This window comes from Xanthobacter agilis, from assembly GCF_021730435.1.
GTDB classification, from domain to species: Bacteria; Pseudomonadota; Alphaproteobacteria; order Rhizobiales; family Xanthobacteraceae; genus Xanthobacter; species Xanthobacter agilis.
On record NZ_JABWGX010000026.1, the window covers coordinates 1 to 54463 of the forward strand.

Annotated in this window: 58 protein-coding genes, 3 tRNA genes and 1 pseudogene (1 of these 62 cut by a window edge); 8 read left to right on the forward strand and 54 right to left on the reverse strand. The window is 65.7% G+C overall.

The annotated features are described in order from the left end of the window. Positions 1 to 365: 365 nt before the first annotated feature. The 12 genes from HUW53_RS17055 to HUW53_RS17110 all read right to left on the reverse strand — a co-directional run bounded on the left by HUW53_RS17055 (position 366) and on the right by HUW53_RS17110 (position 15810). Positions 366 to 442 (reverse strand) — tRNA-Met (locus HUW53_RS17055). Between the two features lie 753 nt (positions 443 to 1195). Next, entirely contained in the window at positions 1196 to 1957 is a 762-nt protein-coding gene (locus HUW53_RS17060; protein WP_237346966.1) for an SDR family NAD(P)-dependent oxidoreductase, read from the reverse strand. A gap of 310 nt (positions 1958 to 2267) precedes the next feature. Further along, positions 2268 to 3755, reverse strand: coding sequence for an amidophosphoribosyltransferase (gene purF / locus HUW53_RS17065; RefSeq protein ID WP_237347028.1), 1488 nt, complete (start codon positions 3753 to 3755; stop codon positions 2268 to 2270). A gap of 46 nt (positions 3756 to 3801) precedes the next feature. Continuing rightward, positions 3802 to 4533 (reverse strand): CvpA family protein, encoded by a 732-nt coding sequence (locus tag HUW53_RS17070; protein ID WP_237346967.1) that lies wholly within the window; start codon positions 4531 to 4533, stop codon positions 3802 to 3804. A 123-nt stretch (positions 4534 to 4656) separates the two neighbouring features. Further along, positions 4657 to 6123 (reverse strand): DNA repair protein RadA, encoded by a 1467-nt coding sequence (radA, locus tag HUW53_RS17075; RefSeq protein WP_237346968.1) that lies wholly within the window; start codon positions 6121 to 6123, stop codon positions 4657 to 4659. A 128-nt stretch (positions 6124 to 6251) separates the two neighbouring features. Continuing rightward, positions 6252 to 6515 carry a type II toxin-antitoxin system ParD family antitoxin gene (locus tag HUW53_RS17080; RefSeq protein WP_237346969.1) on the reverse strand — a complete coding sequence of 88 codons (264 nt, stop codon included), beginning with the start codon at positions 6513 to 6515 and terminating at the stop codon, positions 6252 to 6254. Positions 6516 to 6804: 289 nt separating this feature from the next. Continuing rightward, positions 6805 to 8364 carry an inorganic phosphate transporter gene (locus HUW53_RS17085; RefSeq protein WP_237347029.1) on the reverse strand — a complete coding sequence of 520 codons (1560 nt, stop codon included), beginning with the start codon at positions 8362 to 8364 and terminating at the stop codon, positions 6805 to 6807. Positions 8365 to 8574: 210 nt separating this feature from the next. Then, positions 8575 to 9648: an alanine racemase gene (gene alr, locus HUW53_RS17090; protein WP_237346970.1), complete on the reverse strand. Its 1074-nt coding sequence runs from the start codon at positions 9646 to 9648 to the stop codon at positions 8575 to 8577. 101 nt (positions 9649 to 9749) lie between these two features. Continuing rightward, positions 9750 to 11231, reverse strand: a complete 1482-nt coding sequence (locus HUW53_RS17095) for a replicative DNA helicase (protein WP_237346971.1) — start codon at positions 11229 to 11231, stop codon at positions 9750 to 9752. Between the two features lie 251 nt (positions 11232 to 11482). Further along, complete coding sequence (locus HUW53_RS17100; protein WP_237347030.1) at positions 11483 to 12862, reverse strand: dipeptidase; 1380 nt, start codon at positions 12860 to 12862, stop codon at positions 11483 to 11485. A 590-nt stretch (positions 12863 to 13452) separates the two neighbouring features. Then, a complete protein-coding gene (locus tag HUW53_RS17105) occupies positions 13453 to 13908 on the reverse strand; it encodes an ANTAR domain-containing protein (RefSeq protein WP_237346972.1) in 456 nt (151 codons plus the stop codon). A 195-nt stretch (positions 13909 to 14103) separates the two neighbouring features. Next, complete coding sequence (locus tag HUW53_RS17110; protein WP_237346973.1) at positions 14104 to 15810, reverse strand: helicase HerA-like domain-containing protein; 1707 nt, start codon at positions 15808 to 15810, stop codon at positions 14104 to 14106. Between the two features lie 566 nt (positions 15811 to 16376). On the opposite strand from HUW53_RS17110, the gene HUW53_RS17115 reads away from it, so the two are divergent. Beyond that, positions 16377 to 16452: transfer RNA gene (locus tag HUW53_RS17115), tRNA-Thr, on the forward strand. Positions 16453 to 16929: 477 nt separating this feature from the next. Here HUW53_RS17115 and cas2e read toward each other — a convergent pair. The 5 genes from cas2e to cas7e are packed head-to-tail and all read right to left on the reverse strand — an operon-like array spanning position 16930 to position 20804. Next, positions 16930 to 17229: a type I-E CRISPR-associated endoribonuclease Cas2e gene (gene cas2e, locus HUW53_RS17120; RefSeq protein WP_237346974.1), complete on the reverse strand. Its 300-nt coding sequence runs from the start codon at positions 17227 to 17229 to the stop codon at positions 16930 to 16932. Positions 17230 to 17236: 7 nt separating this feature from the next. Next, complete coding sequence (gene cas1e, locus HUW53_RS17125) at positions 17237 to 18238, reverse strand: type I-E CRISPR-associated endonuclease Cas1e (protein ID WP_237346975.1); 1002 nt, start codon at positions 18236 to 18238, stop codon at positions 17237 to 17239. Beyond that, the gene (locus HUW53_RS17130) at positions 18239 to 18982 is read right to left on the reverse strand and encodes a type I-E CRISPR-associated protein Cas6/Cse3/CasE (protein WP_237346976.1); all 744 of its coding nucleotides are present in this window, start codon (positions 18980 to 18982) and stop codon (positions 18239 to 18241) included. Continuing rightward, positions 18979 to 19683, reverse strand: a complete 705-nt coding sequence (gene cas5e, locus HUW53_RS17135; protein WP_237346977.1) for a type I-E CRISPR-associated protein Cas5/CasD — start codon at positions 19681 to 19683, stop codon at positions 18979 to 18981. Before cas5e ends, HUW53_RS17130 begins: the two co-directional genes overlap by 4 nt. Next, the gene (gene cas7e / locus HUW53_RS17140) at positions 19683 to 20804 is read right to left on the reverse strand and encodes a type I-E CRISPR-associated protein Cas7/Cse4/CasC (RefSeq protein ID WP_237346978.1); all 1122 of its coding nucleotides are present in this window, start codon (positions 20802 to 20804) and stop codon (positions 19683 to 19685) included. Before cas7e ends, cas5e begins: the two co-directional genes overlap by 1 nt. A 119-nt stretch (positions 20805 to 20923) precedes the next feature. Between cas7e and HUW53_RS22125 the strand changes: the two genes are divergently transcribed. Together HUW53_RS22125 and HUW53_RS22130 are read left to right on the forward strand one after the other, a co-directional pair. Continuing rightward, positions 20924 to 21610, forward strand: a complete 687-nt coding sequence (locus HUW53_RS22125) for a hypothetical protein (protein WP_370877859.1) — start codon at positions 20924 to 20926, stop codon at positions 21608 to 21610. Beyond that, entirely contained in the window at positions 21603 to 21776 is a 174-nt protein-coding gene (locus HUW53_RS22130) for a hypothetical protein (protein WP_370877858.1), read from the forward strand. The genes HUW53_RS22125 and HUW53_RS22130 overlap by 8 nt, the downstream gene beginning before the upstream one ends. Here HUW53_RS22130 and HUW53_RS17155 read toward each other — a convergent pair. Beyond that, a pseudogene (locus HUW53_RS17155) lies at positions 21771 to 22067 on the reverse strand (integrase core domain-containing protein); the annotation flags it as partial. The gene HUW53_RS22130 and the pseudogene HUW53_RS17155 overlap by 6 nt on opposite strands. Positions 22068 to 22587: 520 nt before the next feature. On the opposite strand from HUW53_RS17155, the gene HUW53_RS17160 reads away from it, so the two are divergent. Beyond that, a tRNA-Ser gene (locus tag HUW53_RS17160) sits at positions 22588 to 22677 on the forward strand. Here HUW53_RS17160 and HUW53_RS17165 read toward each other — a convergent pair. From HUW53_RS17165 to trbB, 14 genes are all read right to left on the reverse strand, one after another. After that, positions 22639 to 24294, reverse strand: coding sequence for a recombinase family protein (locus HUW53_RS17165; RefSeq protein WP_237346981.1), 1656 nt, complete (start codon positions 24292 to 24294; stop codon positions 22639 to 22641). The two genes, HUW53_RS17160 and HUW53_RS17165, sit on opposite strands and share 39 nt — an antisense overlap. Beyond that, a complete protein-coding gene (locus tag HUW53_RS17170; RefSeq protein WP_237346982.1) occupies positions 24287 to 24688 on the reverse strand; it encodes an HVO_A0114 family putative DNA-binding protein in 402 nt (133 codons plus the stop codon). Before HUW53_RS17170 ends, HUW53_RS17165 begins: the two co-directional genes overlap by 8 nt. Before the next feature lie 131 nt (positions 24689 to 24819). Next, positions 24820 to 25089 (reverse strand): hypothetical protein, encoded by a 270-nt coding sequence (locus HUW53_RS17175; RefSeq protein WP_237346983.1) that lies wholly within the window; start codon positions 25087 to 25089, stop codon positions 24820 to 24822. A gap of 128 nt (positions 25090 to 25217) precedes the next feature. Next, positions 25218 to 25460, reverse strand: coding sequence for a DUF2274 domain-containing protein (locus tag HUW53_RS17180; RefSeq protein ID WP_237346984.1), 243 nt, complete (start codon positions 25458 to 25460; stop codon positions 25218 to 25220). Further along, positions 25457 to 26695 carry a TraB/TrbI/VirB10 family type IV secretion system protein gene (locus HUW53_RS17185; protein ID WP_237346985.1) on the reverse strand — a complete coding sequence of 413 codons (1239 nt, stop codon included), beginning with the start codon at positions 26693 to 26695 and terminating at the stop codon, positions 25457 to 25459. The genes HUW53_RS17180 and HUW53_RS17185 overlap by 4 nt, the downstream gene beginning before the upstream one ends. Continuing rightward, positions 26692 to 27744: a P-type conjugative transfer protein TrbG gene (gene trbG / locus HUW53_RS17190; RefSeq protein ID WP_237346986.1), complete on the reverse strand. Its 1053-nt coding sequence runs from the start codon at positions 27742 to 27744 to the stop codon at positions 26692 to 26694. The genes HUW53_RS17185 and trbG overlap by 4 nt, the downstream gene beginning before the upstream one ends. Next, on the reverse strand, positions 27741 to 28424 hold the full coding sequence (gene trbF, locus HUW53_RS17195) for a conjugal transfer protein TrbF (protein ID WP_237346987.1): 684 nt from the start codon (positions 28422 to 28424) through the stop codon (positions 27741 to 27743). The genes trbG and trbF overlap by 4 nt, the downstream gene beginning before the upstream one ends. Next, positions 28424 to 29797: a P-type conjugative transfer protein TrbL gene (trbL, locus tag HUW53_RS17200; protein WP_237346988.1), complete on the reverse strand. Its 1374-nt coding sequence runs from the start codon at positions 29795 to 29797 to the stop codon at positions 28424 to 28426. The genes trbF and trbL overlap by 1 nt, the downstream gene beginning before the upstream one ends. Before the next feature lies 1 nt (position 29798). Next, a complete protein-coding gene (gene trbK-alt, locus HUW53_RS17205) occupies positions 29799 to 30191 on the reverse strand; it encodes a putative entry exclusion protein TrbK-alt (protein WP_237346989.1) in 393 nt (130 codons plus the stop codon). 14 nt (positions 30192 to 30205) lie between these two features. Then, positions 30206 to 30970 carry a P-type conjugative transfer protein TrbJ gene (gene trbJ, locus HUW53_RS17210; RefSeq protein ID WP_237346990.1) on the reverse strand — a complete coding sequence of 255 codons (765 nt, stop codon included), beginning with the start codon at positions 30968 to 30970 and terminating at the stop codon, positions 30206 to 30208. Next, a complete protein-coding gene (gene trbE / locus HUW53_RS17215) occupies positions 30967 to 33405 on the reverse strand; it encodes a conjugal transfer protein TrbE (protein WP_237346991.1) in 2439 nt (812 codons plus the stop codon). Before trbE ends, trbJ begins: the two co-directional genes overlap by 4 nt. 14 nt (positions 33406 to 33419) lie before the next feature. Further along, positions 33420 to 33701, reverse strand: coding sequence for a VirB3 family type IV secretion system protein (locus HUW53_RS17220; protein WP_237346992.1), 282 nt, complete (start codon positions 33699 to 33701; stop codon positions 33420 to 33422). Continuing rightward, positions 33701 to 34048, reverse strand: a complete 348-nt coding sequence (locus HUW53_RS17225) for a TrbC/VirB2 family type IV secretion system protein (RefSeq protein ID WP_237346993.1) — start codon at positions 34046 to 34048, stop codon at positions 33701 to 33703. Before HUW53_RS17225 ends, HUW53_RS17220 begins: the two co-directional genes overlap by 1 nt. Continuing rightward, the gene (gene trbB, locus HUW53_RS17230) at positions 34045 to 35073 is read right to left on the reverse strand and encodes a P-type conjugative transfer ATPase TrbB (protein WP_237346994.1); all 1029 of its coding nucleotides are present in this window, start codon (positions 35071 to 35073) and stop codon (positions 34045 to 34047) included. The genes HUW53_RS17225 and trbB overlap by 4 nt, the downstream gene beginning before the upstream one ends. A 397-nt stretch (positions 35074 to 35470) precedes the next feature. On the opposite strand from trbB, the gene HUW53_RS17235 reads away from it, so the two are divergent. Then, positions 35471 to 35920, forward strand: a complete 450-nt coding sequence (locus HUW53_RS17235; RefSeq protein ID WP_237346995.1) for a nuclear transport factor 2 family protein — start codon at positions 35471 to 35473, stop codon at positions 35918 to 35920. 105 nt (positions 35921 to 36025) lie between these two features. Here HUW53_RS17235 and HUW53_RS17240 read toward each other — a convergent pair whose 3' ends face one another. From HUW53_RS17240 to HUW53_RS17250, 3 genes are all read right to left on the reverse strand, one after another. Next, on the reverse strand, positions 36026 to 36463 hold the full coding sequence (locus HUW53_RS17240) for a ribbon-helix-helix domain-containing protein (protein ID WP_237346996.1): 438 nt from the start codon (positions 36461 to 36463) through the stop codon (positions 36026 to 36028). 11 nt (positions 36464 to 36474) lie between these two features. Next, entirely contained in the window at positions 36475 to 38466 is a 1992-nt protein-coding gene (locus tag HUW53_RS17245; RefSeq protein ID WP_237346997.1) for a conjugal transfer protein TraG, read from the reverse strand. 116 nt (positions 38467 to 38582) lie between these two features. Then, entirely contained in the window at positions 38583 to 38882 is a 300-nt protein-coding gene (locus HUW53_RS17250) for a DNA -binding domain-containing protein (RefSeq protein ID WP_237346998.1), read from the reverse strand. Positions 38883 to 38989: 107 nt separating this feature from the next. On the opposite strand from HUW53_RS17250, the gene HUW53_RS17255 reads away from it, so the two are divergent. Continuing rightward, positions 38990 to 39253, forward strand: a complete 264-nt coding sequence (locus HUW53_RS17255; protein ID WP_237346999.1) for a helix-turn-helix domain-containing protein — start codon at positions 38990 to 38992, stop codon at positions 39251 to 39253. A gap of 72 nt (positions 39254 to 39325) precedes the next feature. Continuing rightward, positions 39326 to 39547, forward strand: coding sequence for a helix-turn-helix domain-containing protein (locus tag HUW53_RS17260; protein WP_237347000.1), 222 nt, complete (start codon positions 39326 to 39328; stop codon positions 39545 to 39547). On the opposite strand, the gene HUW53_RS17265 is transcribed toward HUW53_RS17260, so the two are convergent. The 3 genes from HUW53_RS17265 to HUW53_RS17275 all read right to left on the reverse strand — a co-directional run bounded on the left by HUW53_RS17265 (position 39530) and on the right by HUW53_RS17275 (position 41577). Continuing rightward, positions 39530 to 40438, reverse strand: coding sequence for a LysR family transcriptional regulator (locus HUW53_RS17265; protein ID WP_237347001.1), 909 nt, complete (start codon positions 40436 to 40438; stop codon positions 39530 to 39532). The two genes, HUW53_RS17260 and HUW53_RS17265, sit on opposite strands and share 18 nt — an antisense overlap. 57 nt (positions 40439 to 40495) lie before the next feature. Continuing rightward, positions 40496 to 40750: a helix-turn-helix domain-containing protein gene (locus HUW53_RS17270; RefSeq protein WP_237347002.1), complete on the reverse strand. Its 255-nt coding sequence runs from the start codon at positions 40748 to 40750 to the stop codon at positions 40496 to 40498. 74 nt (positions 40751 to 40824) lie between these two features. Then, entirely contained in the window at positions 40825 to 41577 is a 753-nt protein-coding gene (locus tag HUW53_RS17275) for an SDR family oxidoreductase (RefSeq protein WP_237347003.1), read from the reverse strand. Positions 41578 to 41649: 72 nt separating this feature from the next. Between HUW53_RS17275 and HUW53_RS17280 the strand changes: the two genes are divergently transcribed. Beyond that, positions 41650 to 42288, forward strand: coding sequence for a TetR/AcrR family transcriptional regulator (locus HUW53_RS17280; protein WP_237347004.1), 639 nt, complete (start codon positions 41650 to 41652; stop codon positions 42286 to 42288). Between the two features lie 63 nt (positions 42289 to 42351). On the opposite strand, the gene HUW53_RS17285 is transcribed toward HUW53_RS17280, so the two are convergent. From HUW53_RS17285 to HUW53_RS17360, 16 genes are all read right to left on the reverse strand, one after another. Next, on the reverse strand, positions 42352 to 44562 hold the full coding sequence (locus tag HUW53_RS17285; RefSeq protein ID WP_419836131.1) for a relaxase/mobilization nuclease domain-containing protein: 2211 nt from the start codon (positions 44560 to 44562) through the stop codon (positions 42352 to 42354). A 136-nt stretch (positions 44563 to 44698) separates the two neighbouring features. After that, positions 44699 to 45628, reverse strand: a complete 930-nt coding sequence (locus HUW53_RS17290) for a lytic transglycosylase domain-containing protein (protein ID WP_237347006.1) — start codon at positions 45626 to 45628, stop codon at positions 44699 to 44701. Between the two features lie 4 nt (positions 45629 to 45632). Next, on the reverse strand, positions 45633 to 45968 hold the full coding sequence (locus tag HUW53_RS17295; RefSeq protein WP_237347007.1) for a DUF736 domain-containing protein: 336 nt from the start codon (positions 45966 to 45968) through the stop codon (positions 45633 to 45635). Positions 45969 to 46013: 45 nt separating this feature from the next. Continuing rightward, positions 46014 to 46559, reverse strand: coding sequence for a S26 family signal peptidase (locus HUW53_RS17300; RefSeq protein WP_237347008.1), 546 nt, complete (start codon positions 46557 to 46559; stop codon positions 46014 to 46016). Continuing rightward, positions 46556 to 47077 (reverse strand): DUF2840 domain-containing protein, encoded by a 522-nt coding sequence (locus tag HUW53_RS17305; RefSeq protein WP_237347009.1) that lies wholly within the window; start codon positions 47075 to 47077, stop codon positions 46556 to 46558. Before HUW53_RS17305 ends, HUW53_RS17300 begins: the two co-directional genes overlap by 4 nt. Next, the gene (locus HUW53_RS17310; RefSeq protein WP_237347010.1) at positions 47074 to 47328 is read right to left on the reverse strand and encodes a hypothetical protein; all 255 of its coding nucleotides are present in this window, start codon (positions 47326 to 47328) and stop codon (positions 47074 to 47076) included. The genes HUW53_RS17305 and HUW53_RS17310 overlap by 4 nt, the downstream gene beginning before the upstream one ends. Next, entirely contained in the window at positions 47325 to 47978 is a 654-nt protein-coding gene (gene parA, locus HUW53_RS17315) for a ParA family partition ATPase (protein WP_237347011.1), read from the reverse strand. Before parA ends, HUW53_RS17310 begins: the two co-directional genes overlap by 4 nt. Next, entirely contained in the window at positions 47975 to 49054 is a 1080-nt protein-coding gene (locus HUW53_RS17320; protein ID WP_237347012.1) for a replication initiator protein A, read from the reverse strand. Before HUW53_RS17320 ends, parA begins: the two co-directional genes overlap by 4 nt. After that, positions 49055 to 49324: a helix-turn-helix transcriptional regulator gene (locus HUW53_RS17325; protein ID WP_048646203.1), complete on the reverse strand. Its 270-nt coding sequence runs from the start codon at positions 49322 to 49324 to the stop codon at positions 49055 to 49057. 150 nt (positions 49325 to 49474) lie between these two features. Then, positions 49475 to 50119 (reverse strand): DUF2285 domain-containing protein, encoded by a 645-nt coding sequence (locus HUW53_RS17330; RefSeq protein ID WP_307500714.1) that lies wholly within the window; start codon positions 50117 to 50119, stop codon positions 49475 to 49477. Then, complete coding sequence (locus HUW53_RS17335; protein ID WP_237347014.1) at positions 50013 to 50267, reverse strand: transcriptional regulator domain-containing protein; 255 nt, start codon at positions 50265 to 50267, stop codon at positions 50013 to 50015. Before HUW53_RS17335 ends, HUW53_RS17330 begins: the two co-directional genes overlap by 107 nt. A gap of 296 nt (positions 50268 to 50563) precedes the next feature. Then, the gene (locus HUW53_RS17340; RefSeq protein ID WP_237347031.1) at positions 50564 to 51406 is read right to left on the reverse strand and encodes a DUF932 domain-containing protein; all 843 of its coding nucleotides are present in this window, start codon (positions 51404 to 51406) and stop codon (positions 50564 to 50566) included. Between the two features lie 383 nt (positions 51407 to 51789). Further along, entirely contained in the window at positions 51790 to 52104 is a 315-nt protein-coding gene (locus HUW53_RS17345) for a DUF736 domain-containing protein (RefSeq protein ID WP_092715106.1), read from the reverse strand. Positions 52105 to 52844: 740 nt separating this feature from the next. Further along, complete coding sequence (locus HUW53_RS17350; RefSeq protein ID WP_237347015.1) at positions 52845 to 53342, reverse strand: hypothetical protein; 498 nt, start codon at positions 53340 to 53342, stop codon at positions 52845 to 52847. 63 nt (positions 53343 to 53405) lie between these two features. Further along, the gene (locus tag HUW53_RS17355; protein ID WP_237347016.1) at positions 53406 to 53825 is read right to left on the reverse strand and encodes a hypothetical protein; all 420 of its coding nucleotides are present in this window, start codon (positions 53823 to 53825) and stop codon (positions 53406 to 53408) included. Positions 53826 to 53959: 134 nt separating this feature from the next. After that, positions 53960 to 54463, reverse strand: partial view of a ParB/RepB/Spo0J family partition protein gene (locus HUW53_RS17360; protein ID WP_237347017.1) — the 3' end only. 1539 nt of this gene lie beyond the right edge of the window; 504 of the gene's 2043 nt are visible here — the last part of the coding sequence; its start codon lies beyond the right edge, outside the window — the gene reads right to left on this strand; the stop codon is at positions 53960 to 53962.

Here is a 54463-nt window from a genome sequence, read left to right on the forward strand (position 1 = left end):
CGGCCTCACACCCTTCGAATACATCTGCAAATGCTGGACAATCGAGCCGGAACGCTTCAGCCTAAACCCGCACCATCAAATGCCGGGACCAAACAGCTATGGACCATGCCTATGGAGCGGGTGGCCCAACGCGCCCACCTCCTCGCTCCCTTACTCCTCACGAACCCCGCCCATAGTCCCTTTGCGCCGGGCCTCACCCTCTCCACCCGCCTGACCTTCCTTTGCCGCATCGCCACACCGGGCCGTCGCTCGAAGGTCCAGTGGAAAAATTGGACGGTGGCGACATGTGGTGGCGACACGACCCAAAACGCAAAAAGGCCGCCCTAAGGCGACCTTTGCAAAAGTCTTGAAGTTCAATAGTTTTTTGGTTGCGGGGGCAGGATTTGAACCTGCGACCTTCAGGTTATGAGCCTGACGAGCTACCGGGCTGCTCCACCCCGCGTCACCACCGAACCGCCAGCTCGTTGCCGCGTCGTTCGGTGACGCCTATGTAGCAACCTGCCCCTCGGAAGGAAAGGGCTGGCTGCCAAAAAAACGTCATGACAGGCATATTTAGCCCTTTGCCTGTGGATGGCGTGGGGCGGGATCCCCTTGGAAATTCGCGCAAAGGCTTGCCAGTGTTGAGCCGGCAGAGGGAAAACGCGCGCCGTCGAGATGTGGGCGATGGGCGGCCATCTTGGGAGCGAAACCGCATTGCGCCGGTTCTCTCTGGGAGAGGCCCGGGCATCGGTGCCATCTCGGGGTTGGCGGGTGCAGAAGGGGTCGTCGGTCCCGATCGTCGCGTCTCGGGCGTCGAAACGCGTATGCGGCGCGTGTTCCGTTCGCTTTGCCTCACGGCGAATGCCCGGCGGGCGGGGCCTTGCCCCTCCCCATCGAACGCGGTCTTTGACCCATGCCGAGACGATCGGCCCCGGTTTCGGACCGGGGCCGCGTGAGTTCGTTCGGAAGTCGCGCAGGCTGAACCAAAGGCCCCTGAGTCGTGCTCATGGGCTTTTGGCATATCCCATCGGGTTCTGCGCCGGGCGCGCTTGACCGAAGGCTTGTGCATCGCGATGGATGGCTTGAGCGTTTCCGCGCGCAAAGCGGCGTCCCGACGCGGGCGTTGATTGAGCGGGGCAATCATCCCCGGCGTATCCCAGCCGGGTCCGGGGGGTAGGGCCGCGCATCAGGGCCTGTGGTCGAGCCCTGCGGCCGGTCAGGCCGGCATCTGGAAATCGAGCAGTTTGCCTTGCGGGAAATCGTAGAGCTTCCCGGTTTCGGTGAAGCTCGGCAGGCACAAGGGCAGGATCGCCGCGGCCGCGTCCTCGGGGGTGGGCAGGGTCGTCGGGTCTTCGCCGGGGAAGGCCTTGGCGCGCATGAGCGTGCCAATCGGTCCCGGATTGAACAGGTTCACCTTGAGATTGCCGTTGATGGCTTCCGCTGCCCAGGTGCGGGCCATGACCTCCAGGGCCGCCTTGGTGATGGCATATGGCCCCCAATAGGCGCGCGCCTTGTGGGCGGCGCCGGAGGAGATCACCACCGCGCGCGCAGTGGTGGACAGGCGTAGCAGGGGATCGAAGGAGCGGATGCAGCGCCAATTGGCGGTAATGTTCACCGCCACCGTCGCGTCCCAATCCTTCGGGAGCACATGCCCGAGCGGGGAAAGCGGCCCCAGCACGCCGGCATTGGCCACATAGATGTCGAGTCGGCCATAGCGCTCATACAGCGCGCCGCCCAGGCGGTCGATGCCTTCGCTGTCCTTGAGGTCCAACGGCACCAGAGTGGCGCTGGCGCCCATGGCGGTGATGGCGTCGTCCAGTTCCTCGAGCCCGCCTTCGGTGCGCCCCACCGCCACCACATGGGCGCCGGCCGCGGCCAGGGCGAGGGCGGTCGCGGCGCCGATGCCGCGGGTGGCGCCGGTGACGAGGGCGATCTTGTCGGAGAGAGGCTTGCCGCCGGTCGGGCTGATGTCGGTCATGGGTGCTCCGCGGGCGTTATCGTTGACAGACGAAATGAGCGGTGATCGCGTCCAAAGTCCAGGCTCGCCCCGGTACTTCCCCTGGGCGTGACGCCGCAGTTCTGGGGGTGACGCGCCGGCGCCTTGTGCCCCGCTGTGCGGGCAGGGCCAGATGCGCGGGGCTTCGCGACCGCCGGGGCATTGGGGCCTTCCGGGGATCTACGGCAGTTTGCAGAGGCGGCAGGCGAGCTCTGCACGGAGACGCCATCGGTTCAGCGAAGGGGGAGCCCCCCAGGGGCTGGGGCGGCACCTGTGTGCCGCCCGGATGGGCTCAGCTCGCTTCGGCCAGGAGCGAGAGCTGTTGCGCGCCGACCGCGCCAGAGCGATCGGTGAGCGGGGTAGGGTAGTCGCCGGTGAAGCAATGGTCCGTGAACTGCGGACGCACCGGGTCCCGCCCCTCATAGCCCATGGCGCGGTAAACCCCATCCACGGTCAGGAAGGCGAGGCTGTCGGCGCCGATGTAGCGGCGCATGCCTTCCAGGTCATGGGTCGCCGCCAGCAGCTTGTCGCGATCCGGCGTGTCGATGCCGTAATAGTCGGGATGGGTAATCGGCGGCGAGGCGATGCGGAAATGCACTTCCTTGGCGCCGGCATCGCGCATCATCTGCACGATCTTCACCGAGGTGGTGCCGCGCACGAGGCTGTCGTCCACCAGCACGATGCTTTTGCCTTCCACCACCGAGCGGTTGGCGGAATGCTTCATACGCACGCCCTGGTCGCGGATGGACTGGGTGGGCTGGATGAAGGTGCGCCCCACATAATGGTTGCGGATGATGCCGAGTTCGTAGGGAATCCCAGAGTGCTGCGAGAAGCCGATGGCCGCCGGCACGCCGGAATCCGGCACCGGCACGATCACGTCGGCATTCGCCGGGCTCTCCTGCGCCAGCACCTTGCCGAAGGTTTTGCGCACCTGATAGACGGACCGGCCGCCCACCACGGAATCCGGGCGGGCGAAATAGATGTATTCGAAGATGCAGGGGCGCGCCGGCACTTCCGGGAACGGCTTATAGGATTGCAGGCCGTCCTCGTCGATGACGATGACCTCGCCGTTCTCCACATCGCGCACATAGCGCGCGCCGATGATGTCGAGCGCGCAGGTCTCCGAGGCGAGGATGGGCGAGCCGTCCAGGGTGCCGAGCACCAGGGGGCGGATGCCGAGCGGGTCGCGGGCGCCGATGAGCTTCTTGTTGGTGAGCGCCACCAGGGAATAGGCGCCTTCCAGGCATTGGATCGCGTCGACGAAACGGTCGATGAAGCGCGGCTTGCGGGAGCGGGCGACGAGGTGGAGGATCACCTCGGTGTCGGTCGTCGACTGGGTGATGGCCCCTTCGCGCACGAGCTGCTTGCGCAGGGTGAGGCCATTGGTGAGGTTGCCGTTATGGCCCACCGCGAAGCCGCCCGCGTCGAGTTCGGCGAACAAGGGCTGCACGTTGCGCAGCAAAGTTTCGCCGGTGGTGGAATACCGAACGTGGCCGATGGCGGAATCCCCCGGCAGGCGGTCGATCACCGCGGCATCGGAGAAGGCGTCGCCCACGAGCCCGAGCCGGCGCTCCGAATGGAACCGCCGGCCATCGAAGGAGACGATGCCGGCGGCTTCCTGTCCACGATGCTGCAAGGCGTGCAGGCCGATGGCCGTCACCGCCGCGGCGTGGGGATGGTTGTAGATGCCGAAGACGCCGCATTCCTCACGCAGGCGATCGCCGTCGAGATCGAAGTCGAGCCCGGAGGAATAACGGGAGTGTTCTCCCGCGCCGTTCATGCCGTCCGCGTTCATCTTGTCCATTTTGCACCTCCGCTCGGCGGCCCTACTGGCCAGTGCCGCGCGTGCTCTCCAGCAATTGATCGAAACCCTGCTGATCCGTGCGCCGATAATTGGCGGTTGCGGACCCTTGGTTTCCTTGGGCTCCCTGACCGGCCGTTCCGCGGGCGGCATCTGCCGCCTTGCCTTGAGCCCCAAGACCCATGTTGTCCGAACGCGGCCCCCCCGCCGGGGCAGCGGGCGTTTCGCCCTCCTCGGGGACGGGCTGCTTCTTTAGCTTGTTCAAAATGGTGTTTTCAGGGTCATCCGGCAACTGGGCCATCAGCCAATCGCCCGCACTTTGCAGGGCGGGACGGGATTTTGCGTTCACAACCCACGGCGGCTGGCTCTTCACCGGAACCAGCCAGTTGAAGAACAGGAAGGCCACGACCATCACGAGCAGGCCGCGGGCGAGGCCGAACAGAAAGCCCAGGCTCCGGTCGAGAGCACCGATTCGGCTGTCGAGCACCACGTCGGAAATGCGCGCGCTGACGATGGAAGCGATGAGAAGGGTGCCGAGAAAGAGTATTCCCACGGTTGCCGCAGTGGCGGCTGTGTCCTGGGAGATGTACTGCTTCACGTAAGGCAGCACCGGCTTGTAGAAGAAGAGCGTGACGCCCGCGGCGACAGCCCACGACAGGATGCTGAAGACTTCGCGCAGAAGCCCCCGCACCATGGCGAGGATGCCCGAAATCAGCATCACGGAAATGACAATGATGTCCAGTAGGGTGACAGGCATTGGTGCATCGATCCGTGGTCGGTATGGCGCGGGACAGGCATGCCCCGCCGCTCCACGTCATGCGGAGCGCGCCGCGCGGGTCATATAGCCCGCACATCCCGCCCCGTCATCCTTCCTGTTGCGTCAGTCCGAATAGTCATCGGATCCGGCGGTCGCGATGGCGGGTCGTGGATCCCCACCGCCGGCGGCACCTTGAGCCGGGCGCGGGGCTGTCTTTCGCGGTGCGCGGGCGGCGATGGACGCCACGAGCTGCGCCAGGGAGGAGATGGCGTCCACCTCCACCGGCGGGGTGGAGCCGTCCTGACCGCCGGCGGGAATGACGGCGCGGGCGAAGCCGAGCTTCGCCGCTTCCTTCAGCCGGGCCGGGGCCTGCGACACCTGCCGCACCGCGCCGGTGAGGCTGGCCTCGCCGAAATAAACCGCATCCGCCGGCAACGGCGCTCCGGTGAGCGAGGACACCAGGGCCGCCGCGACCGCAAGGTCCGCCGCCGGCTCGGCAATGCGGAAGCCGCCGGCGACGTTGAGGTAGACATCATGCCCGCCGAGCCGCACGCCGCAGCGGGCATCCAGTACCGCCAGCACCATGGACAGGCGATTGGGGTCCCAGCCCACCACCGCGCGCCGGGGCGTGCCGAGGGAGGAGGGGGCGACCAGGGCCTGGATCTCCACCAGCACCGGGCGCGTGCCTTCCATGCCGGCGAACACGGCGGTGCCCGGCGCGCCCAGGTCGCGGTTGGAGAGGAACAGCTCGGACGGGTTGGCCACTTCCTTCAGGCCGCCGCCGGTCATCTCGAACACGCCGATTTCATCGGTGGGGCCAAAGCGGTTCTTCTGCGCCCGCAGCACGCGGAATTGATGGCCGCCGTCGCCCTCGAAGGAGAACACCGCATCCACCATGTGCTCCACCACGCGCGGGCCGGCGATCTGGCCATCCTTGGTGACGTGGCCGACCAGGATCACGCAGGCGCCGGTCTGCTTGGCGTAGCGCACCAGGAGCTGGGCCGAGGTGCGCACCTGGGTTACCGTGCCGGGCGCCGATTCCACGCTGTCCGACCACATGGTCTGGATGGAATCGATGACCACCACATGCACCGGCGGCCCACCCGCGAGGGTGGCGAGGATGTTCTCGGCATTGGTTTCCGCCGCAAGGCCCACCTTGGCGCCGGCAAGGCCCAGGCGCTGGGCGCGCATGCGCACCTGGTCCACGGCCTCTTCGCCGGACACATAGACCACGTTGAGGCCGCGCGTGGCGAGCGCGGCGGAGGCCTGGACCAGAAGCGTGGATTTGCCGATGCCGGGATCGCCGCCGATGAGCAGGATGGAGCCGGGCACGAAGCCGCCGCCGGCTACCCGGTCCAATTCGCCGATGCCGCACACGAGGCGCGGGGTGGGATTGCCGACACCCTCCAGGCTTTCCAGGGCGAAGGCCCGGCCCTTGCGGCTGGAGCGCTGGGCCGCGGGCACGGCGGCTGCGACCGCGACTTCCTCGGCGATGGTGTTCCACGCGCCGCAAGCGTCGCACTTGCCCTGCCAGCGGGAATAGACCGCGCCGCAGGACTGGCAGACGAAAGTGTGGTCGCGCTTGGCCATGAACCGTTCCGATAAGACGCCGATGGGGCGCGCCGACGAATCCGCCGCGCGCCCGCGCACCTTACATCATCGGCCGGTCTTGCTGGCGAGACCGCGCCCCACGCTTCGGGTTCGCGGGCACGCGCGGCTCAGCATGCCTCGCGCAGGGCCGGGGTCTGGAAGGTGGCAAGGCCGCAGGCGATGAGCTGCTCGATCTCGCGGAAGGTGGCTTCCATGTCGCCGGAGACCGCATCATGCAGGGCGCGCAGTTTTTCGGTGCGCTCGCGCTCGCGGCCTTCCAGCAGCGCAAGGGCGGCGCCGATGACGGCCTGCGGACCTTCGAAACGACCCGAGGCAATGAAGCTGTCAACAAGACCGGAGTGTTCCGGCGTAAGAGCGACTTGATCCGACATGAGGGCCTCCCCGCGAGCGCAAACGCGAATGCCAAACGCCTTCACCACCGCGGTTGAGGATCGGAAGCGCGCAGGACGTTCCGCCTTCCGCATCGACAACTGCGACCGATGGGCGGCTCTTCAGCGTGTGATGAGTGTGGCGGGGGTATGGTTAATTTTCGATTAAGACTTGGGGCGAAGCGGTGCCCCGCAAGGGCAAGCCGGACATTTTCGGGCGGGCTCCGGAATGCAAACGGCCGGGGCGGTCAATCCGCCCCGGCCGCGATTTTTTGCTGTCAGCGGGGCGGCTTCACATGACCTGACGCAGCAGCAGATAGAGCCCGCCGGAGAGCACGATGGCCGCCGGCAGCGTGAGCACCCAGGCCATCAGCAGGTTGCGCACCGTGGACATCTGCAGGCCGGACCGGTTGGCCGCCATGGTTCCGGCGACGCCCGAGGACAGCACATGGGTGGTGGAGACCGGCAGGCCATACATGTCGGCGGCGCCGATGGTCGCCATGGCCACCATTTCTGCGGCGCCCCCCTGGGCATAGGTGAGGTGGGTCTTGCCGATCTTCTCGCCGACGGTGACGACGATGCGCTTCCAACCCACCATGGTGCCGAGGCCAAGGGCGATGGCCACCGCGATCTTCACCCACACCGGGATGAACTTGGTGGCCTGATCGAGCTGGTGCTTGAAGGCGCCGAGATTATCGCGCGCATTGGCATCGAGCTTGGGCGCGCCGAGCTTGTTCATCACCCGGATGGCCTCCGAGGCGAGGTACATGTCGTTGCGCATGTTCGAGACCGAGGCCGCCGGCACTTGGGCCAGGGTCTCGTGCGAAGCCACCATGTCGGAAATCTCGCGCGTCACCTGGGCCAGGGCCGGCACGGTTTCGGGCGTTGGGACGTGATCGCGGACGTAGGCGGTGAGCACCTCGCGCGGGTTCGCCGGCGTGGCGGCATTGCCGGCCGCCTTCTGCAACGAGGCCTCCGTGGCCTGGGCGATGGCGCGGAACTGGGCCACCTCCTCCACGTTCACGGCGCGGTTGAGGGCATAGGCAGTGGGCACGATGCCGATGAGGATCAGCATGATGAGCCCCATGCCCTTCTGCCCGTCGTTGGAGCCGTGGGCGAACGACACGCCGGTGCAGGTGAGCACCAGCAGGCCGCGAATCCACCACGGCGGCGGCTTGTGGCCATCGGGCGCGCGATAGAGCGCGGGATTGTGCACGGTGAGCTTCAGCGTCAGCAGCAGCAGGCCGGCAGCGATGAAGCCGATGATGGGAGAGAACAGGAGCGAATAGCCCACGTTCGCGGCCTGGCCCCAATCCACCCCGGACGTGCCATCGCGCCCCTGCACCAGCTGATTGGCCACGCCGACGCCGATGATGGAGCCGATGAGGGTGTGGGAGGACGAGGCCGGAAGGCCCAGCGACCAGGTGCCCAGATTCCACAGGATGGCCGCGATCAGCAGCGCGAACACCATCGCCATGCCGGCGCCGGAGCCCACGTTGAGGATCAACTCCACCGGCAGCAGCGACACGATGCCGAACGCCACCGCGCCTGAGGATGTCAGCACCCCGAGGAAGTTCCAGGAGCCGGACCAGACCACCGCGAAATGCGCGGGCAGCGAATTGGTGTAGATCACAGTCGCCACCGCATTGGCGGTGTCGTGGAAACCGTTCACGAACTCGAAGGCCAGCGCGATCAGCAGGGCGACCACAAGCAGGATGAACGGGAGGATGGCGAGGGTGCTGGTGCCCGAATCGACCACATCCCGCCAGATGGAAAACCCGGTGAAGCTCAGGCCGCCGATCAGCAGGGCGAAGAACAGGAAGACTTCAAGAAGACCATGGTCGCGATCCATGGACGCCCGGCGGGGCGCGCTGTGGTGATGGCTCCCGGCCGGTGCGGCGTGGTGCGGCGTCGCGGCTTGCGACATGAACGTCTCCATTCAACCATCGGAGGACCGCCCCATGTGGCGATCACGACTTCGTTGACAGGAGGCGGTGACAGGTGAGTGACGCCCGGACGTCGGGTTTTGACGGTATCGGTGGATTTCAGCGCGCCGCGCCGCTTACCCACCGATGTACCGGCGCAGATAACGCCCGCCGAGGGCGGTGAGCACCTCATAACCGATGGTGCCGGCCTTTTGCGCCAGCTCGTCCACGGTGATGCCTTCGCCCAGGAACACCGCCGTGTCGCCGCGCATCACCGCATCCGGGGCCAGGTCGGTGATGTCGAGGGTGGCGAGATCCATGGAGATTCGCCCCACCAGCGGGCACCGTCGGCCCGCGAGAACGGCTTCCGCGCCCTTGCGCGCATCGGTGGAGCCGGCGGCGCGGAAGAAGCCGTCCGCATAGCCGATGTGCACGGTGGCGAGCCGGCTGTCGCGGCTGAGGCGCTCGGTGGCGCCATAGCCCACGGTTTCGCCGGCGGGGGCGGTGCTCACCTGGATCACCTTTGCTTCCAGCCGCACCACGGGGCGCAGCGGCGGCACGCCGGTGATGGCCACGCCGCCGTAAAGGAAGATGCCGGGGCGCACCAGGTCGAAGCGGAACTCGCGACCCATCAGCGTGCCGGCGGAATTGGCGAGCGACGCCTTCACCCGCGGAAAGCGCTGGACCACATCGGCGAACACCAGCCGCTGACGGGCTGTCAGCACATGGCCGGGGGTGTCGGCGCAGGCAAGGTGGCTCATGATGAGGCTCGGCGTGAAGCCGAGCATCCGGTAGGTCTCGGACAGGCGGGCCGCCTCCTCGAGCGCGATGCCGAGCCGATGCATGCCCGTGTCCACATGGATCGCGGCGGGCAGGCTCACGGAATTGTCGCGGCAATAGTCGCTCCACTCGCCGATTTCGGGCGCGGAGCCGAGCACGGGGCGGATGTCGCTGGCGGCGAACAGGCCGGCGGTGCCGGGCAGGAGGCCATTCAGGGCATAAATGGTGGCATCCGGCAGCAACCCGCGCAGCTGCTGGGCCTCCTTCAGATGCGCGACGAAAAAGGTGCGCGCGCCGACCCGCCACAATGCGGGCGCGACCTTGTCGATGCCGAGGCCGTAGGCATTGGCCTTCACAACCGCCGCGCATTCGGCCGGGGCCGAGAGGGCCGCGAGCGTGCGCCAATTGTCAGCGATGGCGGAAAGATCCACCGTGAGGATGGCGCCGGCCTCGAGTTCCTCGGCGGCGCGCTCCTGTTCCGTCTGCTGCGGCGCCGTGCTTGCGGGCAGGACGGCGGGGATGCCCTCGCCGTTCAGCTCCGGGTCGGCAGGTGGTCCTCCCGCGCCAGGTTGGAGAAGCGGGTGAACTGGGGCTCGAAATGCACCTTCACCGTCCCCGTCGGGCCGTGGCGCTGCTTTCCGATGATGATTTCGGCCGTGTTCTCGGCCGCCTTCATCTCGATCTCCCACTTGAACCACTCCTCTGTGCCCGGCTTGGGTTCCTTGTTCTTGAGGTAATATTCCTCACGGAACACGAACATGACCACGTCGGCGTCCTGCTCGATGGAGCCGGATTCGCGCAGGTCCGAAAGCTGGGGCCTCTTGTCGTCTCGCGCTTCCACCTGACGGGAGAGCTGCGACAACGCCATAATGGGCACTTGCAGCTCCTTCGCCAAGGCCTTCAATCCGGTGGTGATCTCCGTGATCTCCTGCACGCGCCCCTGGGACGCCGACTTGCCGGTACCGGAAAGCAGTTGAAGGTAGTCTACAACCATGAAATCGAGGCCGCGCTGGCGCTTCAGCCGCCGGGCGCGCGCCACCAGCTGGGCGATGGAGATGCCGCCGGTGTCGTCGATATAAAGCGGGATCGCCTGCATGGTCTGGGCGGCCGCCGCGAGCTTGGAAAACTCTGATTCCGAGATGTCGCCGCGGCGGATCTTGTAGGAGGCGATTTCGGCCTGCTCGGCGAGGATACGGGTGGCGAGCTGCTCCGACGACATTTCGAGGGAGAAGAAGCCAACCACACCGCCCGATACCGCCTCGATGGAGCCATCGGCCTTCTGCTCGCCGCGGTAGGCGGCGGCGATGTTGAAGGCGATGTTGGTGGCGAGCGATGTTTTGCCCATGGCCGGGCGCCCGGCCAGGATGATGAGATCGGAGGGCTGGAGCCCGCCCATCTGCTGGTCGAGGTCGTCGAGCGCGGTGGCGATGCCGGACAGGTGCCCGTCACGCTGGAAGGCCTTGGAGGCCATGTCCACCGATTCGCGCAGGGCATCGCCGAACTTCAGGAAGCCGCCGTCGTAGCGACCGCTTTCGGCGATCTCGTACAGCCGTTTTTCCGCCTGCTCGATCTGCTCCTGGGGCGAGGCGTCCACCACCGCGTCGAACGCCTCGTTGACGATCTCCTCGCCGATTCGGATCAGGTCGCGGCGCACGGAGAGGTCGTAGATGGCCCGTCCGTAGTCCTCGGAATTGATGATGGTGGTGGCTTCCGCCGCCAGCCGCGCAAGATATTGCGGACCGGTGAGGCCGGCCACGTCCAGCTCGGCGGGCAGGAAGGTCTTGAGCGTGACCGGGGTGGCGATCTTGCCGGCGCGGATGAGGGCGCCCACCACTTCGTACAGCTTGCCGTGCAACGGCTCGTAGAAGTGGCGCGACTCCAGGAAGTCGGAGACGCGGTAGAAGGCCTCGTTGTTCACCAGGATGGCGCCGAGCAGCGCCTGCTCCGCCTCCAGGTTATGGGGCGCCTGACGATAGGTGGGGACAATCTCCCCCTTGTTTGGAAGGTCGAGCATGGTGACGAGTCCACGGCTTGGGGGTCTCGTTTAGCAGACCTGATCCTTAAGAGTCGGTGGATGGCCGGAATTGCCGCGCCATCCACCCGTGCATCATGCACAGTTGATAAGTTCGGGGATAGCGGCAACAACTGCGTCGCGCCCCGCCCTGTGCGGGCGGAGCCGAGACGTTGCCGCCGCCGCCGGGTGTCGGTTCTGCCTAACCCGCACGCCGCATGGGCGAATCGGGACCTGCGAGCGCGGGCCGCGGCTCAGGCGAGAGCGTCGAGGATGCGCACCCAGCTCCGCGTGCCCTTATGGAACGAGGTGAGGTCGTACTTCTCGTTCGGGGCGTGCACCCGGTCGTCATCGAGGCCGAAGCCGATCAGCAGGGTATCCAGCCCGAGCAGCGCCTTGAACTGGCCGACGATGGGAATGGAACCGCCGGAACCGATGGTGACCGGCTTCACCCCCCATTCCGCCTCCAGCGCGGCCGAGGCCTTGACGAGGTCCGGGCTGTCCGGGGGCACCAGGAACGCGCGGGAGCCCTCGCCCTTCGAGACTTCGAACGTGCAGTCCGGCGGCACCCGCGCGGCAACGAAGGCGACGAAGGCGTCGCGGATCCTGGCCGGATCCTGGTCCGCCACCAGGCGAAAGGAGATCTTGGCGGTGGCCCTGGAGGGGATGATGGTCTTCGAGCCGGCACCGGTATAGCCGCCGTACATGCCGTTGACCTCGAAGGTGGGCCGCGACTGGATCTGCTCGATCAGCATCCGCGCGTTCTCGCCCACCGACCGGGCGAGGCCGACGGGGCCGAGGAAGCCGTCCGCGGTCAGGCCCAGCTCCGCCCAGCGCGCCCGCACTTCGGCCGGCGGCTCGCGCACATCGTCGTAGAAGCCGGGAATGGTCACGCGGCCTTCCGCGTCATGCACGTCGGCGATGATCCTGGACAGGATGTGCACCGGGTTTGCCGCCGCGCCACCGTAAAGACCCGAGTGCAGGTCGCGGTTGGCGCCATGGATGGTGAGCTCGGTATGCACGATGCCGCGCAGCGAGGTGGTGATGGAGGGGGTCGCCGGATCCCACATGCCGGTGTCGCAGACGAGGGCGATATCGGCCTTCAGTTCCCCCGCATGGGGGGCAAGGAAGGCCGGCAGGCTCGGGGAGCCGCATTCCTCCTCGCCTTCCAGCATCACGGTGACGTCCACCGGCAGGCGCCCGGAGGTGGCCTTCATGGCGCGCAGCGCTTCGAGGAAGGTCAGTACCTGGCCCTTGTCGTCGGCCGCGCCACGGGCAACGATCGTGCGCCGGCCATCGGCCGTCTCGCCGAAGCGCGGCTCGAACGGCGGGGTCTGCCACAGGTTCAGCGGGTCCACCGGCTGCACGTCGTAATGGCCGTAGAACAGCACGCGCCGCGCCGCGCCGGTGTCGGTGCGGCCCACCACCACCGGATGCCCGGCCGTCTCATGCACCTGCGCCGTCAGGCCGAGGGCGGCAAGCTGGCTGGCCGCCCATGCGGCCGCATCGTGGCAGGCGGCCTTGTGGGCGGGGTCGGTGGAGATGGAGGGGATCCGCAGAAACGCAAACAGTCGCTCCAGGGACACGTCGAGCCCGCTGTCCACGGCCTGCAAGGCCTGATCCACCGCTGTCATCATCTGCTCCGCTCCGGTGAGCCCACGCCGAGGGCAATGTGCCTCCGCTTGCGCTTCTGCCCAACGGTGCCCGAAGGTGACGCAGCACAACGCGGTTTGGCGTCAGGACCGTCGCGCCGGGTGACTCACCGGCGAATGCTGGTCTGAAGCCGCTGTCGGCGCAAGTCTTCTTGATCAGCCGTGCAGCGGGTGCGCGAACGGTCGCGGTTTCCTGGCCCCGCGCTCCCGGAACGCGCGTGGAGACATCGCGTGGCAAAGCCCGGTGGCCCGCCCATGATCGGGCAGGTGCGGGGCGTCAAGGCCGGGCCAGCATCGGCTGTGCTCAAGCTGTGACGGTGCCGCCGATCCGCGCTTCCGACCGATGGGGCGGACGACGCGGAAGCCGCGCCGGTTGCGGTGCGCGGGCCTGCGGTGGCTCGTGTGCTGAAGCGGCTTGCTGTGCCGGGCGGAGCCTGCACCAGAAGCTTCGTCACGCCATGGCGCGCGTTCCAAGGGCGCGATCACGCGACCCGTGCGACGACTTGGCACCACGCAAAATACCCCGCTCCCAGGCGTTTATCCTATGGAGCGGGGCGGGGGCGTCGACGCCGTCAATGGCTGGGGGAAAGGACCTCCTCGCGGACCGCCTCCACCGGCAGTTGTTCCACGGCGACCGGCGCCGTCAGGGCGCCGATCCGGACCACGCGCCGCGCGCGTTGCAGCACCGAACCGATGCGGCGATAGAGGAGGCGAGGCGCCAAAGGCGCGCCCAGGGCCGCATCGTAGCCGCCTCGCGCCGCAGCGCGAACCAGCACCGGCACCGGTGCATCCACCACCAGGATGGCCGGCGCACCCGCTCCGTCGCGATACGGATTTTCCGGGACGTTTTCCGGATCGTCCGCATACACCACCAGGATGTCGGCCTGGACCGGCGAAGGAGCTGCAGCGAGGTCAGCCGCTTCGTGGATGCCGCCGACGCCGAACGCGGTGAGCGCGTCGCGGAGGATCTCCCGACGCTCTGACTGGGAATCGATGATGAGAATGCGGGCTGTAGGTAACACCTTCATGAGGCGCTCCATTTCTCGTCGCGTTCATCCTGCTGGACCAAGACGAAGCGCGCGCTTGAGCAAATCAACCAATGAGACCCCGCAATCTCATTGGTAACTTTAACCATACCCGTTGTATTCCCCGCAGGCAACAGTTCCCTACCTGGGTCGGGCGTCACTTTTTGGCCGCTTCCTGGCCCCAGCGGCTGGACCGCGCTACCGGCGGATGCTGCCGAGGATCCCCCGCACGATGGCGCGACCGAGCTGGGTGCCCACCGAGCGGGCCAACTGGCGCACCACCAGTTCCGTAGTGGACATGCGGGTGCTGGCGCGGCTGGAGGTGCCGCTTTTCGGCACGCTGGTGCGGCTTGTCTTGGCGGGGTCTGTTTGCCGGCCGCTGGGGCCCGGGGCTGGGCCCGGGTTGATGTCGGGCCGTCCGAAGATGGTGCCGAGCACGGAATCCAGCAGGCCGCCTCCGCCCGGCGATGCGGGCGCGTTCCCATCCTGGGGCGGGGCGCCTTGTTGCTGGTCCTGCAGGCGTTCGAACGCGGACTCTCGATCCACCGCCGCGTCGTAGATGTGGCCCACCGGGCTCTTCGCCGTCACCGCGGCGCGCTCGGGCGGCGAAAGCGGCCCAATCCGCGCGGCCGGGGGCCGGATAAGCGTGCGTTCCACCATGGAGGGGACGCCGTTGCCCTCCAGCGTGGAGATCAGGGCCTCGCCCTTGCCGAGTTCCATGATGACTTGGGCGGTATCAAGACTGGGATTGGGGCGGAAGGTTTCGGCGGCGGCCTTCACCGCTTTCTGGTCGCGCGGCGTGAAGGCGCGCAGGGCATGTTGCACCCGGTTGCCGAGCTGCGCGAGCACGCTCTCGGGCACGTCAAGGGGGTTCTGGGTCACGAAATACACCCCGACGCCCTTGGAGCGGATCAGGCGGACCACCTGTTCCACCTTCTCCAGCAGGATCTTGGGCGCCTCGTCGAACAGCAGATGTGCCTCATCGAAGAAAAACACGAGCTTTGGCTTGTCCGGATCGCCCACCTCCGGCAACTGCTCGAACAGTTCGGCGAGCAGCCAGAGCAGGAAGCAGGCATAAAGCCGCGGTGCGCCCATCAGCTTGTCGGCGGCGAGTACCGAGATGATGCCGTAACCTGAGCGATCCACCCGCATGATGTCGCGGATGTCGAGGGCTGGTTCGCCGAAGAACTTGTCGGCGCCCTGGTTCTCCAGCATCAGCAACTGGCGCTGGATGGCGCCCACGCTCTGGGTGGAGACATTGCCGTATTGCGTGGTGAGGGCGGCCGCGTTTTCCGCCACATGGGCGAGCATCGCCCGCAGGTCCTTCAGATCGAGCAGCAACAGGCCCTGCTCGTCGGCCACCCGGAAGACGATGTTGAGCACGCCCTCCTGGGTGTCGTTCAGGTTCATGAGGCGGGCGAGCAGCAGCGGCCCCATTTCCGAAACCGTGGCCCGCACCGGATGACCTTGTTCGCCGAACAGGTCCCAGAAAATCACCGGGAAGCTGTCGGGAACATAGGTGATGCCCACCTCGGTTGCCCGCGACACCAGGAAGTCCTTGGCCTCGCCCGGCGCGGCGATGCCCGAGAGGTCGCCCTTGATGTCGGCCGCGAACACCGGCACCCCGGCGCGCGAGAATCCTTCCGCCAGCACCTGTAGCGTCACCGTCTTGCCGGTGCCGGTGGCGCCGGTGACAAGGCCGTGGCGATTGGCGAGGCGCAGCGTGAGGTATTCGCCCGCATCCACCGCGAGGGGCGCCGGGCCCTTCGTGGACACCCCGGCGCCCTTCGTGGTTCTGACGGACTTCGCGGCGGCGCCCGATGGCGCCGGCTGCGCCGGCAGCACCTTTCCAAGGAAGATCTTGCCGTCCACGTCGGGGGTCGATGCGGGGGCTTGGGGCGTCATCGCAACATCCTTCTTGAAGCGGCCCCGGCCGGCGCGGGGAGGGAGAGGGCCTGTTGTCGCGCGGTTTCCCTCACGCGGGCAAGTTCCCTCACGCGGGCAAGGGGGGCTAGCGGGGCAATCGGGTTCGCGAGGCGCGCCGTCGATGCCGAAAGTCCTTTGCGCGTGGCCAGGCCGGTGGGCAAGCCGGGGCGGTCCCATGGATTGCGGCGGCCAGTGTTCGTCGGAGGAAGGTTCCAGGGACGCCCTTGCCGCCCCCTGGCGTCGCGCCGCGATCTGGACTTGGTGGCGGCCCGCCATGTCCTTGGCCTCACCCTGTCGCAGGTGCCGGAGGCGGTCCGAGAGACCGTGGCCCATGCGCGCGGGACCGCGGGATGCGGCCGCCGACCATCTGGTGCGCACCATAGCCGGCTTGCGCCAGGTGGCAGAGGCGGCCCGAGCCTTCACGTTCGGAGCCGGCCCCGATGGCCGCGCGGCGCCCATGCAGGATGTGGACGGCAGGGCTGCATCGTCCATTTCGCGATGCGCACCCTTGAAAAGGCGCCACGCAGTTCGTATGAGGAGGACGTGCCGCGGTAGCTCAGCTGGTAGAGCAACGCATTCGTAATGCGTGGGTCGGGAGTTCGAATCTCTTCCGCGGCACCATTAAAATCAAAAGTTTAGCGGTTTTTCGGAAGAATCTGAAAGACACCAAGTCAGCATTATGTTACCGTGCCAAGTCGGCGCGAACCCTCGGTCGGGTGGAATCACCCCACGCGCTCGCAGCGGAAGCGGGCTTGGCGTGGTGGTATTTATTTCTGCATGTGACGCTGCCATATAGCGCATGGGCACGCTTCTCAGGACCAAGAGCGGTACCCGCACACGACGCAATGCCGGCCCGCCCGTGGATCGCGATGCGCATGGCGGTGCGGAGTCCATCCCCGCGTAGGCGGGGGAGCCGCGTGGGCGGAGGAAAGCCGGCCGACTCATCCGGGTCCATCCCCGCGTAGGCGGGGGAGCCCCGAGCTACGTCCTGAGAGGTGAGCGGGATGCGGGTCCATCCCCGCGTGGGCGGGGGAGCCTCTTGGCTTTAAGAGGTTGATTATCCAGCGTTATCAAAAAGCTGAAATGTGGCGGATTGCCCTACCACACGGAAACCAGCACCCCGTCAAGGTCCGCCAGTCGTCGCGGCGGGGTGCCGAGGGTCGCAAGACCAAGGCCGCCGGGTTGCTTGTCGTCGCGCCAAATCATCACCACGGACCCCTGCACCACGGACCCTTGCGCGGTCGCTCCGTGCCAATCCGCCACCACCGCCCACAGTCGCTCCCGCACCGCCTTCGACAGATCCGCCGCCGCATAGACGCCCGGCGCCGGCTCCGGCATGATGGAGGCCAGGAAGCCCCGCGTGCGGCCCGGCACGTCCCGGGTGATCACGACCGTCATGGGCATTTCAATTCTCCGCTTCTCTCGCCTCCGCTTGTCCCGCGTCAGCTTCTCCCGCCGCCCCGGTTCCCGTCTCCCGCTGTCCCTCCGCCTCCTTGTCCTGGGCGGGCCGGCGCGCGGCCGGGCGGGCGGCCTCCTCCGCGGAGGGTTTGGCCAACAGCACCTTGATGTGGTCGATAAGGGTGGAAATCACCCCGTCGCGCCGCAGCCGCTCCCCGGTCATGCGCCGCGCCAGGCGCTCCAGGTTTTCGCCCGGCCGCTTCTGCGCCAGCGCCGCCGCCTTGAACGCGCAGGGGATCGTCACCCTGTCACGGACCAGATCCGCGATATCGAGGATGAAGCTCTGCCCGGAATCCTCGTGGATAAAGCCGAGCTGGGGAATGGTGGCGGTGGCCGCCACCGCCACCGCCGCCGCGCCCTCCACCGCGCTCGCGGCATGGTTCAGCGCCTGGTTCGGCGCGTCGGCCGCCATCGGGTTCGCCCGGTCATAGCGCCGGCCGGCCCAGCGGATGCCCGCCCGCTCCGCCGCGATCCGGTAGGTCTCCTTCATGCGGGCGCCCTCGATGCCGCGCAGCACCGCGATGTCGCGATGGGGCAGCACCTCGCCCAGGCGTAGCGCATACATGCGGCGCGCCACCATCAGCCGGCCGCGCCCCTCGTCCGCCCAGAACCGGGCCTGGGCGCGCGCCAAATGGGAGAAGTCCGGCAGGAGCGGCTGGGCGGTGTAGAATCGCACGCCATCTTCGCCGATCGCCACCAGCCCCACCCCATGGCGCGCCAGCAGGCGCAGCGCGTCATGGCTGACGCTGGAGCCCGGTCCCAGCAGGATCAGCGAAACGGACTGGTGCGGCAAGCCGAAGCGACCCGCCGGCGTCGCGCCGCCGCCCGCGCACTCGAATGTCAGGCAGCCCTCTTCCACGGTCAGCCGTCCCCGGTCGAGGCTGACCAGACCGTGGCGGTCCGAATGGGGTAGCCGCGCTGTTTCCAGCCCCAGGCGTCCAGGCAGCATTCAGGCCTCCGGCGGTGAAAGCAGCAGCATGCCGTAGCCGAACGCCCGATGCCGGCCCACGCCTCGCGCCAGAAGGACGCCGAAGGCCTCCGCGTCCCGCACGCTCAGCGTGCCCACCAGCACGGCAGAATGCCCGCTGATGGCCACCAGCGGGCGGCCCCCGCCGGATCCCGGCGCGCCCCGGCGCAGCACCTTGTCGCCGGCGATGGCATCAAGCCGGATGGCCGCGACCTCGGCCCCCCCGGCGGCGAGGCGGGCTTGGGTCCAGTCCGCGAATACGTCGGCCGGATCGGGGCGCGGCCCCGCCCCCGCCCGGGCGCACGCCGCCACATAGGCATCGCGCTCGGCAACGCTGTCGCGTCCACCTGGGCCATCGGTGCGCACCACCGGGCGCACCCGCACCTCGAAGCCGAGCCGCCGCCCGGCGGCGAAGGCCGGCATCGGCTTTCCGGCCAGCGTGGCGATGTTGAGCGCCTGATGGGCCAGCGGATCGCAAAAGGCATCCGCATGGGCGGCGAGGGTGGCGCCATCATGGGCGCTATAGGCGAGAAGCTGCGGCGGCCGCCCGCGCCGGCCGAGCACGCGGAACGGCTTCGGCGCCAGATCGCGGCCGAAGGCGGCGGTCAGCAGGGCATGCCAGGCATAGCCCTCATCCTCCACGTCGCGATTGAGCAGGTGTTCCTGCCGAAACCAGGTCTGACACCGCAGCAGATCAGGATCGAACCGCAGGAGATGGAGGCTCATGACACGCCTCCGGTCGCGAGAGGCGTCCATCGCCCCCGGCGGAACACCCGCTCGCCGCCATGCACGCCGGAGCGGAAATTGCGCTGGTCGGTCACATGCAGCCGCTCCAGGTGATCGGGCAGACCGGGACGGTCCAGCATCACCAGGGGCGTGTCGTCGGCGCCCCCCGCCAGCGCCTCCACCACGCCCGGAGCCTCCACGACGGCCTCGAACACCGGGCGCGACGGCAGGCAGGGCTTGCGGCCCAGGAACAGCGGTCGGGCCGGCGCCGTCAGCGCCGCCGCAAGATCATCCAGCGTGGGCGGCTCCGCCGCCTCCCGCAGCATGAGCGCGACCCGCACGCTGGCATCGGCGCGATAGTCGCGCTCGCGGATGTGCGGGCTGTCGTAGGTCCCAGCCCCGCCGGCGCGGCCCTCGGGCACGCCGAAGGTGGTCCAGCCGGTGTCGCCGTGGCCGAGCGCGGCGGTCTGGAAATCCCGTACCGGCGTGCCCGGCCGGTCGAGGGCAACGGCGAAGTCCAGCCGGGCCTGGAGCCGGTCATGGGCGTCGCCCATGCCGCGGGTCCAGCCCAGCGCATTGGCGAGCAGGCCGGTGAGGAGGGAGGCGCCCGGCCAGTCGCGCACCGGGCCGCGCGCATCCACCATTTCCGCGCCGAAGGCCACCAGCGGCCCCTCCAGCACCAGGATCAGGCAACAGGGCATCAGCCGGCGTCCGCAATATCGGCCGCCACCGCCTGGGCCAGCGCGGCGAGCGTCAGCGACCCCTGCGCCGCCGGAACATCGAGGGGATCAAGGGCGGCGAGGCGGCGCGTCTCACCGGGGCCATACATGCCGTCGAGCTTCGCCAGATGGACGGCAAGCGCGGTTCCCGCCGCCGCCACGGTGGGCGCGACCGCGGTGCGGAACGCATTGGCGAGGCTGCGCGGCTGGCGCGCCCCGCTCTCCACCAGCACGAGATCGGCATAGGCATAGGGCGCGGTGGACCCCTTCTTGGCGCCGGGGGAAACGGTGGCGATCAGGTGAATAAGATGTTCCACCACCTTGGCGGCGAGCGGCGCGTCGGCGCCAAGATTGGCGATCAGTAATGGCACGTCCACCACCACATAGACGTAGAACAGGCCGGCATTGATCTCGGTATCGAAGATGCCGCCGGCGCCGGTGCCGGTCTCCAGATCGTCCACCACCGTGAAATAGTCGGTTTCCGCCTGCTCGCGATGCACCGTGAAGGCGTGCGCCACATGGATGGCGGCATCGGTGTTGGCATCGGGATCGGAGGTGATCATGCGGCCGAACAGGGCGGCCTCGAGCCCGGCGTTGAGCGGCCCCTTGGCCTTCAGCAACGCCGAGAGATTGGCCTTCTCCTCCTTCTTGAACAGCTTCTCGATGAAGGCGCCGGCCGCCTTGGCGTCCGGCTCGGCGGCGGCGTCCTTCGCCTTCGAGACAAGATAGGCGATCTCCGGCTCGCCGATCAGCAGGGCCTGACGGGTGGAGGGGTCCTTCACCGCATTCTTGCTGTAGAGCGCAACCGCGATGGCCTCCACGGCCGCCTTGCGGGTCTCCTCGGTGCCGATGCCGGCGAGCGCCGGCAGGATGCGTTCCTCCGGCAGACGGCGCGAGCGCACCGCCAGCTCCGGCCCGATCTTGTCGAGGCCGAAGGCGTCCTCAGCCGTACGCCAGTGGCGCTTGAGGCATTGGGAGGAAATGCGCGTGCGGACCCCGTCGCCGAACGGCAGGCGCTTGGCGAAGCCGGAATCGTCCCGGTTGAGCAGCGCGGCCGAATGGCTCACCAAAGCGTGGATCTGAATAAAGCGCGGGGTGGCCATCAATCGGTCTCCGGGTCGGGCATCACGGGGGTGGCGGAATCGGTTTCACCGCTTTGGCGGCCGGCCTTGTCGAGGGTGCGCCAATAGTCCCTGGCGATGGCGAGGCGAACCGCAATCTGGTGCGCGATGCGGTTGCAACTCAAGCGGCCATTGAGGAGCTGGCGGGGCATGATCCGGCCCTGTTCCGCGTCGACGGTCTCTCGACCCTCCACCATGGTCGCTTCAGCGCCGGCGACCGGCGGCTTCTCGACCGGGCCGTGGAGAACGCCATTGGGCGGGAGCGCCCGGACGGCCCCGTGATCCTCGTGGGCACACAGACGCTGGAGCAAAGCCTCGACATCGACGCCGACCTTCTGATCACCGATCTCGCGCCGATCGATGTTCTGCTCCAGCGCCTCGGCCGCCTCCATCGCCACGAGCGCTCCCGCCCCTCGCCCTTCACCGCCGCGCGGGCGATCGTGCTGGTTCCGGACAGCTTCGAGGCCTCGCTCGCGGCGGTGAGTAACGCAAACGGCCGGCAACGCGTGGGACCACACGGCCTCGGCGGCTTCGTCTATGAAAACCTGTTGTCCATTTGCCGCCACCCGCCGCCTGATCGGCGCGGGCGTGCACTGGAACATTCCGAGCGACAATCGCCGGCTGGTGGAAGAGGGCACCCATCCGGAGGCCCTGGCCGCGCTGCTCCACCAATTGTGCCGTGGCGCCCCCCGCTGGACCGCCGTGGAGGCCGGCGGCATCGGACGCCTTTTCGCCCGCAGGAGCGCCGCCGCCCTGGCCACCGTCGACTGGCGCAAGGCCGTGCATGACTTCAAGGTGGAGAGGGACGAGATCATCGGCACCCGGCTTGGCCTGTCCGACCGGGAAATCCACTTTGCCGCCCCGCTCCGCGGTCCCTTCCCGAGTGCGCGGGGCATCGACCGGCTGGTGCTGCCCAGCCACCTCATCGGCGCGGCCGTGCTTCTGGGTGTTTAGTCCCAGCATGTCATGGTTTGGCTTGCGAACGAAGAGTTCGGGCTTTTGTGCGGCGATCTGCCGGATGGCTTCGAACGGTGTTTTGAAGCGCAGCGCCTTGAGTTGCTTGGCGTAGTTGTCGGCCAGCAGCCAGTCGCGGACATGGCGTCTCAGGTCGGTCAACGATGCGTAAAGGAAGGCGCGGACGGTCGCTTCCTTGATGGTGCGCACCATGCGTTCGGCCTGCCCATTGGTCCAGGGATGGTAGGGCTTGGTCAGGCGATGTTCGATGCCTTGCTCGGCGCGGACTCGGGAAGGGGCCGTGGGAGCAAAGGGTAGGGCGCTTCCACGTTCTTGCCGCCTCAGAGCATGTCCCCACCTCCTGGGTAAGGTGTCTTCCGCCGGCGAATCGGGTCGCTCGAGAATAACCTACAGCTTGCAGCAGGTGCGGAAGGCACCTCAGTGGCGGCTGGCAATGAAGATGGGAGCATCCACCTCGCCCATCATCACCACCTCGTTTCCCATCTGTCGGGCATAAACCTACGCCATCATACTCTGGGACTAAACACCTAGAGACCCTCAAGGGCCTCCCCCAAACAAATTCAGCTTCAAATGCTGGGTAATCAGCCCGAACGATTCACGCTTGATCCAATCCACCAAAGGTCGCGACTAAAGACTTGGTGGAGATGCGGCGCGGCGCCCGCCCGAGATGTGCAGAGGAACCCTCGACGCGGCCGCCCGGCATTGCTATGAGCATGCAGCGCCCGCTTCGGCGGGCGCGCGCGGATGGCCCCGTCGCATTTTCCCCGATGAAGACGCTCCAGCGGGTCGCGGAAGGGTGGCCGAGTGGTTTAAGGCACCGGTCTTGAAAACCGGCGTGGGTTCAAACCCACCGTGGGTTCGAATCCCACCCCTTCCGCCATTTCAGTCCCAAAGTGGGCACGCCGATTCCCGCCGATTTCCCGCTAGAGACCGAAGTAAGGGCGCGCAGCAGTTCGCCCTTCGATCCCATGATGCGAACATGCCCTTCTCCGACTTCGACACGCTGGGCAAAAGCGCGCAGATGATCCCGCCGGTAGCCGCAGCCCTCCTGCCTGAGCCGACGCCGAGCGGTCGTGGCGAACTTTCGTAAAACGGCCGGCGTCACCGCCATGCTGCCGGAGCTTTCGAGCATGGCTTGTGCTCGCTCGGAATCGACTTGCGCTTGGTCGCGGAGCGCCCGGAGGGCGACGACGCGCTCCTTCAAGGCCGGATCGTCCAGATCGGCCACGCCCGCTTCGATGGCCTCGTAGAGGCGTTTCAGGCGAAGCTCGGTCTCGGCCGCGCGTCGGTTCAACTCGGCGATATGCTCCCTGCGCCGATCCGCCCGCTCCTCGCGTCGATCGAGGATCGAGGCCAGGATCTCCTCCAGCCGCTCGGGCTGGAGGAGCCGGTTCTCAATATGGTCGCAGACGATGGCGTCGAGCTGCGGCATCGGGATCGAGCGGCCGGAGCAGCCGGTCTCGCCCTGACGGGCCTTGATCGAGCAAGTATAGTAGCGATAGCGCCCGCCCTTGCCGGTGCGGAGTGTCATGGCTCCACCGCACTTCTCACAGAAGCAGATGCCTGTCAGCAGGGTCGGTCCGCTGACGACACGCGGCGGCGTGACCTTGGAGTTGCGGACCCGCAAATGCTCCTGCACGGCATCAAACGTCTCCTGATCGATCAAGCGCGGCACCGGGACGACGACGATTTCGCTGACCGGCTTCAGCACCTTGGACTTGGAGCGCTTGTTGAACTCGTGCTCGCCGATATAGGTGCGTCGGGTCAGGATGCGGTGAAGCTGGCCGATGCCCCAACGCCCGCCGTCACGGGTGAAGATGCGGTTGCGATTGAGGTGGTTGACGATCGCCTTGACGCCCATCGGGCCGGAACCGCCTTCCCCCTGAAGGGCGAGCCGGTAGATCAGCCGCACCGTGTCGGCGTGTAACGGGTCGATCTCCAGCTTCTTTTTGGTCTTGGTGCCGCGCTGCTCGGCCGCGATGATGCGATAGCCGATCGGCGGCAGAGCGCCGTTCCAGAAGCCCTGTCGGGCATTCTCTTTCAGGGCGCGCATGACGTGCTTGGCGTTCTCCTTCGACTGATACTCGTCGAACAGCGCCATGATCTGGCGCATCATGACGTGCATCGGATCGTCGCCGATCTCCTGCGTGATCGAGACCAGCTTGACGCCGTTCTTCGCCAGCTTGCGGACGTAGAACTCCAGCTCGAAATGATCGCGAAAAAAGCGCGAGAAGCTATGGACCACGACGACATCGAAGGGAGCAGGCTTGGAAGTGCCGGCTTCGATCATCTGCTGGAAGGCCGGGCGGCGATCGTTGGTCGCGGTCGCGCCCGGCTCGACGAAGGTTTCAACGAGTTGGTATCCGCGCGAGATACAATAGGTTTCGCCCTGCCTCTTCTGGTCGGGAATCGACACGTCATGCTCGGCCTGCCGCGCGGTGGAAACGCGCAGGTAAAGGGCGGCACGGGTGGCGACCAATGGAGATTCTTTATTCATCGGCGGTCTCCTTCGGGCGTGAGGCTTTACGCCGTGGATTGGCAAGCGCCAGTTCCAGCACGACGCGATCATGGACGAGCTTGGGGGCGAGTTTCTTGCCGCTGCGCTCCATGCGGATGAGGCCGTAACCGACCATCGCTTTGAGCGTGCGTGAGAGGTTGGATTTCGCGCGGCCGGTCAGTTCCGCCAGCGCATCGAGCGATTCCGGCTCCTGTTCCGCGATCAGGCGCAACATTTCGCGGTTGGGTGCCGACAAGACCTTGGAGAAGGATTCCGTCGATATGAACCAGACTTTGGGATCGTCGGGCGACGGCTGTTCCTCCCCGCGCGCGATGCGCAGCGTGAGGGCCTTCATTTCCTCTGTATCGGCAATGCCGATCTTCAGCGTGGTCATGGCGCGCAGCCTCCGTAGGGGCACTCGCCGACCGACAAAGGACATCAGGCGGCGAAGCTGATATTCGCCAATATAGTTATCATAGTAATATAACTATTTCAAGGAAATTCGCTCTGCGCGATCGAACCGGATCAGCCGGGCTTGCCGAACAGTTCGTCAATAATGTCGCCGAACCACGCCTCGAACAGGTCGATTTCGACTTCGGTTACGGGCACGCGCTCGGGCCAATCGTCGGAGACGGTCCAGTGATCGAGCGAGGGCTCCGTGCCACGTCCTTTCGCGACCGGCGCTTCGGGAGATGTCGGCATATCCTCATCGATATAGTCGTAGAGGTCGCCGGGCAGGCTGCCGGAGGCGGCACGAGACCGACGCCGGGTCTTGGTGGCTTGGCGTCGAGACATGAACTCACCGTCCGGTTGGATATGCAGTCCTGGGTTCCCCGATCGGAATACGCGGCACTGCGCCGCCCCATCATCCTGCGGGGTTTGGCGACCGCGTGAAGTCGAGATTGTGCGATACCTTGATCGCGTCATGCGATAGGAATGCCGGACGATGGCGTCCCACGCCGCGCCTTGGCGAAGCCTCGATCGGTGGCGATGAAGCGTTCCAGCATGGGGATGATCAGGCGGACGGGATCGGACGGGGCGTGACCTGCCTCACGGCCGAGGATTTCGGCATAGGCGGTCAGGTCGCGGTGCAAGCTGGCGGGCAGCTCCAACGTGACCTTGATGGGCTTGTCGTCTGCGATCGGGCCGAGCTTCAGCTTGGTCATGGCGTCGCTCCATAGGGTTCAAGCACAAGGTCGCGGGTGACGATGACGCGGACGGGGAAGCCCGGCCGGATGGTCAGCGTCGGCGCGATCTGCAACTGGCGTTGGACGATCTGCTGTCCTGCCTGATTGATGGTGTCCTGCGCTCCGTCGCGGATCGCCCGCACCAGGCGATCATTGTCGTCGGTGGCGAGTTCCGTGCCGATGCCGAGCAGCGTCGAAAGCGCGGCGGCCTTGGCGAGATCCCACCAGTGGTAATCGACGCCATCCTCCAGTCCGGCAAAACCTTGCGCGTCCGCCCCCGGTTGGCGCTCCAGCACGATCGAGCGGCCGTTCGGGAAGATCAGGCGGTTCCAGACGAGCAGGATGCGGCGCTGGCCGAAGCCGACGCCGTTGTCATACTGACCGATGATACGGGTGCCCTGTGGGATCAGGAGGATGCGCCCGGTCGGGCTGTCGTAGATGTTCTCCGTCACCTGCGCGGTGATCTGGCCGGGAAGATCGGAACGGATGCCGGTGATGAGCGCGGCGGAAATCACCGCGCCGGCCTGAAGCACATTCGGCGAAGCGGGCGCGGCGACGCGATCGGATGAGACCGTGCGCCTGTCAGGCGTCTGGTTGAGGAAGGCAAGCTGGCGGTCCTGCGCCGAGGGCGTGGCCGGCTGCGGCGCAAGGCCAAGGCTGGCAAGGTTCGGTGCCGCTGCCGCGGCATCTGCCGTCACCGTTGCGGCAGGCGCGGCATTGCGGGTTTCCGTCGAGGCGAACAGCCGCGCGGTCCGCGCCGCCTCCAGTTCCTGCAAGCGGCGCTGCTCCTCGGCGCTGAGGCCGGGCTGTGCAGTAATCGCGGGCGGCGTGACGGGCTGTCCCCGGTTTTGCGCGTCAAGGATAGGTCGGCCGAGATCGCCGGGAAGCGGCGGGCCGAGCACCGGCCCGGTATAGTCGCGCGGCAGGCTGTTGAGGCCGTCGGGCGTCGCCCGGTTGTCGGTCGAAAGCAGTTCCTCGTTCTGGTGGCCGCCGTGCGAGGTCTGGAGCGCGTAGATCAACGCGCCTCCAACGCCGAGACTGGCGACAAGACCCAGACCGGCAAGCACCTTGCGCGACAGGCGGGTGACGCGCGGCGGCTCGGGACGCAGGCGCATGGGCGCAACCGGCTCGCCGGTCAGCGGCCGGGCATCATCGGAAGGTTCTGGCGCCTCGGGCTTGCGCCCTTCTTCCTTTTCGGGGTCGACCTCGCTCACGATGCGGGCCTCCCGTCCGTGCGGGAGATGCGGACCCGCTTCTGGTTGCGGTCGGCTCCGAAGCGCAGTTCGGCGGCGGCGAAGAGCCGGTCCACGACCATGTAGTTGCCGCGCACGCGATAGTTCACCAGTTCCGAGGTATTGCCCTCCGGCCCGACAACGAAGAGCGGTGGCATCTCGCCCTGGCCGATGCCACGGGGAAACTCGATGAAGACCTGCCTTCCGTCGTCGAAGGCACGCAGCGGCCGCCATGGCGCACGGTCGCCGGAAATCTCATAGCGGAAGTTGACGTTGGCGAGATCGACACCGCTGGCGATAGGCTGGACAGCCTGCGCCTCGGAGTTCTGCCTGCGGAGCGCGATGAGCTGGTCCTGCGGATACTGCCAGGACACCGACGCCATATAGGTGCGCTCGGTCGAGCGCAGTTCCATATGGTATGTGCGCAGATTGGTGTTGATGACGAGATTGGTCATCAGATCGGTGCGCGTCGGCTTGACGAGTATATGGACCTGACGGGTAGCGCCCGTGCCGCTTTCGGTATCGCCGATGATCCAGCGCACCGTGTCGCCGGCCGCGACCGGGCCGGAACCGACCAGCGTTTCGCCGGGCTGAAGTGCGATGTCGGTGATCTGCCCGACAGCGGTATAGACTTGATAGAGCGCCCCTTGCGTGAAGGGATAGACCTGCATGGAGTTGATGAAGCCGTCGCGGACGGGCTGCACGCGGGCCTGCGCGTTTGCCTGATTGACCCTGGCCGTGGGATCGACCGGCTCCGGCGTGCGGCGCGTGGTCTCGACGGGTTTCATCTGTCCGGGCAACGGCAACGGGCGCGGCAGCTCGACCACCGTGACCGGCGCAGGCGGATCGACCGTCTGCATGGTGGGCGCGGCATCGTCATAGGCGATCTCGGGCGGCGGGGTCGTCGTGGCGCAGCCGGCGAGCGCCGTGGTGCAGATGAGGAGAACCGGCAAAGCGGATTTACGGAAAGCCGGAAAGACGGGATTGCGTGCCGCCGGATGTCCGGCGGTCGGATAAGACGGCCGGATCATTGTCCAAGCTCCTTCGACCAGTTGATGGCGTTGACGTAGATGCCGAGCGGATTGGCCCGGAGTTTCTCCGGGTTGCGCGGGGTCTGCACGACGACGGTGAGAATGGCGGACCAGCGCTCGGTCGAGACGAGCGAGCCGTCCTGATAGCGCCGCTCGATCCAGGCGACGCGGAAGCTGTCGGGCGATGCGCGGATGACCGAGGAGACTTCGACCGCGATCTGTTGTTTGCCGACCTTCGTGAACGGGTCGTTGGCGCGAGCATAGTCGTTGAGCGCCAGAGCGCCGGCTTGCGTCGTAAACTCATAGGCGCGAAGCCAGTTCTGTCGCACGATGATGGCGTCGGCCGGGATCGCGCGGACCTGTTCGATGAACCGCGCCAGATGGAATGCGATCTGCGGATCGGTCGGCCGATAATCGGCGACGGCTGGGGCGACGGCCTGTGCCTGGCCGAGCTTGTCGACCTGCACGACCCACGGGACGATCGACCCGCTGGTCGATTGCCAGACCAGCGCGGCGGACAGTCCCGCCGACAGCGCGAGCGAGCCGAAGGCCATGAAGCGCCAGTTCCGGGCCTGCACGCGGGCGGAACCGATGCGGTCGTCCCAGACCTGCGCCGCTCGTTGATAGGGCGTCTCGGGCTGAGGGGATTTGCCGTAATGGGTGGCGGGTCTTTTGAACATCAACGGTCACTTTCAGAGAGATTGATGGAGGAGCCGCCGCCGTGGCTGTCGCCGCTGCGCACGGAATGGGCGGCGGCCTGAACGCCGTGCGAGAATTGCTGCGAGCGCTTCATGCGCTTGGCCCAGGCGGGCGGGCCGTCAGCGGCGGCGGACGAGGAGGAAGCGGCAGGCGTCGCCCCGCTATCGGCTGCTTCACCGCCGATGGTGCCGGCGGTAGACGAACCGCCCGTCACCTCGAACGCACCGCGAGCGCCAGCCTGATAGCTCTGCTTCATGCTGTCGGCGGCTTTCGACGCTGCGCGCTTCAAGGGGGAGACGGCAGCTTGCGTGCCGGCGCTGGCGACATTGCCGAGACCGGAGCCGACGGCGGATGCGCCGGTCTGGCCAGCAGCGCCGAGGCTGTAGGCGGTGGAGGCGCCCCCCGCGAGCGCCGCGCCGCCACGGGCGGCAGCGGCAGCCCCTCCGGCAAGCGCACCAGCTCCGCCAGCGGCAGCGCCAAGCGCAGCGCCGCCAGCCATGACCATGCCGCCTGCGGCGAGGCCCGTTCCAACCGCTGCTCCCGCGCCGAGCTGCGGGCCGCCGGAGACAAGACCGTTGGCGATGCCGGGACCGAAGATGCCCAGGCCCAGCAGTGACAGCGCGGCGAGCACGATCGCCATGGCGTCGTCGATCGTCGGTGTCGCGCCGCCGAAACCAGCGGTGAACTCGGAAAACAGCGTCGAGCCGATGCCTATGATGACGGCCAGAACCAGAACCTTGATGCCCGATGAGATGACGTTGCCGAGCACCCGTTCCGCCATGAAAGCGGATTTGCCGAACAGGCCGAAAGGGATCAGCACGAAACCGGCGAGCGTCGTCAGCTTGAACTCGATGAGGGTGACGAAGAGCTGGACGGCAAGAATGAAGAAGGCGAGCAGGATCAGCGCCCAGGCGAACAGCAGGCAAGCGATCTGGATGAAATTCTCGAAGAAGGAGACCCAGCCCATCAGGTCGGAGATTGAATCGAGCAGTGGCCGCCCGGCGTCGAGGCCGGTCTGCGCCACCTTGCCGGGACGAAGCAGATCGGTGACGGAAAAGCCGGTGCCGGACGCCTTCAAGCCGAGACCGGCGAAGCTCTCGAAGACGATGCGGGCGAGATTGTTCCAGTTGCCGATGATGTAGGCGAAGACGCCGACGAACAGCGTCTTCTTGACCAACCGGGCGATGATGTCGTCATCGGCGCCCCACGACCAGAACAGCGCCGCCAGCACTACGTCGATGACGATCAGCGTCGTGGCGATGAAGGCGACCTCGCCCGACAGCAAGCCGAAGCCACCGTCGATATATTTGGTGAAGACTTCGAGGAAATGGTCAATGACGCCGGTGCCACCCATGTCAGCGCGCTCCCTCATCAGGAGAAACGGGCGGTCTTGCAGGCTCGGGCTGTGTGACCGGCTGCATTTCCTTGACAATCGGATCTTCGGTCGGAGCCGATGGCCACAATGTCGTCGGGGCCTCCGGCGTATTCGGCGCCGGTACGCCCTGCTTCAGGAAGCGGTCGCGGTTCTCGGCCCATACGTTGAGGCAGGCGGGATCGCGCGTAGCGGCCTCGCCCATGTCCCGGCACTGGCGGAGCCGCTGACGCAGTTCGCCGGTATCGCTGCGTTCGCGAGCGAGCGGACGCACCTCGGCCGGTTCCGGCTGGCGCGTGAACTCGATCACGGTGGCGGTGATGGCGACGCCGACGAAGACGACGGCGCCGATCCGGGCAAGCATCTTACCGTCCATCGGCGTCGCTCCCCTCAATTGCCGCCGTTCGGGAACATCCGGGCATTGCCCGGCTGATAGCCCGCGCCCGGCGTCAGGAAGCGGCGGCGCTGCTCGCGGCCCTGTTCGGCCGCCGCCGCCCTTTCCGCATCGGTCAGCGCCTGCGCCCGGCCGTTGGCGGCGACGACGGCGGTGAGATCGGCAAGTTGCTGGGCCTGGAGCGCGAGAAGCTGGTTGCCGGCCTGTGTCGCCTGAAGAGCGCCGGTCGCGCCCTGGCTCGCACCCACCAGCCGCGACATCTCCGTGCGGTTGGTGTCGATATTGCCGACGACGGTAGCCTGCACCTTCATCGCATCCTGAAGGCTGCCGACCGTGTTCTGCCAGCGAGAGCGGGCATCGGAGACAAGCTGCTGATCCGACGCGGAAAGCGAAACGCTCCCATATTTCTGCTGGAATATCTGGTCGATCTTCTGAACGTCGTAGGCGATGTTCTGCGCCTGATTGAGCAATTGCTGGGTGCGCTGGACCGACTGCTGAATCTGCTGGAGCGACGAGATCGGCAGGTTCGCCAGATTGCGGGCCTGATTGATCAGCATCTGCGCTTCGTTCTGAAGCGAGGTGATCTGGTTGGTGATCTGTTGAAGGCTCCGGGCGGCCGTCAGCACATTCTGCACATAGTTCGTGGGGTCATAGACGATCCATTGCGCCTGTGCGGGCGCGGTCAGCATCGGAGCGAGCGCGACGGGGGTGATGAGCAGCGCGGCAGCAATCCGGCCGCCAAGGGAACGGCGCAGTTTCATGGCAGTTTCTCCAGGTTGGTGAGGTCGGGGATGAGGTCGGCGGCCCAATCGACGCCGCGATGGCGCAGCCAGGCGTCGAGGAAGCGTTCCGGGCCGTGTTCGGCGAGGAGTTGGGCGATGACGGTCTGATCGGATTTGCCGGACGCGGCGCAGAGCGACAGCGCCACTTCGCTGAGACCGAGATCGAACAGGCGATTGCCGCGCCGGGACTGGCAGTAGTAGTCGCGCTTGGGCATGGCCCGTGCGAGGATTTCGATCTGACGATCGTTGAGGCCGAAGCGGCGATAGATGGTGGTGATCTGCGGCTCGATCGCGCGTTCGTTCGGCAGCAGAAGCCGGGTGTGGCAGCTTTCGATGATCGCAGCCGCAATCACGCTGCCATCGATGTCGCTGAGGGATTGCGTGGCGAAGATGACGGATGCGTTCTTCTTGCGCAGCGTCTTCAGCCATTCGCGGAGCTGGCTGGCGAAGCCCTCGTCGTCGAGCGCCAGCCAGCCTTCATCGACGATGATGAGGGTTGGTGAACCGTCGAGCCGGTCTTCGATGCGATGGAAGAGATAGGCGAGCACGGCGGGGGCGGCGTCTGTGCCGATCAGCCCTTCTGTCTCGAACGCCTGAACGGTCGCGGTGCCGAGATGTTCGTTCTCGGCGTCAAGCAACCGGCCCCATGCGCCGCCAACGCAATATGGCCGGAGCGCCTGCTTCAGGTCGTTCGACTGGAGCAGCACACATAGGCCAGTGATAGTTCGTTCTTCGACGGGCGCGGAGGCCAGCGATGTCAGCGCCGTCCAGATGTGCTCCTTCACCTCCGGCGTGATGGTGACGCCTTCGCGCAGGAGAATGGCGACGATCCAGTCACCCGCCCACGCGCGTTCGCTCGTCTCCTCAATGCGGGCGAGCGGCTGGAGGCTGACGGACGTGTCGGAGCCGTCCGTCAGCCCTCCGCCGAGATCGTGCCAGTTGCCCCGCATGGCGAGTGCTGCGGCGCGGATCGAGCCGCCGAAGTCGAAGGCGAAGACCTGGGCGCCTCTGTAGCGACGGAACTGAAGCGCCATGAGCGCCAGCAGCACCGACTTGCCCGCGCCGGTCGGGCCGACGACAAGCGTATGGCCGACATCGCCGACGTGAAGGGAAAACCGGAACGGGGTCGAGCCTTCGGTCTTGCCGAAGAGCAGTGGGGGCGCTGCAAAATGCTCGTCCCGTTCCGGCCCCGCCCACACCGCCGAAAGCGGAATCATGTGGGCGAGATTGAGCGTGGAGATCGGCGGCTGCCGGACGTTGGCATAGACATGCCCCGGCAACGATCCGAGCCAGGCATCCACGGCGTTGATCGTCTCTGCCATCGCCGTGAAGTCGCGGCCCTGAATGACCTTCTCCACAAGGCGGAGTTTCTCGTCGGCGATGCGCGGATCGGCGTCCCACACCGTCACGGTGGCGGTGACATAGGCGATGCCCGCATAATCCGCGCCGAGTTCCTGAAGCGCGAGATCGGCATCCGCTGCCTTGTTCGACGCATCCGTGTCCACCAGCGCGGATTGCTCGTTGGTCATCACCTCCTTGAGGATCGCGGCGATGGACTTGCGCTTGGCGAACCATTGCCGCCGGATCTTCGTCAGCAGCTTGGTCGCGTCGGTCTTGTCGAGCAGGATGGCGCGGGTGGCCCAACGGTACGGAAAGGCGAGCCGGTTCAGTTCGTCGAGCAGGCCCGGTGTTGTCGCGGTCGGAAATCCGGTGATGGTCAGCACGCGCAGATGCTGATCGCCTAGGCGCGGCTCCAGCCCGCCGGTCAGCGGCTGATCGGCGAGCAGCGCATCGAGATAGATCGGGGTTTCGGGGACGCGGACACGGTGCCGGTGCGTTGACACGCAGCCATGCAGATAGGTCAGCGTCTCGCCGTCATCGAGCCAGCGGCATTCCGGCATGAAGGTTTCGATCAGGCGGAGCAGCCGGTCGGTTCGGTCGGCGAAGGCGTTGCACACCTCGTTCGGATCGATGCCGGCCTTCTCGCGTCCCTCGTAGAGCCAGGTTTCCGCACGGGCGGCGTCTTCAGCAGGCGGCAGATAGGTGAAGGTCAGGAAGTAGCTGGACTCGAAATGCGCGCCCGCTTCCTCGAAATCGGCCTTGCGCTCGGCATCGACCAATGCGGACGCCGCATCGGGAAACGTGCTGGCGGGGTAGATCGCGGCTGGATGGCGCTGCGCTTCCACAAAGATCGCCCAACCGGAGCCAAGGCGGCGGAAGGCGTTGTTGAGGCGACCGGCGACGGCGACCAGTTCGGCGGGCACGGCCGAATCCAGATCGGGACCGCGAAACCGTGCCGAGCGCTGGAAACTGCCGTCCTTGTTGAGCACGGTGCCGGAGCCGACAAGCGCGGCCCAGGGCAGGAAGTCGGCAAGACGGCTGTTGCGATTGCGGTATTCAGCGAGGTTCATCATGGATACGCCCCCCCTCAAACCGTGAGATGCGCGGGGATGCGCAGATGGCGGCGGCCGACTTCGACGAAGAGCGGATCGCGCTTCGCCGCCCATACCGCCGCGAAATGACCGATCGCCCAGATGGCGAGACCGACCAGCCAGAGGCGCAGGCCGAGGCCAACCGCGCCTGCCAGCGTGCCGTTCATGATGGCGATGGCGCGCGGAGCGCCGCCGAGCAGGATCGGCTCGGTCAGTGCCCGGTGGACCGGCACGGTGAAGCCAGGAACCTCGCCCCCCTGTTCGATGACGCCCGCCATCAGACCAGCGCTCCGCCGCCGAACGAGAAGAAGGACAGGAAGAAGCTCGACGCGGCGAAGGCGATCGACAGGCCGAAGACGATCTGGATCAGACGGCGGAAGCCGCCCGACGTATCGCCGAAGGCCAGTGCGAGACCCGTGGTGATGATGACGATCACGGCGATGATCTTGGCGACCGGGCCTTCGATCGACTGGAGGATGGATTGCAGCGGCGCTTCCCACGGCATGGACGAGCCGGAGGCATGGGCGGGCGCGGCCATCAACAGGCTCACCATGGCGACGGATGCTGTCGTGGCGAGGTGATGGTGCATTTGGGACGGACGCACGGCGCGCAGATGTTGGATCATGGATGGTCTCCTTCGGAGCTGGGATTGAGGGCATGGCTGAGAGAGGTCGCACCGCCGTCGCCCTCGATGACGGCGGGCACGACGCGGTAGTCGCCGTCCGGGCCAAGGCCCTCGACACGGGCGAGTTCGGTGAGCCGGCGCGCGGAGCCGCGTCCGGTGAGGACGGCAACGAGGTCGATCGTTTCGGCAATCAGCGCGCGCGGAACGGTGACGACGGCTTCCTGAATGAGCTGTTCCATCCGGCGCAGCGCGCCTATGGCGCTGCCGGCGTGGATGGTGCCGACGCCGCCGGGATGGCCCGTGCCCCATGCCTTCAAGAGGTCCAGCGCCTCCGGGCCGCGAACCTCTCCGACCGGGATGCGGTCGGGGCGCAGGCGGAGCGATGAACGGACGAGATCCGACAGGGACGCCACGCCATCCTTCGTCCGCATGGCGACGAGGTTGGGTGCTGCGCATTGCAGTTCGCGCGTGTCCTCGATGATGACGACGCGATCGGAGGTTTTCGCCACCTCGGCCAGGAGCGCGTTGGTCAGTGTGGTCTTGCCGGTGGAGGTGCCGCCCGCCACGAGGATGTTGGCGCGGGACACAACGCCCTCGCGCAACGCCTCGGCCTGACTATCCGTCATGATCCCGGCGCGCACGTAGTCGTCGAGCGTGAACACGGCGACGGCGGGTTTGCGGATGGCGAAGGCCGGGGCCGCGACCACGGGCGGCAGCAGGCCCTCGAACCTCTCCCCTGTCTCCGGCAGTTCGGCCGAGACGCGCGGGCTGCCTGCATGAACCTCGGCGCCGACATGATGGGCGACCAGGCGCACGATGCGTTCGCCATCGGCGGGCGACAGTCGCTCGCCGGTATCGAACAATCCTTCGGAGAGCCGGTCGATCCAGATGCGGCCATCCGGGTTCAGCATCACCTCGACCACCGCGGCGTCTTCGAGAAACCGTGCGATGGCCGGGCCGAGCGCGGTGCGCAGCATCCGTGCGCCCCGCGCCAAGCCTTCCGAATGGTGATGTGAAGCGGCCATCTGATCCCCGTGTCCGCCGGGGAGACATCAGACGGTCCCCGGACGGGGATGATTAAAAGAGCCGGAAATTAGGCTGTTTCAACAAGTATCTAACACCCGGCGGCCATAGCGAAGAAACGGCGGCAATCGGCGGGATTGAATATACACACCGTAAGACGTCGCAGCAGATTTCAGGCCGTGATTATCTGAATGGTGGCTTGGAGAATCACGTCAACGGTACGCCGCGATCGCGATTATCTCAGCAATTTTCGTGGCCTTGGTTGGCTCTGCGCGCACACCGGCAAATGCGAATTCAAAAACTGAATGATCCTTCATATATTGGGTTTGTGTAGGTTGCCAAGGTCGCCTGTCGCGATACCAACCCACATTCTAAGTAACTGAAAATCAAGGAATACCAATGACCCAACATCAGGTAGCACTAGCGATTGCGCAGGAGTTTTTTGCTGGCTTTGAAGCACGCAACCCCGAGGCCGTCGGAAATACGCTTACCGATGACGCAAGTATCATCATCAAACTCGATCTCGCGGGCACACCCAACCCGTGGTATGCGTTTGAAGGTAAGGATCATGTACTCGCCTATATCGCGTCAGTCGCTGCGAAATTCGACCGAGTTGAATTTCTGGATAAGGAATGGACGGTCGCCAACGACGGCACCGCCGTCTTCCTCCAGACGAACGGCGATATTCTTTCGACTGCTGAAAATCTGGACTACAAAAACGTCTATGTCTTCAAGGTCGAACTGGTAGACGGAAAGGTAAAGCGTGTTCTCGAATACGCCAATCCTGTTACTTACGCCAATCTCGGAATCACGAATTCAGAGGCGGAAGATGCCGCTCAGGCGGGCTAGGCTTGACGTCTTTCGGCAGGGCAACACGCTCTACCGACATCACTGCACCGACGGCAGCAGTTCTGCCGTCGGCATTCTACTCTATCCATTTGAAAATCCAACAACTTAGTCTGGCTCCGTCACAGATCTGTGCGCTGCATCTGCGTCGCGCGAAAGTTCTTTCAGGAACCTGTCGCCCGTTGCCAGCCGCCGCCCAAGAGATTGCATAAAGCCCTCAAACCGCTCCGCACCCTTCGCCCGCGACGACGCCTGCGCGGTCTCGGACAACGGCGGCGTGACGGTCAGCCAGAATCGGATAAACAACGACAGCGTTTCGCCGAGGATTGCGAGATCCTCGTCCAGCCCATCGACCTGTCGGCCGAGCTTGTCCATGCGGCGGGCGAACACCGCCTCCAGGCGCTCGGAGGCATCGGCCGACAGGAAGGACGCCACGGCCGCCTCGATCACGGCGGACTTGGAAACATTGCGTCGGAGCGCCAGCGCCTCGACCTTTTTCAGAAGATCGGGCTCGAAATAGACGTTCATGCGAGTTTTGGTCTGCATGCTGCGGCTCCTTACAATTCAATGCCATCGGCAGGGTCCATCGACGCCTGCCGGGCGACCGATGTGACCTGCTGGCGGAGGCTTCGCGCCTTGGCGGCATCCACGTCCGGTTCATCGTCGAGCATGTCGAACTCCCCGATTGGCGGGTGATCCGGCAGCGCGATCTCCTCGTGCTCGGGCAATTCCGGCTCGCGGCGGATACCGGCATTGGCCGGATCGGTGCCGCTGCCATCGGCATTCCTCTGCGGCGCCCCCGCTGACGCGGCCGGAATCGCCAGCGCCGACCAATCATCGGCTGGTGGCTTTGCCGGGCCTTTTCCGGTTTGCGGTTTGGGCGGGGGCAGCAGGCGCTCGCGAAAGCGCGCGTCCTCGTAATAGCGCGCCTTCTTGGCTCGGATGGGTGGCACGCCCGCGACCAGCAGCAATTCGTCGGCGGGTGGGAGCTGCATCACCTCGCCGGGGGTGAGCAGCGGCCGTGCCGTCTCCTGCCGCGACACCATGAGGTGGCCGAGCCAGGGTGACAGCCGGTGCCCGGCATAGTTGGTGGAATCGCGCATCTCGGTCGCTGTGCCGAGCGCATCCGATACCCGCTTGGCGGTGCGCTCGTCATTGGTTGCGAAGGCGACGCGCACATGGCAATTGTCGAGCACGCTATTGTTCGCGCCATAGGCTTTCTCGATCTGGTTGAGGCTCTGCGCGATCAGGAAGGATTTGATGCCGTAGCCCGCCATGAAGGCCAAAGCCGACTCGAAGAAGTCGAGCCGGCCGAGCGCTGGAAACTCGTCCAGCATCAGCAGGAGTCGGTGACGGTTGGCCGACGTCTTCAGGTCTTCGGTCAACCGCCGCCCGACCTGATTGAGCAGCAGGCGGATCAGCGGTTTGGTGCGGTTGATGTCGGAGGGAGGCACGACAAGGTAGAGGCTGACGGGCTTCTCGCCCGCCACCAGATCGGCGATGCGCCAGTCGCACCGCGACGTCACCTTCGCCACCACGGGATCGCGATAGAGACCGAGGAACGACATGGCGGTGGAGAGAACGCCCGACCGCTCGTTGTCGCTCTTGTTCAGAAGCTCGCGGGCCGATGACGCGATGACGGGATGAACGCCAGCCTCGCCCAGATGCGGTGTGTTCATCATGGCGCGCAACGTCGCCTCGACGGGGCGTTTCGGATCGGAGAGAAAATTGGCGACGCCGGCGAGCGTCTTGTCGGCTTCCGCATAGAGAACGTGCAGGATCGCGCCGACCAGCAGCGAATGGCTGGTCTTTTCCCAATGGTTGCGCTTGTCGAGCGCGCCTTCGGGATCGACGAGGATGTCTGCGATGTTCTGCACGTCGCGGACTTCCTTGTCGCCGCGCCGCACCTCCAGCAGTGGATTATAGGCCGATGACGTGGGATCGGTCGGATCAAACAGCAGCACGCGACCGTGCCGCGACCGGAAGCCGGCGGTTAGGCCCCAATTCTCACCCTTGATGTCATGAATGATCGTGCTGCCCGGCCAGGTCAGCAGCGTCGGCACGACGAGGCCGACGCCCTTGCCCGATCTGGTCGGGGCGAAGCACAGCACATGCTCGGGACCGTCATGACGGAGATAGTCGCGCTCAAGCCGGCCGAGCAGGACGCCATCGGGACCGAGCAGACCGGCGACCTTGATTTCCTCCGGTTCGGCCCAACGCGCCGATCCATAGGTGGCGACGTTCTTCGCCTGCCGCGCCCGAACGACGGACAGGCCGATCGCGACGGCGATGGCGATGAAGCCGCCCGAAGCCGCGATGATCGCCCCTTCCACGAAGACCTTTGGCGCATAGGCATCGTAGAAATACCACCACCAGAAGAAGGCGGGCGGATAGTAGATCGGCCAGCCCGCCACCATGAACCATGGCTCGCCGAGCTGCGCCTGAAAGCCGAGTTGCCACGCTGTCCACTGCGTCGCCGCCCATGTCGTCAATAAAACGATGATGGAAACAAGGGCGATCTGCCCCCAAAGAATCTGGCCTCCGCGCATACAGGCTCCGATTGGCAAAAAAGACGGAGCCGATCAGAGAATAGCCCTTCCGGCCAGAAGCAACAGAAAATCCGATGCGTCGGGGTTTCGGATACCATGGCGAAGAAAAAGGATGGTCAGTGCCGAACCGGGCGAGCTTCAGCCGCCGCCTGTTCCAATATCTTGCGATAGCCGACCTTCGTCATCCAGCGCGCGCGGGCAAGATGGCTTTCCCAGCATCTGCGTGTGCGTTCGGCGTCCGTGACCGGATCGCGGTGCAGCACGATCCGCGCCACCTCCGTCCAGTCGGCCCCGTCGGTCTCTGCATCAAGCAGACGCATGTACGTGACGAAATGTGCCTCGTCATAGATCGTGATCTCTGGCGCAGCCGGAGCCAGGTCATCGACATCGGGATCAAGCTCGGGGCGCACTCGCATCGCACGGCCCTCCCTCGGATGTAGCGCCATATAGAATCCCGAAATGGGATAATCCTGAATCAGGATTAGCGGAAAGGCTCCCCTTTTTCAACGGAGAGCCGTCCCGAATGCAGAAATCCTTGCGCACGCCCCGACAAATACTGCTGCAAACTCTTCTCGTCGAAGCGCGCAAGGCCAAGGGACTTACACAGGCCGAGTTGGCGGAAGCGCTGAACAAGCCGCAATCGTTCGTCGCCAAGTATGAGAACGGCGAGCGACGGATTGATGTCGTTGAGTTTGTCGACATTACAGCGGCCCTTGGCGTCTCCACCGCCGATCTCCTTGCCAGGATAGAACCTGTCGTGATGCGACCGCGACAGCCGGGCAATTGAATACCACAACGCCACACGAATCGGAATGATCGTTCCTGGAACGATCATTCCGATGCTGGTTCCTCTGCCGTCATGGATCTCAAGGAGGTCATGGCGGTTAACCTGCGTCGGATTCGCCATGATCGGGAAATGACGCAAGAGGAACTGGCCGACAACGCCAGCTTGAGCGCGCGCTATATCGGCGCGATCGAGCGCGCGGACGTGTCAGCGAGCGTCACAGTGTTGGGGCAGATTGCCGATGCGCTCGGGATCGAACCGGGCGAGCTATTGAAATCCTCAAGCGGCTCGGGCTGACGATTTCATCTGGATCGCGAGGTCGAGAAGGTTCTTGAGCGCGGGGCTGCCGTTGTGCGGCGACCAGACAGCGCTGAATCGGGCCGCTTCGGGCTCATCGCCGATCGGGCGAAACACCACGCCGGGGAACGTGACATGGCTCGCGGCCTCGGTCGTCAGGGTGATCCCGTCGCCCGTAGCGACCATGTGCATGAGCGTATCCCGGCCAACATCGCGACGATGGACCTGCGGAGAAGCTCCGCGCTCCGCGACGCGGCGCACCACATGGTCGAACACTTGCGGGCCGGAGGCTCCCGTGCGGACAAGGAATGTTTCCCGCACGAGGTCGCGCCACAGGACCGAAGGAGACAAGGCCAGCGGATGGGTGATTGGCAAGGCCGCGACGATGGGCTCCCGCCACAGTTCGCGGGAATGGCAATCTGGCGGCGGCGGCGTGTTGACGACGAAAGCCACGTCGAGCTTGCCATCCCGCACAAGGCCAATCGTTTCCGATGACCGCCCCTCAGCGATGATTTGCTCGATGCCGGGATAGGCGTTGCGATAGCGCTGACGCAATTCGGCGAGGAAACCAGCGGCGATCGATGTGTGGAGGCCGATGTGAAGCCGTCCCTCAGTGCCAGCCGCGAGAGCACCGACTGTTCGGACGACATGATCGAGATGCCCTATGCCGGCAGAAACTCCGGCGACAAACTGGCGTCCGGCCTCGGTGAGCCGGACGCCGCGATGCCGCCGTTCGAAAAGCTGGACGCCGAGCGTCTCTTCAAGAGCCTTAACGCGCGCGCTGATGCTTGACTGCGTGACGCCAAGGACGTTCGCCGCGTGACGGAAATTCAGATGTTCGGCGACAGCCAGGGTCTGGATCAACGACACCATTGGAATGCGGCCGGTCATCAGCAGCGACGTCGCTGACGATATCGTCTCTCCCTTGCTGTTCCGTCTTCTCATGCGCTACCCAAGCTCTCGGATACCGGCAGCGATCTCCTCGATGAAGTGTCGGCCGGCTTCGGTGAGACGGACGCCGCGCGGAGGCCGCTCACAGAGAAGAATTTCTAAGTCCTGCTCCAGCATCGTGATGCGGGTGCTGACGCTGGACCGGCTGACACCGAGCACATTGGCCGCGTGGCGGAAGTTTAAGTGCTCCGCCACAGCCAATGCCTGGATCAAGGATGCCAAAGGGATGCGCGAACCGAGAGGTGAGCGCATCCCATTCCCCCATGGAGGGTCAGTTTCTCTGACCCGATGAGAGGAAAGTCGGCGCATGTCCTGCAACCAATGGCTCACCAAGGCAGAGCCCTATCGGCGCTGAAATAGCCGCCGGTGGGGCCGGTATCTTCAAGAAGCGCTAGTTTGACGGGTGCGGCAGCACCCTGCTCGACGGCCTGAAACCCCTGATGCCCATTCAGGTCCGTCGCGGTGAATCCCGGATCGGCGGAATTGACCAGAATGCCTGATGGCTTGAGTTGTGCGGCCAACTGCACCGTCAGCATGTTCAGCGCCGCCTTGGAAGCATTGTAGCCGATCAGCTTGTGGGCCGCGAAGGGCCATGCGGGATCGCCGTTGTTCGTCAGGGAGCCCAATTCACTGGAGACGTTGACGATGCGGCCGGACGACGACTTCTTCAGGAGCGGCAGGAAGGCTTGCGTGACCGCGAGCGTGCCAAAGACATTGGTCTCGAACGTCGCGCGCACGGCCTCGACGCTCGCGATCTCCGGTGGGCCGTCCTCCTGGCGGGCAATCCCTGCATTGTTGACGAGAATGTCGAGTCCGCCGAATTTCTTCTCGAAATCGGCTGCTGTTTCAGCGAGGTCGACGGTATTGCCGAGGTCGATGCGAACGCTGTCCACATCGAGACCTTCCCCGCGCAGGGTCTGGGCGGCAGCCTCGCCCTTCTCTGGATCGCGGGCACCCAGGACGACCTGAACTCCTGCTTTGGCCAGTTGCCGGGAAATCTCAAAGCCGATGCCCTTGTTGGCGCCTGTGACGAGCGCGACTCGGCGGTGTGACGTGGATGTTTCGGGAGAAGTGGCCATGGTCTTTCCTTCTGTTGCGAAATCGACTATCCATTCAAAATATGAGGAAACCTTCAGATTTTGAATTCGCATATGTCCCTGCAACGTGAAGCCCCCGCAAGGCCCCGGAAAATACCAGTTCAGTCGCGCTCCGAAGCGACTGTGGACGCTATTTACGAGGGAGCCATTCAGGTTTTGGTGGAGGCCGGTCCACGGCATCTGACGACGACCAGAGTGGCCGAACGCGCCGGCGTGTCGGTCGGCACGCTTTATCAGTATTTTGCCAACATCGACGGCTTGATGGCGGCAATACTCGAACACCACCTCGGCAAGGTCATCGACACGGTTGTCGTCATCTGCGCTGAACAGCGCGGGCAGCCGCTTCACGCGATGGCTCAGGCGCTGACCGATGGGTTCATTGATGCCAAATCGGAGCGGCTGGACGTGACGAAGGCCCTATACGCGGTCGCTTATGACTTGAAGGGGCTCGAGCTGATCGAGCGAATGTCCGAGCGTTCCGTCAAAGCCATCCGGGACATGCTGACGACAGCGCCCGACATGGTGATCGACGTGCCAGATCAGGTCGCTGCCGTCATTCATGCGGCGATGGCCGGTGCGGTGCAGATCGTTCTGAGCAAAGCAACCAATTCGACGGACCTGCTCGAATTGCGCTATCATATGCGGCATCTTGTGATGGGTTATCTCGGCTCCCTCGTCACCGACTCGCGATAGCAATTATTTTTGATCGCGAATACGGCGCGAGCGTTCTTCTTCCTGGGTGTTGTCAGCCCGTGTTCATATTGAAATTCCTCTTGGTCGCCCAAGCTGCCACGATACCGACCCGCCCTGGACGACGCCCGACACCTCACGTCCAAGCTGACGGTCGATAACGGGCCGCCACGGAACAAGCGTGAACTCGTGGGACTTTTCGACGATGGCAAACTTGCCGCTCGATAGCTGCACGGTTCCCGTGAAGGTCCCCGCAACAGTCTCGCCATCGGCGGCGGCCCGGAAAGGCTTTGCTCTTTCCTGCGCCAGCGCCGCGCCGATGCGGGCCGCCTCGCGCTCCTGAAGCGTGGCGATCAAATTGCGCCGATAAGCGATGCGACCGTCCGTCTGATGGATGGCATCGCCTCGGTCGATCAGAGTCTCACGTCGGCGCTCCATCGCCTCGCGCACGTCATTGCCGAAACCAGCCGGCGACAGATCAGACGCGCTTGCGCCAACCAGCCGCCGGTCGAGCCAGGTCGCGCCATCCGATCCGATCTGGCGCTCGAGGTCGAAGGTCGATAGGACGCGGATGTTGGCACGGGCATTCCGGCCCGCGTCATGGGCAGCGGCGCGAGCCTCAAGATCCTCCGGGACGCGCCAATGATCGGCGTCGATCCGCTCCACGATCCCGGCCCGCCGCAACGCCTCCAGGCGACGGACATGGGCATCGACGAAACCCTCATAGTCCCCACCCGGCACACGGCCGTCGAACCGGGCCTTCTCCAGATGCCGGCTCGGCCGATAGATGCCGTCCTCGGCCATGCCGGCAATAGCGCGATCGGACGGACGGCCTGCACTGTTGGGCGGCCCGATCTCGATGACGCTCCCGATGCGGGCATCCTCAACTTTGGCCGAGTCGATGCCGGAAACATGATGCGTGCGCCCGTCGATCCCATCGACAACCAGCGTCAGGTTGTCGCCCAACTCGTCGGAAAGATGTTTGTCGATGACGCGGCCGGCGATCGGCACCGCTGGCGCGCCGTCGTGAATCTCGAAGCTCATCGGATCGCGTTCTGCGCCCTCGGCCCGGAGCGCCTTCTGCATGGTGCGAACGATGTCGCCACGCTCGCCCATCTCGCGCAGGGTCGGCTCCAGCCGTTCGCTCAACTCCCATACACCCGGCGCGTGTTCCGTCGCGAGACCCATGTCGCGGAGCTTGCCGAGACGGCGCAGCCGCATGGTCCGGTCGGACTGGCCGCGCAGATCGTCTGGTTCATGGCGCAGGTCGATCAAACGGCCATCGGCCTCCGCAATCATCGCCCGGTCGATACGGGTGAGCCGGTCCTGGCCGATCTCCGCCATAAGCTTGCGGCGCTGTTCGATCTCGGTGACGGGGCCAAGCTCCAGCGTTGCCAGTTCGCTCGCCCGCTCGCGGATGCCGCCCGCGAGATAGTCGCCGTTGATGACGAGATCCTCGCCCAGGGCGTCGCGGCCATTGACGATGACATGGACGTGCGGATGGCCGGTGTTGTGGTGATTGACGGCGACCCAATCGAGCTTGGTGCTGAGGTCGATCTCGACCTGCAACATCAGCTCGCGGGTGTAGCCGGTAAGGTTGGCGAGATCGGCGGAGTCCTCGGGCGAGACGATGAAGCGGAACTGGTGGCGATCGTCCTTGCCCCGATCGAGGAAGGCATCGCCATCGGCGCGGTCATCCGCCGCCGAATAGAGCTGCCCACGTTCGCCGTCGCGGGACGTGCCGTCGCGCTGGATATAGCGAAGATGCGCGGCAGCCTTGCCGCTGCGGCCGGCGGCGCGAACAGACCGTGATTTGACGATAACGCGGCGGCTACCGGGCTGGCGATGGCTCCAGCCGTTCGACAGATTGCGAGCGCGGACGAAGGCCGCGCCGCGCCCGCGCTGCACGCCCCGCCCAGAGGAGATAGTGTTCTTGTCTTTCGCGGCACGATTGGCGCCGCCGCCCTTCGCCGACCGGCTTCGACCTGAAGCGGCCTGCTGCTGGCGGGTGATCTTGCGAACCTTGCTGAGGAAGCTCTTGGCCTGACGACCGGCCTTCGGCGCGTCAGAGCGCACCCGGCCGGGCCTTGGCCGGAAGCGGTTGTCGTCGTCAGTGCTCATGGCTGAGCCGCCCGAAACCGCCGATTTCGGGGAAGAGTGCCGCGAGAAACGCCGGAAATACTGGCTTTGCCGCGCCTCGCGGCACCATGAAGGCCCGGCGACGGTGCCGCCCCAAACAGTGTGCAGACAAGGGCTTGGCCCCCGGATCGGACCCATGGGGTGCCGTCCGCTTTAATCTTGCCCTCCCGCCTGCCTTCCTGTTCTGCCCCTCCTGCCCAGGGATGAGACTGTCGCCAGCAGCCCCATCCTCTGCACACTGAGACCTGCCGCACGATGCCCCTGACCCCGTTGCTCATGGCTGCGGCCCGGTGTTCGCCCGCGCGACGAAGGGACCACCGGACTGCGACACGATGGCGGAAACATCGCGCACGGTGACGGTCGCGGGCATGTCGTTCGAGGTGCGCTCGACCTGCACGGGATCGGCAGCGGGATGGCGATCCGGCTGCGCGATGAACAGGGGCGCGCGCGTCCACGCCTGCGGATCGCCCGCCGCGACCGCGACAGGCGTAACGATCGCACCGCCGTCGATGATCGGCGCGATAGCGGCGACATAGGCGCGGGTCTCAGCGGGCAATGGCCGACCGGAAAGCGACGCCTCATAGCGGCCGGGACCGGCATTGTAGGCGGCGAGCATGGCGGTAACACTGCCGTAGCGATCATGCAGCTCGCGCAGATAGGCCGTGCCAGCAATAATGTTGTCGCGCGGATCGTAAACGTCGCCGCCGAGCCGATGCCTGACGCGCAGTTCCGCCCATGTGGCGGGCATGATCTGCATCAGCCCCATCGCGCCGGCCGAAGAGATGGCGCGTGGATCGCCCGCGCTTTCGGCGCGCAGCACCGCCCTGATCCATGCCACCGGGACGCCGAAGCGCTGCGAGGCTTCTGCGATATGGGCGGCATAGGGATCGGAGGGTGCCGCTCGCTCCGCCAATTGGGGCTGAGCCACGGCGGCAACGGGTATGGCGCAAGCGAGCAATCCCGTCAGCAGCAGGAGCGCGCATCGGACAGGCGCACCTTCTCCGCTACGACGCCAGCCTGCCAGCGTGCTCGCTGCGGTCAAGGGTCCGCGCAAAGCGCCGGCCAATGGCCGCCCTTGACCTGCGCTGCGCGCGCCGACCGACCTGCGTTCGAGCGGGACGGAGGGATGAGACGGCTTTCCCGCGAACAAAGGGATGACCGATCTGAAGAGGGTCGCGCAGGCGCGCGGGCTGACGGCTCGCATGATGTCAGTCCCTCCCATCGCGCTTTTGCGGGCGGCTCCAGTGCAGCGACCATGCGCTACCGGCGTCGTCGTCGCGGAACAGGTTGGCGCGGATCGGCTGTGGCAGAGCCGGGTCGTCGATCAACAACGCGATGTATTCGCCCGCCCGCTCGCCGGTGCGTTTCCAGCCCGCTCCGATCTCGGGGCCTTCGTCATTGCCGTGATGGATGCGGTAGTCGGGCGCGTTCTCGGCGTCTGACGGCTCCGCCGGAACGACGGTGATTTCGCGATAAATGGTGAAGGTATGGATGCGGCCGGTGAAACCGGATTGCTCGCGCGTGAATGTGCCGATCTGCGGCATGGAAACCTCCTTGCGATTGGGTTGGGGAGAGAAAGGGAGCGGCGGTCAGCGTGTCGCAGCGCGCCAGACGAAGCGGCCGTCGCCGCCTTCATCGGTGTAGAGCGGCGTCGCTTTGCCGATGACGGTACGCGCCGGGATCGGCCCGAAATAGCGACCGTCCAGGCTGTCGCGCACATCGGGATTCATGAGGAAGATGTCGCCGTCCGCAATGCGACGGCAGCCCTGCCAGACGGGCAGCTCGCGGCCGTTCCGGTCGTGGTCGAGCGCCTCGCCGAGCGGCACGGCATCGACGGTCACGGCGTTGCCGGTGCGGCAAACCCGCTGACCGGGCAGCCCCATGACGCGCTTCATCAGCGGCACGTTGCGACCGATATAGCCGCGCTCCACCATGAAATCGGCGAGCGGCTTGTCCGGCATGACGGCGACCAGATCGCCGACAGCCAGGCCGCGTGGCGGATCGAGGTCGTAGAGACCGATCGGCACGCTGGCTGAGGCGTTCCAGACGAGGCGCAACGGCGTCGGAATGAACGCGGCGATGGCGACGCCCATCGTCGCGAAATACGTCACCATGACGTAGCCGAAGCGGGTCATTGCTCGATCTCCCGCCGCTTGAGCCACGCCTGATGGCGATCCTCCGTGTAGGGGCGCGGCGCATGGCCGGCACCGATCCGGTTGCCGACATGCCGCCAATGGTCCGGCGCGACCTCGCAAGCGTCGATGCCGGCAGCCTCCACCGCGTCGATATGGCGGATCACCTGTTCGACCTTCGGCCAGCCTTCGATCTTGAGCAGGATTTCACCGCCGGGGCGCACGAAAGGCAGCGTCTGATAGGCTTCGCCCGGTTCGACGGCGCGCACGATGTCGATGCGCGAGATGACGGTGCCGAAGTCGTTGGCCGCCCAGCGGACGAAGGCGAAGATGCTGCCGGCGCGATAGGAGAAAACACGGCGGCGGCGGTCCAGCACCTGTTCGCGGACCTCTTGGCCGAACCTGATCCAGTTCTCGATCCGCTTCTCGATATGCGTCAGCTCGACATAGGTAAGGCTGTCGGATAGCAACGCGGACGGCATAAGGCCGCCCCGCGCGCGGGGCACCGCGGCGCTGGTCATGATGGGTCTCCTTCGGTGGTTGGTGGAAATTCGCGCGCGAGCAGATCGCGCAGCATGTCGGCGACGGTGATGCCGCGCCGGAACGCGGCGATCTTGATCCGGCCGCGCAGCTCGGGCGTCACGTCGATGGTGAGCCGCGCCGTGAAACTGGCCGCATCGGCGTCACGCGCCCGAACATCAGCCGCCTTGATCCAGTGTTCGGGATCGGCAGGACGGGCGGCGAAGCCGCGACGGGTCGGACGCTCGCTCATCGTATCGCCCTCCCGATGCCGAGGGCGTCGATCGACGCTGCCAGCGCCGCGATCTCGCGCGCGGCTGGCGTCTCATTGTCCAACTCGGACACCAGCCGTCCTGACTGCGCAGCAACTGCGAAGGCGACACGCTGGCCGATTGTCGCGGTCAGCACCGGCGGATCGTAATCGGCCAGTGTCTCGGCCGTCTCACGGGCGAGCACGGTGCGCGCACCGCATCGGTTGAGCACGAAGCGGGCGACCAGTTCGGGCCGGTAGATGCGCGCCTCGGTGATGAGCGCCAGCATTTCCGCCGAGGCCCAGCCGTCGAACGGCGATGGCTGCACGGGGATCAGCACCAGGTCGGCCCCAAGCAGCGCCGAGCGCATCAGGGCCGCGACACGCGGCGGCCCGTCGATCACAATATGATCGGCGTCGCGGGCCAGCTCCGGCGCTTCCCGATGCAACGTGTCGCGGGCCAGGCCGACGACGCCGAACGTGCGGGCCAGACCCTCGCGGGCACGCTGCTGCGACCAGTCCAGTGACGATCCCTGCGGGTCCGCGTCGATCAGCGTGACGCGCTTGCCCTGCCGCGCCCATTCTCCGGCTAGGTTCAGCGCCAGAGTCGTCTTGCCGACGCCGCCCTTCTGATTGAGGAGCGCGACGATCATGGCGCACCCCTCCGGGTGGCACCGGCACCATGCCTCGCGTGCGTGCGCGTCAAAGAAGAAGAGTTAGATTCTTTGTTAGACTCTAAGTTAGCAGTCGGATTCAGCGTTTCAGGCCAGAGACTTAACTGCGGTTCGTGCGCCCGAAATCCCGATAGGCCTGCGCCCGAAGTCCCGATACCGTTTGCGCCCGAAGTCACGAGCACTTCCACACGGTTATCCACAGGCACTGTGGACAGACCGGAGGGGCGGATTTGCATCATCTCCCGCCGCCCTTCGCGCCAGATGTCGAGGCGATAGCCAGGCAGCGGCTGGCGGGCGGCAATGCGGCGCAGGTCGAGCGCGAAATCGGAGATGCGCGCGAGGCTGCCCGACTTCTCGTGAAGGTGGGCAATCTCGAACAACCAGCCATGTTGCTGGTGGCCGGCGTGCTTGCGGGCGACACGGTAGAGCCAGCGTTCGATGCCGCCGGTCAGCCGGAAATAGAGCGGGTCGATGGTCAGGACCAGTGAACGGTCGATGACGCCGCGATAGAACCAGTCGGGCAGGACGAACTCCATGCCCTCGACGCGGCCGTCACGGGTGGTCAGTTCCTCCCATTCGTTGATCCAGGAAAACTGATGCCGCCGCCAATGCTCGCCGTGGCGGATGGTGGTGCGGATCACGGTCGATTGCAGGCGGGCGAGCGCGCCCTTCAGCAGGCGATATTCGCGCGCGCCGGTGGCCCGGCCGACCGCCTGCAAGAGCTGATAGGGCGTGAAGCGTAGGAAGCGCGATGTACGCAGGCCGTGGTTCTCGGCCTCAACGATCTGGCTGGCGGCCCAGATGAGCACGTCGGCGTCCCAGATCGTCGCCATGCCGTGTTCGGGCATCCCGAAGACTTCGACGCGCTGCCCGCCGGATTCATAGAGGATCGGGGCGATGCGCTTGGCCTTGGCGAGCGAGAAGAACGGCCTTTCCATGAGGTCGCGCTGATCGCGGGGGCTGGCATCGCCGGTAGCGACCACGAAGGGATCGAGCCGTTCGCGTTCGCTGCGCTCTCCCAGGCGCCGTTGGGCGTGATGGTCGGCGCCCGGCATTCAGCGGGACGCCTTTTCGGCAGGCGTCAGCGGGCGGGCCGGGAAAACGCGCGTGGCTGTCTTCTCCGACGCGGATTTGCGGATGCCGTCCTCGGTCCACGCCTGAAGGTCATCAACGGAATAGACGATCCGTCCGCCGATCTTGCGGTAGGTCGGGCCGGTGCCATAGGTGCGGTGCTTTTCCAGCGTGCGGATGGAAATGCCGAGGAAGCGGGCCGCATCGGGCGCGCGCAGGTATCGGGGCGGCAGCCCCGTCTTCGGGTCTATCATGATCGGATCTCCGGTCGGGTTCGAGCGGGCTACCGAGGGCGGCAGCGGGCTATGGCGAACCGTGGCGGAGAACCGGCGGCTTGCAGCGTGCCGGAATCAGGGGGGCGTGATTCCGGCACCCCGGTCGATCCGATCCGGGCGGAGCGAGGATCAGCGTTGCGGAGGCAGGCGAACCGGATAGTGCAGCAGGTCGCGATAGCCGCCGCGCATGTAATGGAGACCATCCGCGACCAGACGCCGAATCTGGTTTTTGCGCGGGTCGGTTTCCCAATCGGCCTTGCGTCCGTGGAAGCCGAGAAGCGCTTCGGCGGTCTGGCGATAGCTTGCGCCGTCGAGCTTTGCGTCCAGCGCTCGCAATGTGAGGATATGGCGGTCGCGCGTCTGTGGCGGAAGGTCGTGGCGCCAGTCGCCGGACGGTCGGTGCCGGAGCGCACGCCAAAAGCGCAACAGCGCTGCAATACGTAGCTCCAGCAGCATGTCGAGCGGAAGCACCACGCAGAACGCGCCATGACCATGCTGCAACGGGTCTGCGAGCCAGAACTGATGTGTCAGATCGCCCGAACGCCAAAGACCATGCGATGCACCGTCCACGGCGCTGCGGAGATCGAGACCGGGCAACTCTGTCAAATCGACCGGCATGGCGGCAGGATCGGCCTCACCGACGACCGAAGAGCGAAGCTCGAAAGCGTCAGGCAGCAGTGACGGCAGCCAGAACGGCCGTGCGCGATCGGCGGGTTGATCCGGGTCGGTCGCGAAATCGCAACCCCCAGCGCTCGGAAAACGCGATCCGAGCATTTGGGTTCTCTGACCTGATCGCCTTTATCCGGCGAAAATCACGACGATAATCTTCGTCGCGTCGAAGATATTCCCAGGCAAAACCGGCAGCAGAAATATGATCTGCATGTGCATAGGCTGCCGGTGCGCGCCAGTCAGAGCTCGGCATGGCGTCACCTCATATCTACGCTAATCTCAAGCGCAAGAGAGGTGAAGACTGAACAACTCTGTATAGATTTTGCAGATACTGTTTCAAGATACCATGATCTTGAAAACACATCAAAAATGGTAAATGTTTTACTACCATAACGGATATGACTTGGCGAGCCGGGCCAGCCCGGCGAGCCGCATTTTGCGCAGCAAGCCCGCCGATCCGCCAAAGCGGATCGGCACAAAATCGGAAAACCGATGTTGCGGAATAGCAGGAAGACGTAGAGCCGGATTGGCGGCTCTACGTCTTTGCGATCAGGCGGTTTTGAGGCGCTGCATTCCCTCGGCCAGCGTCCACAGGGCGCGATTGAGGCCGACATTCTGGTCGATGCCGTTGATGGCGCGGGTTCGGCTGCGACGGATACGCCCGTCCGAAGTCTGGCGGCGTCCATCGACTCCGCCCCGGATGAGGTTTTCCTGAATCACGTTGAAGGTCTGCCACAGGCTCTGCCCGACATCCTCGCGGCGGCGCGGGGCAATGATCTGGTCCGGGCGAACCGGGCTTTCGTCCTCGCCATAGCGGGCGACAAGGCTCGCCTCGGCCAACACGCGCTGCTCGTCGGACGAAAGCCGCGTGTCCTTCATGCCTTCTGTGGCGTCGATTAGGCGCGGGAAATCCTCCGCCACGGTATAGACGCCCTCGATGATCTGATCCTGTATCCCACCCTTGTGGGGGACGCGGACTTCCTCGAACCGCTCGCCCGCAATCATGCTGTTGGTGCAGACGAAACGCAGCACGCCCGCAAACATCTGATAGGCGCTCGTCCCGTCATGCGAATTGACGATGATGACTTCTGCCGCCTCCTGCTTGCCGATACCGCCATCCCGGCGCAGGCGCAGCATGTGCTTGGCATGGCCCATCCGCTCGCCATCGCGCGGGACCGCCTGAACGGCGAAGAACGGGAACCATCCTTCCCGGCGCAGCCCCTCTACGATCTCGATAGTGGGGACGTAAACATAACGCTCCGAGCGACTGTCATGGGCTTCGCGGGCGAAGATGGACGGGACGTGACGGTAAAGGGTTTCGTTGTCGAGGGCTTCACGCCCGCTGATCTGGTGAGAGTTGCGGCCGAACCGGGTAGCGAGACGATAGGTCATTGTTTTGATCCTCATGGGCTTGGGTTGGAGCGCAGCGCTGCGCTGCAACCCTGGCCGTCGCCGAGACCGGGGGGTGCAAGGAGCAAGGGCGGGCGGGACGGAGGGGGATCGCCCGGCCTGCACGGAACGGAGGAACGACGTGGAGGAAGGCTGGGGAGACCGTCCCGGCCGAGCGTCAGCGATCCCTTGCGCCGCGCCAGGGGGAGACCCCCAAGCAACCCGCCCGGCATGAGCGCCAGCGGGCGCCGGGCAAGAAACCGGATGAGGATGTGCAAAGCCGCCGAATCTGAAAGCCGCATATCCTGATTGCCGTATTCTCTTGAAGGCGCGGACAAGCATGACGAAGCCCCGCTACTCAGGCGGGGCTTCGGAGGTGTCCGGGCTCAGTCTGCGCTGCGGCGGGACCAGATGAGGTTGTGGGCCTCGCCGCCTTCGTCCTCGACCAGGCTGGCGTAGATCGGGGCCGGGAAGCTCGGATCATCCAGCTTGACCGAGAGATATTCGCGGCCGGTTTCGCGGGCGGTCTTCTTCCAGGCCGCGCCGAACTCGGTGGCGCCGGCGAAGATCCGATAGTCGGGGCCGCGCTCGCTTTCGCCTTCGGCCGGGACGAACTTGGCCTTGACGTTGAGGGCCAGGGTTTTGACCGTGCCGGTGATGTCGCCGTTCGCAGTCTTGGTGAAGGTGCCGATGGTTGCCATTGTCGTGTCTCCGTTCCTCGGGCCGCGCCTATCGCGACCTCGATGGCGGTCGTGAGACCGGAGGCGATCAGCCCGCACCTGAAGGGCTGAAACGAAGTGGAAGACGGCCGACGACGGCTTTTTTGCTTCGCGATGCAAAGCGCGCTCGCGCGCGGCGGAAAAAAGCCGGTGACGGACGTTGCGGGAGGATGATCGAGGCGAAGCCGGTCTTCGGTCAGACCCATGCCTTTCGAGGACGCCGTAGGTGCGCCCCTGCAGGACGGCAGAGAAACGATGATGCGATCTCGGCCTCTGTCACGTGATGAACCTGCGGGTGGCATCCCCGGTATGGCCTACGCTGTTCGTGAACAAAGCTTGCCCGTGTCCTACCGGCACTGGCGACGGTTGTTGCGGCCACGCCTCAAGGATTGCGGATGCCACCGAGTTTGGAACTGCTGGACTGGGCGCTCCCGTCCGGCTTCTCTATCGCACGGCAATGCGGGATGGACCGTCGCTCCAAGCGTGATCCGCTATTGCGGGCGACTGGAAAGGGCGAGGTTCGCAAATCCTAAGTCCGCCGCCCCGGAGACCGCGGCAAGACACCGTTCCCCGTTGTTGCGGGGCTTCACGCGATCCGCCGCCGTTCCTTGCGTTAGTGATCGAAGCCGAATGGCGGAAACGCGCTCCTCGGCGTGGTTCCGGCGCAGCCGAGAGCGCGGCCCGAAGGGCAACGCCCAAACTGATGCACCAATGCAGAGCAATCACACCTGCTGACTGAGATACAGTTCCCGGATGATGTCTGTGACGATCTCGAATGTTGTCAGAAACAAGGGCGGGTTCAGTATAGTATCACTTCCATGCGCAAACATATTTCGCATTTTGCTGAGATATTCGATCTCCGCTGAAATTAGATTTTGCTCTTTAGCCGATTTCAGCAACTCGTCGAGCATGGCCGGGCGAGGTCGTCCCTTGCTGTTCACTCGGCCAGCAAATTGATGGCCGATCCGTTCGCGTAGAGCCAATTCAAGGCAGGGAAACGTCTGGCTCGCCGCCAAGGTCAAAAGATCATACGAGAAATAGGCATAGATATAGGCGTGCCGAATGGCGTCATGAGATCGTCGGACGGAATCAGGAAGCGAAGTGGGAAGCTCGAACGCGCGCATATCCCTATGAAGGTCTTGAAGCGTGCAACCGATAAATCCGGCGTCCCCTGAAAAATAAGGGTCTGGCTTGTTAAGGTCGGACACACTCTTCAGCACAGCATGATTCTTTCATTCGAAGTAAGCTCAAGCAATGGTAGCGCAAATCGTAGAGAACTTCAGTCATCTACGATGAATTGGTGCTGCTGTGGCTACCAACCGCATCAGCGCCGACAGCCCGGTCACGCCCGCGCCGATCAGGCAGAAAATCATGCGCCAGACTTCGGATGGCACGGCTTCGCGCGCGAGACCATGAATCAGCGCATAGCCCGCAACGGCGGCAGGCGCGGCGAAAACAAGCGCCACGGCGAGACGAAGGATCGGCGGGCGCACCGCCATGAACAGGACGATCAGCAGACCATAGGCGACAGCGCCTGCTATCAGTCCGACCAAGCCCGCGCCGATCAGGCCGGAGCCGGAAGCATAGGCCCAACGCGCTGCCTCCACGCCGAGCATGAAGGGCAGCGCATAGACGGCGAGCGTATAGGCCAGGACGCATAGACCGGCGAGCAGGACCACGGTCATCAGCATGAGTACGATCATCGCACGGTCCTCCTGAACCGATGACGGCCACGGTCATCGGCGGGTCGCGCGGGGTCGATCCCCGCGCGACCGCGATTTTTCTGAGGGTGGAAAACAGGAAGGCCGGGACCGCTTGCACGATCCCGGCCCGGTCCTCACTCGGCGGCTTGCAGGTAGGCGTCGGCTTCCGGCTCGGCGGCAGGCCGCGCGGTGCGCAGCACGGTCGGCAGCCAGCCGGTTCCGGCCAGAAGCTGCTCTGCGGCCTGCGCCATCTCCGGCTTCTTCAAGCCCGCGATCCGCTCGGCGGCTTCATCGCTGACGGCTTCCCGCACGGCAGCGAGGATATGCGCCTTGGTGACGCGACCAAGATAGGTCTGCCCGGTCGGGGTCCAATGCGCCGTCATGTCCAGCACCGTCGCCGTCGCCAGCTTCTCCGCCGTCGCGCGCGCGTTTGGCTTCTGCTCCCATTGCATCCTGACCGTATTGACGGTCAGCGATGCGCAATGGGCGAGCAAGGCCATGAGGCTCGCATGGTCCAGACCGGCGACGAAGGCCCACAGGTCCGCCACGTCGCGCGGCATATCCGACGCCCATCCGGCATGACGATCCGCCAGCGCCTTCGCAGCGGGCGTGTCCTCGATTCCGTCCGCATGGGAGGC

Bases quoted from the DNA above. Each gene is read 5' to 3' on its own strand.
- HUW53_RS17245 (WP_237346997.1), bottom strand. From the start codon at position 38,466: ATGCGCGGAGGCCAGATTCTTTGGGGGCAGATCGCCCTTGTTTCCATC.
- HUW53_RS17305 (WP_237347009.1), bottom strand. From the start codon at position 47,077: ATGACCAGCGCCGCGGTGCCCCGCGCGCGGGGCGGCCTTATGCCGTCC.
- trbK-alt (WP_237346989.1), bottom strand. From the start codon at position 30,191: ATGGACGGTAAGATGCTTGCCCGGATCGGCGCCGTCGTCTTCGTCGGC.
- HUW53_RS17330 (WP_307500714.1), bottom strand. From the start codon at position 50,119: ATGCTCGGATCGCGTTTTCCGAGCGCTGGGGGTTGCGATTTCGCGACC.
- HUW53_RS17335 (WP_237347014.1), bottom strand. From the start codon at position 50,267: ATGCCGAGCTCTGACTGGCGCGCACCGGCAGCCTATGCACATGCAGAT.
- HUW53_RS17085 (WP_237347029.1), bottom strand. From the start codon at position 8,364: ATGGATCGCGACCATGGTCTTCTTGAAGTCTTCCTGTTCTTCGCCCTG.
- HUW53_RS17225 (WP_237346993.1), bottom strand. From the start codon at position 34,048: ATGATCCAACATCTGCGCGCCGTGCGTCCGTCCCAAATGCACCATCAC.
- HUW53_RS17060 (WP_237346966.1), bottom strand. From the start codon at position 1,957: ATGACCGACATCAGCCCGACCGGCGGCAAGCCTCTCTCCGACAAGATC.
- HUW53_RS17300 (WP_237347008.1), bottom strand. From the start codon at position 46,559: ATGACCCGCTTCGGCTACGTCATGGTGACGTATTTCGCGACGATGGGC.
- cas1e (WP_237346975.1), bottom strand. From the start codon at position 18,238: ATGCTGCCTGGACGCCTGGGGCTGGAAACAGCGCGGCTACCCCATTCG.
- HUW53_RS17295 (WP_237347007.1), bottom strand. From the start codon at position 45,968: ATGCCGCAGATCGGCACATTCACGCGCGAGCAATCCGGTTTCACCGGC.
- HUW53_RS17285 (WP_419836131.1), bottom strand. From the start codon at position 44,562: ATGGGTCCGATCCGGGGGCCAAGCCCTTGTCTGCACACTGTTTGGGGC.
- HUW53_RS17235 (WP_237346995.1), top strand. From the start codon at position 35,471: ATGACCCAACATCAGGTAGCACTAGCGATTGCGCAGGAGTTTTTTGCT.
- HUW53_RS17255 (WP_237346999.1), top strand. From the start codon at position 38,990: ATGCAGAAATCCTTGCGCACGCCCCGACAAATACTGCTGCAAACTCTT.
- HUW53_RS17220 (WP_237346992.1), bottom strand. From the start codon at position 33,701: ATGGCGGGCGTCATCGAACAGGGGGGCGAGGTTCCTGGCTTCACCGTG.
- HUW53_RS17325 (WP_048646203.1), bottom strand. From the start codon at position 49,324: ATGATAGACCCGAAGACGGGGCTGCCGCCCCGATACCTGCGCGCGCCC.
- HUW53_RS17100 (WP_237347030.1), bottom strand. From the start codon at position 12,862: ATGACAGCGGTGGATCAGGCCTTGCAGGCCGTGGACAGCGGGCTCGAC.
- trbF (WP_237346987.1), bottom strand. From the start codon at position 28,424: ATGTTCAAAAGACCCGCCACCCATTACGGCAAATCCCCTCAGCCCGAG.
- trbG (WP_237346986.1), bottom strand. From the start codon at position 27,744: ATGATCCGGCCGTCTTATCCGACCGCCGGACATCCGGCGGCACGCAAT.
- HUW53_RS17280 (WP_237347004.1), top strand. From the start codon at position 41,650: ATGTCCCTGCAACGTGAAGCCCCCGCAAGGCCCCGGAAAATACCAGTT.
- cas7e (WP_237346978.1), bottom strand. From the start codon at position 20,804: ATGGCCACCCCGCGCTTTATTCAGATCCACGCTTTGGTGAGCCATTCG.
- HUW53_RS17265 (WP_237347001.1), bottom strand. From the start codon at position 40,438: ATGACCGGCCGCATTCCAATGGTGTCGTTGATCCAGACCCTGGCTGTC.
- HUW53_RS17345 (WP_092715106.1), bottom strand. From the start codon at position 52,104: ATGGCAACCATCGGCACCTTCACCAAGACTGCGAACGGCGACATCACC.
- HUW53_RS17340 (WP_237347031.1), bottom strand. From the start codon at position 51,406: ATGACCTATCGTCTCGCTACCCGGTTCGGCCGCAACTCTCACCAGATC.
- HUW53_RS17095 (WP_237346971.1), bottom strand. From the start codon at position 11,231: ATGCTCGACCTTCCAAACAAGGGGGAGATTGTCCCCACCTATCGTCAG.
- trbL (WP_237346988.1), bottom strand. From the start codon at position 29,797: ATGGGTGGCACCGGCGTCATTGACCATTTCCTCGAAGTCTTCACCAAA.
- HUW53_RS17080 (WP_237346969.1), bottom strand. From the start codon at position 6,515: ATGTCGGATCAAGTCGCTCTTACGCCGGAACACTCCGGTCTTGTTGAC.
- parA (WP_237347011.1), bottom strand. From the start codon at position 47,978: ATGATCGTCGCGCTCCTCAATCAGAAGGGCGGCGTCGGCAAGACGACT.
- HUW53_RS17290 (WP_237347006.1), bottom strand. From the start codon at position 45,628: ATGCGAGCCGTCAGCCCGCGCGCCTGCGCGACCCTCTTCAGATCGGTC.
- HUW53_RS17355 (WP_237347016.1), bottom strand. From the start codon at position 53,825: ATGATCGTACTCATGCTGATGACCGTGGTCCTGCTCGCCGGTCTATGC.
- HUW53_RS17320 (WP_237347012.1), bottom strand. From the start codon at position 49,054: ATGCCGGGCGCCGACCATCACGCCCAACGGCGCCTGGGAGAGCGCAGC.
- HUW53_RS17270 (WP_237347002.1), bottom strand. From the start codon at position 40,750: ATGCGCTCACCTCTCGGTTCGCGCATCCCTTTGGCATCCTTGATCCAG.
- radA (WP_237346968.1), bottom strand. From the start codon at position 6,123: ATGGCCAAGCGCGACCACACTTTCGTCTGCCAGTCCTGCGGCGCGGTC.
- purF (WP_237347028.1), bottom strand. From the start codon at position 3,755: ATGAACGGCGCGGGAGAACACTCCCGTTATTCCTCCGGGCTCGACTTC.
- HUW53_RS17175 (WP_237346983.1), bottom strand. From the start codon at position 25,089: ATGTCTCGACGCCAAGCCACCAAGACCCGGCGTCGGTCTCGTGCCGCC.
- trbJ (WP_237346990.1), bottom strand. From the start codon at position 30,970: ATGAAACTGCGCCGTTCCCTTGGCGGCCGGATTGCTGCCGCGCTGCTC.
- cas5e (WP_237346977.1), bottom strand. From the start codon at position 19,683: ATGCCCTGTTGCCTGATCCTGGTGCTGGAGGGGCCGCTGGTGGCCTTC.
- HUW53_RS17310 (WP_237347010.1), bottom strand. From the start codon at position 47,328: ATGAGCGAGCGTCCGACCCGTCGCGGCTTCGCCGCCCGTCCTGCCGAT.
- HUW53_RS17170 (WP_237346982.1), bottom strand. From the start codon at position 24,688: ATGACCACGCTGAAGATCGGCATTGCCGATACAGAGGAAATGAAGGCC.
- cas2e (WP_237346974.1), bottom strand. From the start codon at position 17,229: ATGACGGTCGTGATCACCCGGGACGTGCCGGGCCGCACGCGGGGCTTC.
- HUW53_RS17165 (WP_237346981.1), bottom strand. From the start codon at position 24,294: ATGAATAAAGAATCTCCATTGGTCGCCACCCGTGCCGCCCTTTACCTG.
- trbB (WP_237346994.1), bottom strand. From the start codon at position 35,073: ATGGCCGCTTCACATCACCATTCGGAAGGCTTGGCGCGGGGCGCACGG.
- HUW53_RS17110 (WP_237346973.1), bottom strand. From the start codon at position 15,810: ATGACGCCCCAAGCCCCCGCATCGACCCCCGACGTGGACGGCAAGATC.
- HUW53_RS17240 (WP_237346996.1), bottom strand. From the start codon at position 36,463: ATGCAGACCAAAACTCGCATGAACGTCTATTTCGAGCCCGATCTTCTG.
- HUW53_RS17180 (WP_237346984.1), bottom strand. From the start codon at position 25,460: ATGACCAAGCTGAAGCTCGGCCCGATCGCAGACGACAAGCCCATCAAG.
- HUW53_RS17250 (WP_237346998.1), bottom strand. From the start codon at position 38,882: ATGCGAGTGCGCCCCGAGCTTGATCCCGATGTCGATGACCTGGCTCCG.
- HUW53_RS17105 (WP_237346972.1), bottom strand. From the start codon at position 13,908: ATGAAGGTGTTACCTACAGCCCGCATTCTCATCATCGATTCCCAGTCA.
- HUW53_RS17130 (WP_237346976.1), bottom strand. From the start codon at position 18,982: ATGAGCCTCCATCTCCTGCGGTTCGATCCTGATCTGCTGCGGTGTCAG.
- HUW53_RS17260 (WP_237347000.1), top strand. From the start codon at position 39,326: ATGGATCTCAAGGAGGTCATGGCGGTTAACCTGCGTCGGATTCGCCAT.
- trbE (WP_237346991.1), bottom strand. From the start codon at position 33,405: ATGATGAACCTCGCTGAATACCGCAATCGCAACAGCCGTCTTGCCGAC.
- HUW53_RS17275 (WP_237347003.1), bottom strand. From the start codon at position 41,577: ATGGCCACTTCTCCCGAAACATCCACGTCACACCGCCGAGTCGCGCTC.
- HUW53_RS17070 (WP_237346967.1), bottom strand. From the start codon at position 4,533: ATGCCTGTCACCCTACTGGACATCATTGTCATTTCCGTGATGCTGATT.